Origin of the sequence: Actinoplanes nipponensis (assembly GCF_016862275.1) — a bacterium.
Lineage (GTDB): Bacteria > Actinomycetota > Actinomycetes > Mycobacteriales > Micromonosporaceae > Actinoplanes > Actinoplanes nipponensis.
The window spans coordinates 1-51,576 of the sequence record NZ_BOMQ01000104.1; the positions used below are offsets into that span (position 1 = coordinate 1).

General features: G+C 73.7%; 44 protein-coding genes and 3 pseudogenes. 24 read left to right on the forward strand and 23 right to left on the reverse strand.

Annotated elements, in window-relative coordinates:
* From Ani05nite_RS40190 to Ani05nite_RS40215, 7 genes and pseudogenes are all read left to right on the forward strand, one after another.
* Positions 1 to 303: pseudogene (locus tag Ani05nite_RS40190) on the forward strand (hypothetical protein); the annotation flags it as partial.
* Positions 300 to 1,139 (forward strand): annotated as a pseudogene (locus Ani05nite_RS41710) (SDR family NAD(P)-dependent oxidoreductase); the annotation flags it as partial. The pseudogenes Ani05nite_RS40190 and Ani05nite_RS41710, both read left to right, overlap by 4 nt.
* On the forward strand, positions 1,119 to 1,733 hold the full coding sequence (locus tag Ani05nite_RS41715; RefSeq protein ID WP_239131104.1) for a TIGR03086 family metal-binding protein: 615 nt from the start codon (positions 1,119 to 1,121) through the stop codon (positions 1,731 to 1,733). The pseudogene Ani05nite_RS41710 and the gene Ani05nite_RS41715, both read left to right, overlap by 21 nt.
* On the forward strand, positions 1,730 to 3,070 hold the full coding sequence (locus Ani05nite_RS40200; protein ID WP_203777387.1) for an amino acid adenylation domain-containing protein: 1,341 nt from the start codon (positions 1,730 to 1,732) through the stop codon (positions 3,068 to 3,070). Before Ani05nite_RS41715 ends, Ani05nite_RS40200 begins: the two co-directional genes overlap by 4 nt.
* Positions 3,067 to 3,288, forward strand: coding sequence for an acyl carrier protein (locus Ani05nite_RS40205; RefSeq protein ID WP_203777389.1), 222 nt, complete (start codon positions 3,067 to 3,069; stop codon positions 3,286 to 3,288). The genes Ani05nite_RS40200 and Ani05nite_RS40205 overlap by 4 nt, the downstream gene beginning before the upstream one ends.
* Positions 3,285 to 4,628: a flavin monoamine oxidase family protein gene (locus Ani05nite_RS40210; RefSeq protein ID WP_203777391.1), complete on the forward strand. Its 1,344-nt coding sequence runs from the start codon at positions 3,285 to 3,287 to the stop codon at positions 4,626 to 4,628. The genes Ani05nite_RS40205 and Ani05nite_RS40210 overlap by 4 nt, the downstream gene beginning before the upstream one ends.
* Complete coding sequence (locus tag Ani05nite_RS40215) at positions 4,625 to 6,334, forward strand: class I adenylate-forming enzyme family protein (protein ID WP_203777393.1); 1,710 nt, start codon at positions 4,625 to 4,627, stop codon at positions 6,332 to 6,334. The genes Ani05nite_RS40210 and Ani05nite_RS40215 overlap by 4 nt, the downstream gene beginning before the upstream one ends.
* A 49-nt stretch (positions 6,335 to 6,383) precedes the next feature.
* Here the strand turns inward: Ani05nite_RS40215 and Ani05nite_RS40225 are convergent, their stop codons facing one another.
* A complete protein-coding gene (locus tag Ani05nite_RS40225; RefSeq protein ID WP_239131101.1) occupies positions 6,384 to 7,481 on the reverse strand; it encodes a cellulose binding domain-containing protein in 1,098 nt (365 codons plus the stop codon).
* A gap of 80 nt (positions 7,482 to 7,561) precedes the next feature.
* Here Ani05nite_RS40225 and Ani05nite_RS40230 point away from each other — a divergent pair, with 80 nt between their 5' ends.
* Positions 7,562 to 9,007: a family 43 glycosylhydrolase gene (locus Ani05nite_RS40230; protein WP_203777397.1), complete on the forward strand. Its 1,446-nt coding sequence runs from the start codon at positions 7,562 to 7,564 to the stop codon at positions 9,005 to 9,007.
* Between the two features lie 32 nt (positions 9,008 to 9,039).
* Here Ani05nite_RS40230 and Ani05nite_RS40235 read toward each other — a convergent pair whose 3' ends face one another.
* Complete coding sequence (locus tag Ani05nite_RS40235; RefSeq protein WP_239131102.1) at positions 9,040 to 10,074, reverse strand: LacI family DNA-binding transcriptional regulator; 1,035 nt, start codon at positions 10,072 to 10,074, stop codon at positions 9,040 to 9,042.
* Positions 10,075 to 10,351: 277 nt separating this feature from the next.
* Here Ani05nite_RS40235 and Ani05nite_RS40240 point away from each other — a divergent pair, with 277 nt between their 5' ends.
* From Ani05nite_RS40240 to Ani05nite_RS40265, 6 genes are all read left to right on the forward strand, one after another.
* Complete coding sequence (locus tag Ani05nite_RS40240) at positions 10,352 to 11,650, forward strand: ABC transporter substrate-binding protein (protein WP_203777399.1); 1,299 nt, start codon at positions 10,352 to 10,354, stop codon at positions 11,648 to 11,650.
* Between the two features lie 36 nt (positions 11,651 to 11,686).
* Positions 11,687 to 12,634, forward strand: coding sequence for a carbohydrate ABC transporter permease (locus tag Ani05nite_RS40245; RefSeq protein ID WP_203777401.1), 948 nt, complete (start codon positions 11,687 to 11,689; stop codon positions 12,632 to 12,634).
* A gap of 2 nt (positions 12,635 to 12,636) precedes the next feature.
* Entirely contained in the window at positions 12,637 to 13,455 is an 819-nt protein-coding gene (locus Ani05nite_RS40250) for a carbohydrate ABC transporter permease (protein ID WP_203777403.1), read from the forward strand.
* 7 nt (positions 13,456 to 13,462) lie between these two features.
* On the forward strand, positions 13,463 to 15,436 hold the full coding sequence (locus Ani05nite_RS40255) for a glycoside hydrolase family 127 protein (RefSeq protein ID WP_203777405.1): 1,974 nt from the start codon (positions 13,463 to 13,465) through the stop codon (positions 15,434 to 15,436).
* A 374-nt stretch (positions 15,437 to 15,810) separates the two neighbouring features.
* Positions 15,811 to 17,136, forward strand: coding sequence for a cellulose-binding domain-containing protein (locus tag Ani05nite_RS40260; RefSeq protein WP_203777407.1), 1,326 nt, complete (start codon positions 15,811 to 15,813; stop codon positions 17,134 to 17,136).
* 12 nt (positions 17,137 to 17,148) lie between these two features.
* A complete protein-coding gene (locus Ani05nite_RS40265) occupies positions 17,149 to 20,424 on the forward strand; it encodes an MGH1-like glycoside hydrolase domain-containing protein (protein ID WP_203777409.1) in 3,276 nt (1,091 codons plus the stop codon).
* Between the two features lie 260 nt (positions 20,425 to 20,684).
* On the opposite strand, the gene Ani05nite_RS40270 is transcribed toward Ani05nite_RS40265, so the two are convergent.
* Both Ani05nite_RS40270 and Ani05nite_RS40275 read right to left on the reverse strand, forming a co-directional pair.
* Positions 20,685 to 20,954 carry a metal-sensitive transcriptional regulator gene (locus Ani05nite_RS40270; RefSeq protein WP_203777411.1) on the reverse strand — a complete coding sequence of 90 codons (270 nt, stop codon included), beginning with the start codon at positions 20,952 to 20,954 and terminating at the stop codon, positions 20,685 to 20,687.
* Between the two features lie 82 nt (positions 20,955 to 21,036).
* A complete protein-coding gene (locus tag Ani05nite_RS40275; RefSeq protein ID WP_203777413.1) occupies positions 21,037 to 21,411 on the reverse strand; it encodes a thioredoxin family protein in 375 nt (124 codons plus the stop codon).
* Positions 21,412 to 21,569: 158 nt separating this feature from the next.
* Here Ani05nite_RS40275 and Ani05nite_RS40280 point away from each other — a divergent pair, with 158 nt between their 5' ends.
* The 3 genes from Ani05nite_RS40280 to Ani05nite_RS40290 are packed head-to-tail and all read left to right on the forward strand — an operon-like array spanning position 21,570 to position 24,494.
* The gene (locus tag Ani05nite_RS40280) at positions 21,570 to 22,931 is read left to right on the forward strand and encodes an MBL fold metallo-hydrolase (protein ID WP_203777415.1); all 1,362 of its coding nucleotides are present in this window, start codon (positions 21,570 to 21,572) and stop codon (positions 22,929 to 22,931) included.
* 40 nt (positions 22,932 to 22,971) lie between these two features.
* Positions 22,972 to 23,577 carry a rhodanese-like domain-containing protein gene (locus Ani05nite_RS40285; protein ID WP_203777417.1) on the forward strand — a complete coding sequence of 202 codons (606 nt, stop codon included), beginning with the start codon at positions 22,972 to 22,974 and terminating at the stop codon, positions 23,575 to 23,577.
* On the forward strand, positions 23,574 to 24,494 hold the full coding sequence (locus tag Ani05nite_RS40290) for a sulfite exporter TauE/SafE family protein (RefSeq protein WP_203777419.1): 921 nt from the start codon (positions 23,574 to 23,576) through the stop codon (positions 24,492 to 24,494). Before Ani05nite_RS40285 ends, Ani05nite_RS40290 begins: the two co-directional genes overlap by 4 nt.
* Here Ani05nite_RS40290 and Ani05nite_RS40295 read toward each other — a convergent pair.
* The 3 genes from Ani05nite_RS40295 to sqr are packed head-to-tail and all read right to left on the reverse strand — an operon-like array spanning position 24,487 to position 26,575.
* Positions 24,487 to 24,999, reverse strand: coding sequence for a DsrE/DsrF/DrsH-like family protein (locus Ani05nite_RS40295; protein ID WP_203777421.1), 513 nt, complete (start codon positions 24,997 to 24,999; stop codon positions 24,487 to 24,489). The two genes, Ani05nite_RS40290 and Ani05nite_RS40295, sit on opposite strands and share 8 nt — an antisense overlap.
* Positions 25,000 to 25,013: 14 nt before the next feature.
* Positions 25,014 to 25,328 (reverse strand): TusE/DsrC/DsvC family sulfur relay protein, encoded by a 315-nt coding sequence (locus Ani05nite_RS40300; protein WP_203777423.1) that lies wholly within the window; start codon positions 25,326 to 25,328, stop codon positions 25,014 to 25,016.
* Positions 25,329 to 25,333: 5 nt separating this feature from the next.
* Positions 25,334 to 26,575 carry a type III sulfide quinone reductase, selenoprotein subtype gene (sqr, locus tag Ani05nite_RS40305; RefSeq protein ID WP_203777425.1) on the reverse strand — a complete coding sequence of 414 codons (1,242 nt, stop codon included), beginning with the start codon at positions 26,573 to 26,575 and terminating at the stop codon, positions 25,334 to 25,336.
* Between the two features lie 199 nt (positions 26,576 to 26,774).
* On the opposite strand from sqr, the gene Ani05nite_RS40310 reads away from it, so the two are divergent.
* The 4 genes from Ani05nite_RS40310 to Ani05nite_RS40320 all read left to right on the forward strand — a co-directional run bounded on the left by Ani05nite_RS40310 (position 26,775) and on the right by Ani05nite_RS40320 (position 29,717).
* A complete protein-coding gene (locus Ani05nite_RS40310) occupies positions 26,775 to 27,824 on the forward strand; it encodes a permease (RefSeq protein ID WP_203777427.1) in 1,050 nt (349 codons plus the stop codon).
* A 25-nt stretch (positions 27,825 to 27,849) separates the two neighbouring features.
* Positions 27,850 to 28,092: a thioredoxin family protein gene (locus Ani05nite_RS40315; RefSeq protein WP_203777429.1), complete on the forward strand. Its 243-nt coding sequence runs from the start codon at positions 27,850 to 27,852 to the stop codon at positions 28,090 to 28,092.
* Positions 28,093 to 28,206: 114 nt separating this feature from the next.
* A complete protein-coding gene (locus tag Ani05nite_RS42070) occupies positions 28,207 to 28,335 on the forward strand; it encodes a hypothetical protein (RefSeq protein WP_275410725.1) in 129 nt (42 codons plus the stop codon).
* Positions 28,336 to 28,346: 11 nt separating this feature from the next.
* Positions 28,347 to 29,717 (forward strand): outer membrane protein assembly factor BamB family protein, encoded by a 1,371-nt coding sequence (locus tag Ani05nite_RS40320; protein WP_203777431.1) that lies wholly within the window; start codon positions 28,347 to 28,349, stop codon positions 29,715 to 29,717.
* Between the two features lie 3 nt (positions 29,718 to 29,720).
* Here Ani05nite_RS40320 and Ani05nite_RS41720 read toward each other — a convergent pair whose 3' ends face one another.
* From Ani05nite_RS41720 to Ani05nite_RS40390, 15 genes and pseudogenes are all read right to left on the reverse strand, one after another.
* A complete protein-coding gene (locus tag Ani05nite_RS41720; RefSeq protein WP_239131105.1) occupies positions 29,721 to 29,897 on the reverse strand; it encodes a hypothetical protein in 177 nt (58 codons plus the stop codon).
* Between the two features lie 22 nt (positions 29,898 to 29,919).
* A pseudogene (locus Ani05nite_RS42175) lies at positions 29,920 to 30,429 on the reverse strand (class I SAM-dependent methyltransferase); the annotation flags it as partial.
* Positions 30,430 to 30,462: 33 nt separating this feature from the next.
* Positions 30,463 to 31,581 (reverse strand): hypothetical protein, encoded by a 1,119-nt coding sequence (locus Ani05nite_RS40330; protein WP_203777435.1) that lies wholly within the window; start codon positions 31,579 to 31,581, stop codon positions 30,463 to 30,465.
* Between the two features lie 11 nt (positions 31,582 to 31,592).
* Positions 31,593 to 32,783, reverse strand: coding sequence for a hypothetical protein (locus tag Ani05nite_RS40335; protein ID WP_203777437.1), 1,191 nt, complete (start codon positions 32,781 to 32,783; stop codon positions 31,593 to 31,595).
* Between the two features lie 64 nt (positions 32,784 to 32,847).
* Positions 32,848 to 34,014: a hypothetical protein gene (locus Ani05nite_RS40340; protein ID WP_203777439.1), complete on the reverse strand. Its 1,167-nt coding sequence runs from the start codon at positions 34,012 to 34,014 to the stop codon at positions 32,848 to 32,850.
* Positions 34,015 to 34,034: 20 nt separating this feature from the next.
* Complete coding sequence (locus Ani05nite_RS40345) at positions 34,035 to 37,457, reverse strand: ATP-binding protein (RefSeq protein ID WP_203777441.1); 3,423 nt, start codon at positions 37,455 to 37,457, stop codon at positions 34,035 to 34,037.
* A 129-nt stretch (positions 37,458 to 37,586) separates the two neighbouring features.
* Complete coding sequence (locus Ani05nite_RS40350; protein WP_203777443.1) at positions 37,587 to 39,935, reverse strand: glycoside hydrolase family 65 protein; 2,349 nt, start codon at positions 39,933 to 39,935, stop codon at positions 37,587 to 37,589.
* A gap of 12 nt (positions 39,936 to 39,947) precedes the next feature.
* Positions 39,948 to 40,955 (reverse strand): carbohydrate kinase family protein, encoded by a 1,008-nt coding sequence (locus Ani05nite_RS40355; RefSeq protein WP_203777445.1) that lies wholly within the window; start codon positions 40,953 to 40,955, stop codon positions 39,948 to 39,950.
* Complete coding sequence (locus Ani05nite_RS40360) at positions 40,939 to 41,433, reverse strand: universal stress protein (RefSeq protein WP_203777447.1); 495 nt, start codon at positions 41,431 to 41,433, stop codon at positions 40,939 to 40,941. Before Ani05nite_RS40360 ends, Ani05nite_RS40355 begins: the two co-directional genes overlap by 17 nt.
* A gap of 45 nt (positions 41,434 to 41,478) precedes the next feature.
* Positions 41,479 to 41,865, reverse strand: coding sequence for a hypothetical protein (locus Ani05nite_RS40365; protein ID WP_203777449.1), 387 nt, complete (start codon positions 41,863 to 41,865; stop codon positions 41,479 to 41,481).
* Positions 41,866 to 41,891: 26 nt separating this feature from the next.
* On the reverse strand, positions 41,892 to 43,559 hold the full coding sequence (locus Ani05nite_RS40370) for a sodium:solute symporter family protein (RefSeq protein WP_203777451.1): 1,668 nt from the start codon (positions 43,557 to 43,559) through the stop codon (positions 41,892 to 41,894).
* Positions 43,560 to 43,665: 106 nt separating this feature from the next.
* Entirely contained in the window at positions 43,666 to 45,492 is a 1,827-nt protein-coding gene (locus Ani05nite_RS40375; RefSeq protein WP_275410726.1) for a glycoside hydrolase family 15 protein, read from the reverse strand.
* Positions 45,493 to 45,515: 23 nt separating this feature from the next.
* Complete coding sequence (locus tag Ani05nite_RS40380; protein ID WP_203777455.1) at positions 45,516 to 45,992, reverse strand: hypothetical protein; 477 nt, start codon at positions 45,990 to 45,992, stop codon at positions 45,516 to 45,518.
* Positions 45,992 to 47,098: a transaldolase gene (gene tal / locus Ani05nite_RS40385; protein ID WP_203777457.1), complete on the reverse strand. Its 1,107-nt coding sequence runs from the start codon at positions 47,096 to 47,098 to the stop codon at positions 45,992 to 45,994. The genes Ani05nite_RS40380 and tal overlap by 1 nt, the downstream gene beginning before the upstream one ends.
* Positions 47,095 to 47,532, reverse strand: coding sequence for a hypothetical protein (locus Ani05nite_RS40390; RefSeq protein ID WP_203777459.1), 438 nt, complete (start codon positions 47,530 to 47,532; stop codon positions 47,095 to 47,097). The genes tal and Ani05nite_RS40390 overlap by 4 nt, the downstream gene beginning before the upstream one ends.
* Before the next feature lie 96 nt (positions 47,533 to 47,628).
* Here Ani05nite_RS40390 and Ani05nite_RS40395 point away from each other — a divergent pair, with 96 nt between their 5' ends.
* Positions 47,629 to 48,300 (forward strand): helix-turn-helix transcriptional regulator, encoded by a 672-nt coding sequence (locus Ani05nite_RS40395; RefSeq protein ID WP_203777461.1) that lies wholly within the window; start codon positions 47,629 to 47,631, stop codon positions 48,298 to 48,300.
* On the opposite strand, the gene Ani05nite_RS40400 is transcribed toward Ani05nite_RS40395, so the two are convergent.
* Positions 48,236 to 49,255 carry a PaaX family transcriptional regulator gene (locus Ani05nite_RS40400; protein ID WP_203777463.1) on the reverse strand — a complete coding sequence of 340 codons (1,020 nt, stop codon included), beginning with the start codon at positions 49,253 to 49,255 and terminating at the stop codon, positions 48,236 to 48,238. The two genes, Ani05nite_RS40395 and Ani05nite_RS40400, sit on opposite strands and share 65 nt — an antisense overlap.
* A gap of 278 nt (positions 49,256 to 49,533) precedes the next feature.
* Here Ani05nite_RS40400 and Ani05nite_RS40405 point away from each other — a divergent pair, with 278 nt between their 5' ends.
* Both Ani05nite_RS40405 and Ani05nite_RS40410 read left to right on the forward strand, forming a co-directional pair.
* Positions 49,534 to 50,865 carry an extracellular catalytic domain type 1 short-chain-length polyhydroxyalkanoate depolymerase gene (locus Ani05nite_RS40405; protein WP_203777465.1) on the forward strand — a complete coding sequence of 444 codons (1,332 nt, stop codon included), beginning with the start codon at positions 49,534 to 49,536 and terminating at the stop codon, positions 50,863 to 50,865.
* A gap of 238 nt (positions 50,866 to 51,103) precedes the next feature.
* Positions 51,104 to 51,576 (forward strand): cellulose binding domain-containing protein (locus Ani05nite_RS40410; RefSeq protein ID WP_203777467.1); only part of this gene is annotated, 473 nt, incomplete at its 3' end.

The following is a 51,576-nucleotide window of genomic DNA, read 5'->3' on the forward strand; positions in this document are numbered from 1 at the left end:
TACGGGCTGTTCATGGTCTGGTACAACGTCAGCACCGCGGCGGTCCGCCAGGCCCGGGTCGACCCGGCCGACCAGGCCGTCTCGCACGCCGCCTTCCGCACCGTCACCTGGGGTGTCATCCCGTTCGCGGCGCTGCTCGGCGGCGTGCTGGTCGAGCTGCTCACCCCGCACGTGGGCGTCCTCGACGCGGCCCGGGTCACCATGGTCGGCGGCACCCTGATCGGGGTGCTGTTCGCCTGGATCCCCCTCGCGCCCACCCACTCCCGGCTGGCCCGGGAGCGCGCCGCGGCGGGTGCCGCATGAGCCCGGTCGTGCTGATCACCGGCTGCTCCTCCGGGGTCGGCCTGGCCACCGCGGTACGCGCCGCGCAGGCGGGACACACCACCGTCGCCACGCTGCGCGACGAGGACCGCGCGGGTCCGCTGCGGCAGGCCGCCGCCGCGGCCGGGGTGAAGCTCGAGGTACGACGCCTGGACGTCACCGACGAGGCCTCGATCGACGCCTGCCTGACCGGGGTGCTGGAGGCCCACGGCCGGCTCGACGCGCTGGTCAACAACGCCGGGCAGGCCAACACGTTCGCCTGCGTGGAGACCGCCGGGACGGCCCGCTTCCGCGCCGGCCTGGAGGTGAACCTGTTCGGCGTGGTCGCGGCGACCCGGGCCGCGCTGCCGCACCTGCGCGCCAGCCGCGGCCGGGTGGTCACCGTGGGCAGCACCCGCGGGCTGATCGGCCAGCCGTTCAACGAGGCGTACTCGGCCGCCAAGTTCGCCGTCGAGGGGTTCCTGGAGAGCCTCGCGCCGGTCGCGGCGAGCCAGGGCGTGCGGGTCGTGCTGGTCGAGCCGGGCCCGGTGCTGGGCACCGCGTTCGGCGCGAACTCGGGCGTCACCCGCGAGTCGCTGCTCGCCGAGGCCGGCCCGTACGCCGAGGTGCTCGCCGACTACCTGGACTGGGTGGCGCGCGGCGGGCATCCGGGCGCCCAGTCCGCCGCCGAGGTGGCGGAGGTGCTGCTCCGCGCGCTCACCGACGACGCTCCCCCGTTCCGGATCATGACCAGCGCCTGGGGCGAGCGGTACGCCCGCACCAAGCTGGCCGACCCCGGCGGCGCCGCGGTCACGGCGATGACCCGGTCCTGGCTGGCCCCGCGCACCCTGCTGCTGCACCCGGGCGTGGTGCGGCGCAGCATCGAGCTGGTCACGGCGATTCGCGAGGACCAGTGGGAGCGGCCCACCCCGTGCGCGGAGTGGACGGTGGCCGACCTCGTCACGCACATGATCCGGGAGAACCGGGGCTTCGCCGCGGCGGCCCGGGGCGAGCGGACCGTGCCGGCCGACTGGCACGCCCCGGTCGGCGTGGACCTCCGCGCCGAGTACGCCGCCTCGGCCCGCGCGGTGATCGCCGCGTTCGGGGCGGACGGCGCGCTCAGCCGTACCCTCTGGTTGCCGTTGATCCGGGACGGGATCTGCCTGCCGGCCCGGCAGGCGCTCGGTTTCCACCTGCTCGACTACCTGGTGCACGGCTGGGACGTGGCGGCGGCGACCGGGCAGCCGGCGGCCTACGACGACGACGTGGTGGCAGCGGTCCGGGAGATCGCCGAGCGCGACGTGCCGGACGGGCCCCGCCGGCACCGACCACAAGCGACGTTCGCGCCCGCCCGGCCGCTCCCGGACGGCGCTCCCCCGCTGCATCGCCTGCTCGGGTTCCTGGGCCGCGATCCGGGCTGGGGTCCGCGATGACCGCGCCCGGCGTGCTCGCCGAGTTCCTGGCCGCGGCCCGGGTGCACGCCGACCGTCCCGCGATCCGGGCGGACGGCGTGGAGCTCACCTACGCCGACCTCGCCGCCCGGGTGACCGCGTTCACCGGCCGGACCGGCGTGATCGTCGTCCCGGCCGGCCACGACGCGGACACCGTGACCGCGCTGTTCGGGGCGTGGGCCGCCGGCGGCACCTACTGCCCGGTCGACCCCGGCTTCCCCGCGCAGCGGCGGGCGGCGATGGAGCGGGCCGTCCGGGATCACGCCGACCCGGCGACGGCGTACATCCTGTTCACCTCGGGCTCCACCGGCGAGCCGAAACCGGTGGTGACGCCGCACCGGGCGATCGCCACGACCGTGCGGGCCCTGCGCGAGCTGTTCGCCATCACCCCGGACGACCGGGTCCTGCAGTTCGCGTCGCTCAACTGGGACACCTGTTTCGAGGAGATCCTGCCGGCGCTGACCGGCGGGGCGTGCCTGGTGTTCCACCCGGACGCGCACCGCGGGTCGTTCCCCCGGTTCCTGCGGATGGTCGCCCGCGAAAGGATCACCGTGCTGGACCTGCCGACCGCGTTCTGGCACGAGCTGGTGGGGCACCTGCACGACTCCGGCGAGGCGCTGCCGGCGTGCGTGCGGCTCGTGGTGATCGGCGGGGAGGCCGCCGCGCCGGGCAAGGTCGCGCAGTGGTCGGCCCGGCCGACCGGGCACGCGCGGCTGCTCAACACGTACGGGTGCACGGAGACGACCCTGATCACGCACGCCGTGGAGCTGCGCGCAGCGCTGGACCCGGCGGCGCCGGTGCCGATCGGCCGGGCCCTGCCGCACGTGGTCGAGCGCCTGGGCGACGGCGGCGAACTGCTGATCGGCGGGCCGGCGCTGGCCGACGGCTATCTCGGCCGGCCGGCGGCGACCGCGGAACGGTTCGTCACGGTCGCCGGGCAACGCTTCTTCCGCACCGGCGACCGGGTGTCGCGCGACAGCGACGGCGTGCTCACCCACCGCGGCCGGGTCGACCACGAGGTGAAGATCCGCGGCGTCCGGGTCGACCCGGCCGAGGTGGAGGCCCACCTCACCGGCCATCCCGGGGTGCGCGCGGCCCTGGTCACCGGGGTCACGGTGGCCGGGCGCACGGCGCTCGCGGCCTACGTCGTGCCCCGGGCCGGCACGTCCGGCACCGGGCTGCCGGACCGGATCGCCGCGCACCTGCGCGGGCGGGTCCCGGCCCATCTGGTTCCCAGTCACATCCACGTCGTGGCCGCGCTCGCCTACACGGCGAGCGGCAAGGTCGATCGGCGCGCAAGCAAGGAGATGCTGCCATGAACGTCTACCAGGCGACCGTGCTGTTCCGGCGGGTGCTGGAGAACCCGCAGGTCACCGCCGAGTCCGACTTCTTCCACGCGGGCGGCGACTCGCTGCTGGCGACCCGCGTGCTCAGCGCCGTGGCCCGCGAGTACGGCGTCGAGCTGACCTTCGAGGACTTCCTGCTCGCGCCCACCCCGGCCGCGCTGGCCAGCACGGTCACGGGCGGCCCCCGGTGAGCGTGGTGGTGGTCGGCGCGGGGCTGGCCGGCCTGACCGCCGCGGCCGACCTGGCCGCCGCGGGCGTGGAGATCACCGTGCTGGAGGCGCGGGACCGCGTCGGCGGGCGCACCCACGGCATCGAGGTGGCGCCCGGGGCGTGGGCCGACGGCGGGGCGGCCTACCTCGGCGACCGGCACACCGAGCTGCACAAGCTGATGGCCGGCCTCGGGCTCGCGGCGACGCCCACCGCGATGGACGGGGGCAGCCGCTTCGCGCTCGGCGGCGGCGAGAAGACCCGGGCCGGCCGGTTCCCGCCGCTCAACGCCGTCGCCCTCGGCGAGCTGTTCGACCTGCTCTACGACCTGACCGCCCGGGTCCGGCCGGACGCGCCGTGGCTGACCCCGGGCGCCGCCGGCCTGGACGCCGTCACGGCCGCCGAGTGGGCCGCCGGCGCCCTGCGCCATCCGGACGCGCGGCTGTTCTTCCCCCTGTTCCTGGGCGAGATGATGGCCGCCGACCCGGCCTCGGTGTCGGTCCTGCACATGGCGCTGTACCTGCGCTCCGGCGGCGGGATCCGCTACCTCAACGCGTTCTCCGGCGGCGCGCAGCAGGACCGGGTGCTCGGCGGCGCCCACCAGATCGCCGAGCGGCTCGCCGCGCAGCTGGGCGCCCGGGTCCGGCTGAACCGGCCGGTGCGGGCGATCCGGCAGGACGGCGGCGGGGTGAGCGTGCACACCGGCGACGGCGAGGAGCACCGCGCCGACGCGGTGGTGGTCGCCGTGCCGCCGCTGCTGGCCCAGTCGATCGACTACCGGCCGGGGCTGCCGGCGCCCCGGGCCACCACGGCAACCGGTCGGGGCTGCGCGGTGAAGGTGCAGCTGGTCTACCGGGAGCCGTACTGGCACGCGCACGGGCTGTCGGGCTGGTCGGTGAGCGCCACCGGGCCGCTGCTGTCCACGGTGGACGACTCGCCGCCCGACGCCGGCGCCGGCGTGCTCACCGGCTTCGTGACCGGCGCGGAGGCGTACCGGTTCGCGGCCCTGGACCCGGCGGCCCGCGAGGCCGAGACGCTGCGCCAGGTCGGCGAGCTGTTCCCCGGGCTGCCGCCGCCGGACGCCGTGCACGTCAGCGACTGGGTGAACGAGCCGTACAGCCGGGGCTGCTACGCGGCCGTGTTCGGCCCCGGCGACTGGCTGCGGCTCGGCCCGGGGCTGCGCACCCCGCACGGGCGCGTGCACTGGGCCGGCACGGAGACGAGCACCGAGTTCTTCGGGCTCATGGAGGGCGCCATCCGCTCCGGACACCGGGTGGCCGCAGAGGTCCTGTCCAGCCACGCGACCTTATGGAGAGAGCCATGACCGACAGCCCGATCGCCCCGCTGAGCGTCCGTGAGCGGTTCATGACCGAGCCCGGCCTGGGCGCCGGCAACTTCCTGGACCACGCCGTGCGGGACAACCCGAACCGGGCGGCGCCGCTGATCTACACCCACGGCGTCGACCACCACGGCCAGGTGACGCTGCGCGGGCACAGCCTGCTCGACCTGGCCGCCCTGCGCGACCGGTACGCCCGGTGGTACCGGGCCAACGGGGTCCGCGCCGGCGACCCGGTGGGCATCGTGGTCGCCGAGGGGCTGGAGCCGCTGCTGCACTACCTGGCCCTGACCGCGCTGGGCGCCGTCCCCGCGATGATCAACGACGCGATGCGGCTCGACGTGATGCTGCGCTACCTGGAGCACGTCGGCGTCGTGGGCGTGGTCGCCGACGACACCACGCGGCTCGCGTCGGCGTACCGGGCGGACCCGGCCGGGCGGCCCCGGTTCCTGGCGCTGGCCGCCGAGGTGCAGGCGTTCGACGACGCGGGGGCGGCACTGCCGGAGCAGTACCCGTACCGGCACGGTCCCGACGACGTGTGCGCGCTGATCCACTCGTCGGGCACGACCGGCAGCCCGAAGGCCACCATCCTCGGGCACCGCAGCTTCTGGGACGGCAAGCAGCCGCGGATGACCCGGTTCCCGGCCGAGCCGTACGACCGGCTGATGTCGCTGATGCCGCACACGCACGCCGGCGGGCTGAGCTACTTCCTCACCGCGATCCTGCTCGGCCTGCCCACGGTGGTGATGGGCGACTGGCGCCGCGCGGTGGTGGAGCCGGTCATGGAGGCGTTCCAGCCGACCATGCTGGCCTCGTTCCCGCGGACCTTCGTGGAGCTGGCCACCGGTGAGCTGCCGGTGCGCGGCGCGGCCCGGGTGCACTCGTGGTTCAACACCGGCGACTCCGCGCACTACGGCCACATCCGGCGGCTGGTCGGGCTGGGCGAGCGGCCGGCCGGGCTGGTGGCGGCCTGGCTGCTGCCGAAGGGGCACGCGGCGGGCACGGCGCTGCCGGGCTCGCAGTTCGTCGACGGCCTCGGCTCCTCCGAGATGGGCATGGCCCTGTTCGGCGGGCTCACCACCCCGGAGACGCCCCGCAACGACCGGTGCGTCGGCCGGCCGCAGGAGGCGGTGATCAGGGCGGCGGTGCTCGACGAGGACGGCGCCGAGCTGCCGGACGGCACGGTCGGTCTGCTCGGGGTCATCACGCCCTCACGCACCCCGGGATACTGGAAGAACCCGCGGCTCACCGCGAGCTTCGAGCTCAACGGCTTCTGGCTGACCGGCGACGTGGCCCGCCGGGACGGCGAGGGCAACTACTACCACCTGGACCGTACGGTCGACGTGATCGACACCCTGGCCGGGCCGGTCTACAGCCTGCCCATCGAGGAGGTGCTGATCGCCGACTGCGCCGACCTGGTCCAGGACTGCTCGGTGGTCGGCGTCCCGGCGCCGGACGGCCACGGCCAGCTCCCCATCGCCGTGGTCCGGTTGTCGGCCGGCGCGACCGCCGCCACCGCGGAGCTGGTGCTGGAGAAGGCGAACAAGGAGCTGGCCGCGGCCGGGCTGGCCGCGCTCGCCGCGGTGGTGATCGCCCGGACCGCCGCGGACTTCCCGCTCGGGCCGACCGGGAAGGTGCTCAAGCGGGAGCTGCGCACCCGGCACGCGGGCATGTTCCACGACGACGACCGGTGACCGCCCGGGCCGTCGCGGCGCCCCTCGCGGGCGCCGCGGCGGCGCCCGGTCAGGACAGGAAGCCGCCGTACCGGCCGGCCAGGATGGCGTTCTTCTGGGCCTGGCTGAAGTGGGTGTCTGGGTAGTTGTAGAAGGAGGCGGACATGGGCGTGCCGTCCGTGGAGGTGGAGTCGGGCAGGCCGAACGCGTGGCCGAGCTCGTGCACCATGCCGCCGTACCAGCGGTTCATCGGCCCGTTGACGCCGGCCGCGCCGTCCGCGTCGTGGCCGCTGAGGAGCACCCAGCCGGTGCTGGCGCCGCCGCCGGACTGCCCGGGGTCCTCGGCGCTGATCTCGCCGACGCACAGCCACCGGCTGTCCGGGTTGGCGATGCCGAACCGGCGCATCAGCTCCTGCTGCATGTTGGCGACCACGCACCAGTAGCGGTCGCCGCCGGGCTCGCAGTTGGTGGAGATGTACCACTGCCGGTCGTGTTCGCCGTTGACCACCTCGACGACGGTGTTGTTGAGCGCGAAGGTCCGGCCGAGCTCCTGCTTGTAGTAGCGCTGGGCCTCGCGCACGACGGCGGCGATGCCGTCCGGGTAGCGCTGGTCGTAGGTGACGTCGGTGGGCTTGAGCCAGAACACCCGGACGGTCCTGACGGCGGCCGGCCCGGTGGGCGTCGGCGTCGGGCTGGTCGGCGGGGTCGTCACCGTGGGGGTGGGCGTCGGGGTGGCCGGGGTGCTCGGGGTCGTCGAGCCGGTGCAGGCCACCCCGTTGAGGGTGAACGCGGTCGGCACCGGGTTGGCGCCGGTCCACGAGCCGTTGAAACCGAACGAGGCGCTGCCGCCGGTGGCGAGCGCGGCGTTGTACGAGGCGTTGACGGCACTCACCGCGGCGCCGCTCTGCGTCACCGTGGCGTTCCACGCCTGGGTGACCGTCTGCCCGGCGCCGAACGACCAGCGCAGCGTCCAGCCGGTGAGCGGGTCGCCGAGGTTGGTGACGGCCACGGTGGCGCCGAAGCCGCCCTGCCACTGCGAGCTGACCGTGTACGACACCCGGCAGCCGGCCGCGGCGGCGCCGGCCGCCGTGGCCGTGACGGCCGCCGTGGCGCCCAGCGCGGCCGCCAGGGCGACCGCCGTCAGGCTGCGGGATCTTCGAAGAGACATGGCTTCCTCCCGTGACATCACATCGATCTGTGTCTATCATCATGCCCACCGAAAACGTTTTCGCAAGGGGGAGGACGGACATGGTTGCGCCGCATTCGCGCCGGCCCGGCCGGCTGGCCGTCCTGGCCGGCCTCGCCGCCGCGCTGACCGCCGCCGGCGGGCTCACCACCGGGCCGGCCCGGGCCACGGGCGCCGGATGCCGGGTGGACTACACGGTCTCGGCGCAGTGGCCGGGCGGCTTCGGCGCCGGCGTGGCGGTCACCAACCTCGGCGACCCGGTGACCGGCTGGACGCTCACCTGGAGCTTCACCGCCGGGCAGGCCGTCACCCAGGCGTGGAACGCCACGGTCACCCAGAACGGCGGTCAGGTCCGCGCGGTCAACGCGGCGCACAACGCCACCCTGGCCACCGGCGGCAGCGCCTCGTTCGGGTTCAACGGCTCGTGGACCGGCGCCAACCCGGCGCCGGCCGGCTTCGCCCTCAACGGGGTGGCCTGCACCGGCTCGACGACCCCGACCACCCCGCCGACCCCGACCACGCCGCCGACCACCCCGCCGACGAGCCCGCCGCCGGCGCCGCACACCTTCACCAACCCGCTCAAGGCCCAGGGCCCGGACCCGTGGCTGCGCTACCACGACGGCTTCTACTACCTGGCCACGACGACCTGGAACAACAAGATCACGATGCGCCGCTCGGCCACGCTCGGCGGGCTGGCCTCGGCGGCCGACCAGGTCCTGTTCACCCTCACCCGGCCGAACGGCGCGGGCACCATGTGGGCGCCGGAGTTCCATCTGCTCGACGGGCCGAACGGCCGGCGCTGGTACTTCTACTACACGGCCGGGCAGGAGCCGTACGACCTGGGCACCCAGCGCATCCACGTGCTGGAGTCGGCCGGCGCCGACCCGATGGGCCCGTACACGTTCAAGGCCGACCTGCTCGATCCCACCCAGAACAACACCTGGGAGCTGGACCCGAGCATCCTGCAGCTGAACGGCCGGCTGTACCTGCTGGGCACCTTCTTCAACGGCTCGCAGCCGACCTTCATCCGCGAGCTGGCCAACCCGTGGACCGCGGCCGGCACCCGGCACGTCCTGTCCACTCCCACCTACAGCTGGGAGACCGTCGGCGGCGCGGTCAACGAGGGCGCCGAGGTGTTGCAGCGCAACGGCCGGACCTTCATCGTCTTCTCCGCCTCGCACTGCTCCACGGCCGAGTACAAGATGGGCCTGCTGACCTACGCCGGCGGCGACCCGCTGAGCTCCTCGTCGTGGGTCAAGTCACCGAACCCGGTCTTCCAGCGCAACAACGCCGCCGGCGTGTACGGCCCGGGCCACGGCGGGTTCTTCACGTCGCCGGACGGCACCGAGGACTGGATGGTGTACCACGCCACCACCAACCCCGGCGGCAACTGCGACCTGAACCGGTCCACCCGGGCCCAGCGGTTCACCTGGAAGGCCGACGGCACCCCCGACTTCGGCACCCCCGTCGGGCTCGGCGTCACCCTCGCCGCGCCGTCCGGGGAATGACCCGGAGCGGCGCCCCGGGGCGCGCACCACGGTCAGCCCACCGGGGCCGTGGAGTCCCGGGTCACCAGCCGGCAGGCGATGGACTCCACACCGGAGCCCAGCGTCCCGTCGATGGCGGCGAAGAGCCGCTGGGCCGCCAGCCGGCCCAGCAGCTCGAGGTTCATGTCGATGGTGGTCAGCGGCGGCCGCGCGTTGGCCGCGAGGATCGCCCAGTTGTCGAAGCCCATGACGGCGACCTGGGACGGCACGTCGATGCCCTCCTGGTGCAGGACGTCGAGCACGCCCCGGGCGATCTCGTCGGAACCGGCGAAGATGGCGTCGACGTCCGGGCTCCGGCGCAGCAGCATGCGGGTCGCGCCGCGGCCCCAGGCCTCGGACCACATGCCGAACCAGACCTGGCCGCCCGCCAGCTCCAGGCCCTCCTCGGCGAGGCGGTCGAGGGTGCCCTTGGCCCGGTCCTGAGCCGCCCCGTAGGCCGGATCGCCGGTGATGTGGGCGATCCGGCGGCGCCCGCAGTCGAGGAGGTGGCCGGTGGCCATCCGCCCGGCCCCGACGTTGTCCGTGACCAGGGAGAGGTCGGCGGGGTCGTCGGAGGGCGCGTAGGCGTACACGACGGGGACCGGCAGGTCGCGGCCCAGGGACGGCCGGGTGTCGGGCCGGGCGCCGACCACGATGAGGCCGTCCACCCGCCGCGACAGCAGGGCGCGCAGGTGGTGGCGTTCCCTGATGGCGTCGCCGCGGGCGTCGCAGAGGAAGACCGAGGTCTGGCCGGAGCCGAACGCGTCCTCGGCCCCCATGAGGATCGGGATCGAGAACCGGCCCTCCAGGTCGGAGGTGAGCAGGCCGACCGTGCCGGTGCGCTGCCCGATCAGGCCCTGGGCCAGCGCGTTCGGGAAGAACGACAGCTGCTCGGCCGCCGCCAGCACCCGCGTGCGGGTCTCGGCGCGGACCTGCGGCTGGCCGTTCAGCGCCTTGGACGCGGTCGCGACCGAGACACCGGCCAGCTTGGCCACGTCGCGCAACGTGACGATGCGGCCGGCGTTCCCCGCGCTCCCGGATGCCTTCACCGTGCTTCCTCCACTGTGGTTCTTCCGTTCCGCGAGTGAGTGCCGCCTGACCCTTGACACTACCCACGCCGCCGACTTACGGTCCTGAAAACGTTTTCGGTCTCGGGACGGTCATCGCCCGCGCGCTGCCCGAACCTCGACACACGCCATTGAGCTGCCCAAACTTCGGCGCATGACGTCAGCGAGCCTAGCGCATGCGTCGCTCAAACCAAGACCACCGAAACGTCACAGCGGACACTCGGGGCGGTGGCCGGGGAGGATCACGTTGAGGAAGAGCATGCGAAGCCTCCGCCGGGCGGTCACCGCGGCGGCGGCCGCCGGGCTTCTGGTCGCGGCGCTGACGGCCTGCGGGTCCGACGACGGCGGGACGCCGGCCGGCCTGCCGGCGGACGCGGCGGGCGGCGTGGACGACGGCGCGGCGCTGACCCTGTGGACCCGGGCGCCGCTCGAGCTGCAGGCCAAGGCCCTGGTCACCGCGTACAACGCGAGTCACCGGAACCAGGTCAAGCTGACGATCGTGCCCAACGACGACTACGTCGCCAAGGTGGGCGCCGCCGCGGGCAGCGGCAACCTTCCCGACCTGTTCGCCGCCGACATCGTCTACGTGCCGAACTGGACCAAGGCCGGCCTGTTCGCCGACCTCTCCGCCAACATCGCCGCGCTGCCGCATTCCGACAAGATCAATGCGGGTCACCTCGCGGCCGGCACGTATCAGGGCAGGAAGTTCGTCCTGCCGTTCGTCCTCGATCTCTCGGTGATGTTCTACAACAAGACCCTCTACCGCGAGGCCGGCCTCGACCCGGAGCGCGGGCCCACGACGCTGCGGGAATTCGAGCAGCAGGCCCTGGCCGTCCAGAAGCTCGGCAAGCCCGGCGTCTACGGCACCTACTTCGGCGGCAACTGCGGCGGCTGCAACGTCTTCACCTGGTTCCCGATGATCTGGGCCAGCGGCGCGGACGTGCTCGCCGACGAGGGCCGCAAGTCCCTGCTCGACGGCCCCGCCGCCCAGCAGGTGTACGCCACGTGGCGCAACCTGCAGAAGGCCGGTGCGATCGCGCCCGGCGCGAAGGACGAGACCGGCGCCACCTGGGTCGCCGCGTTCCAGCAGGGCAAGATCGGCGTGATGCCGTACCCGGCCACGTTGCTGCCCACCGCGGCCAGGACCGTCGACGTCGGTGTGACGCCCATCCCGGGGGTGGACGGCGGGATGTCGACCTTCGTCGGGGGCGACGGCATCGGCATCTCCAAGGACTCCACCAAGGCGCGGCAGGCGTGGCACTTCCTGTCCTGGCTGATGTCGGAGCAGGCCCAGGTCGATGTGCTGGCGGCCAACAACAGCACGGTGGCGCGCAGCGACCTCGCCGACAACCGCTACGCCGCCAAGGACCCCCGGGTGGCGACCATCAACAAGGTCACCGGGGCGGCGCAGAGCCGGACGCCCGTGGCGGTCAACTTCCAGCAGGCGTTCAACGCCCCGGGCAGCCCGTGGGTGACGCTGCTGCGCAACCAGGTCTACGGCGACCCCGCCAAGCTGGCGAGCGACAACGAGGCCGTCACGCGCACGCTCGGCCAGTAGCGGACCCGCCTCGACCAGCCGTGGAGGAATGCCACCGTGGTATCCACACCCGCGCTCACCGAGCCGCCCGCGCGGACCGCCGATGCGGCGCCCCCGCCCGGGCGGTCCCGGCGGCACTCGCCCGCGCTCGCCGGCTGGGCCTACGCCGCGCCGACGGCCCTGTTCGTCGCGCTCTTCTTCGTGCTGCCCATCCTGCTCGTGGCCCGGATGTCCGCCTCCGACTGGGGACTGTTCGCCGGTGACCGGGGCTGGAACGCCCCGGACAACTTCACCCGGGCGGTCGACGACCGGCTGTTCTGGCCCGCGGTGTGGTTCACCCTGCGATACACCGCCGTCACGACCGTCCTCCTGCTCGCCCTGGGGCTCGGCCTCGCCCTGCTCGTGCAGGAGTCGAGCCGGTGGACGGGCTTGCTGCGCACGTCCTTCCTGGTGCCCTCGGCGCTCGGGCTGGCCTCCGCCTCGCTGCTGTTCTACGCCCTCTACTCCCCGCAGAGCAGTCCCCTCAACGCCCCGCTGCGCGCGGCCGGGGTGACCGACACCGCGGTGTCCTTCCTCGGCACGCCGGGCTCCGCGCTGTGGTCCACCGTCGCGCTGATCGTCTGGCGCTTCGCCGGCTTCTACATGTTGCTGCTGCTGGTCGGGCTGCAGGGCATCTCCGGCGACGTGTACGAGGCGGCGCGGCTGGACGGCGCCGGCCGGCTGCAGACGTTCCGCCACATCACGCTGCCGCTGCTGCGGTCCTCGCTCGCCCTGTGCACGATCCTGTGCGTCACCGGGTCCCTGCTGGCCTTCGACCAGTTCTACATCTTGACCAAGGGCGGCCCCGACAACAGCACGGTGACCATCGTCCAGCTCGTCTACACCATGGCCTTCCAGGGTCAGAACGATCTCGGCCGGGCCGCCGCCCTGTCGATCCTCGTGCTGGCGGCGCTGCTGGTCATCAACGCGTTGCAGTTCCGCGGGCTCCGCGGCAAGGAGGACTGACCGTGTCCAGGCTTGCGCTGCGCACCCCGCAGCACGTCCTCGCCGGCGGGCTCGCCGTCATCTTCCTGCTGCCGCTCGTCTGGGCCGCGTTCGCCTCGGTCAGCCCGCAGGCCGGCACCGCCCAGACGTCCGGCTGGGGCCTGGGCAACTACGAGACGCTGGCGCGGTACCAGGCCGGGGTGGGGCGGTACCTGCTCAACTCCGTCGCCGTGTCCGGCATGACGGTGGTGTTCACCCTCACCGTCGCGCTGCTCGGCGGGTACGCCTTCGCGATGTTCGCCTTCCCCGGCCGCAACGCCCTCTTCCTGCTGACCCTGGCCATCCTGATGGTCCCCTACGCGACGCTGCTCATCCCGCTCTACGTCCTGCTCAACGACCTGGGCCTGCAGAACTCGCTGGTCGGGCTGGCGCTCGTGCTGACCATGTTCCAGCTGCCGTTCGCGGTCTTCATGATGCGGATCTCCTTCGAGGCGGTGCCCCGCGAGCTGCGGGAGTCCGCGCTGGTCGACGGCTGCGGGAACTTCCGGGCCCTGCGGCACGTCCTGCTGCCGGCGGTCCGGCCCGGGCTGGTCACCGTGGGGCTGTTCGCCTTCCTCGCCGCCTGGAACGACTTCATCACGCCGCTGGTGCTGATCAGCGACTCCGACCGGTTCCCCCTGCCGCTGGCCGTGGCCAACATGCGCCAGCAGGTCATGGGCATCGTCGACTACGGCGCCACCGAGGCCGGCGTGGTCGTGCTGGCGCTGCCCTGCATCGTGCTCTTCCTCGTTCTGCAGCGGCACTACGTCCGCGGCTTCATGTCCGGCGCACTCAAAGGCTGATCCTCACGTGACCCTTCACGAAGCAGTCCCCGGCACCCTCGACGAGGCCGCCCCGAGCGGCGACTGGACCTCGCGCGGCGGCACTCCCGCCGCGCCCGGCAGCGGCCGGCTGCGCCCCCTCGGCCTGCGCGAGGTCACCCTGCGCGCCGGCTTCTGGGGACGCCGTCAGGAGATCAACCGCTCGGCGTCGCTGGCCCACATCGAGCACTGGCTCGAACGCGAGGGCTGGCTCGGCAACTTCGACGCCGCGGTGGCGGGCCGCCTGCCCGGCGCCCGGCGGGGCCGGGAGTTCGCCGACACCGAGGTCTACAAGCTCCTCGAGGCCATGGCCTGGGAGCACGGCCGCACCGGCGACGCCGGTCTCGACGCCCGCTTCCGCGCCATCGTCGCCCGCGTGGCCGCCGCGCAGGAACCCGACGGCTACCTGAACACCAACTTCGGCCGGCCCGGGCAGGCCGCCCGCTACAGCGATCTCGAGTGGGGCCACGAGCTCTACTCCTTCGGCCACCTGATCCAGGCCGGGGTGGCCCGGGCGCGCGCCTTCGGCCCCGACCCGCTGGTCGAGGTGGCGGTCCGCGCGGCCGACCACGTCTGCGAGGTGTTCGGCCCCGGCGGCCTCGCCGCGGTGTGCGGGCATCCCGAGATCGAGCCCGCCCTGGTCGAGCTGTACCGGGTCACCGGTGAACCCCGCTACCTGCGGCAGGCGCAGTTGTTCGTCGAGCGGCGGGGCCACGGCGTGCTGGCCGACATCGAGTTCGGGCGCTCGTACTTCCAGGACGACATCCCGGTCCGCGACGCCGACGTCCTCCGGGGGCACGCGGTGCGGGCCACGTACCTGGCCGCCGGCGCGGTGGACGTGGCGGTCGAGACCGGGGACGCCGAGCTGCTCGCCGCGGTGTCCCGGCAGTGGCAGGCCACGGTGGCGCGGCGTACCTACCTGACCGGCGGGATGGGCGCGCGGCACCAGGACGAGGCCTTCGGCGAGGACTTCGCCCTGCCGCCCGACCGGGCGTACTCCGAGACCTGCGCCGCGGTCGGATCGATCATGCTGAGCTGGCGGCTGCTGCTCGCGCACGGCGACGCCCGCTACGCCGACCTGATCGAGCGCACCCTGTTCAACGTGATCGCCACCGCGCCGTCCCGCGACGGCACCCGGTTCTTCTACACCAACACCCTCCACCAGCGGGAGCTCGGCGCCGAGCCGCCGGAGGACGCGGCCGTCCCGCGCGCCGCGTCCACCCTGCGGGCGCCCTGGTTCAAGGTGTCCTGCTGCCCCACCAACCTGGCCCGGACCTTCGCCAGCCTCGCCGCCTACCTGGCCACCGCCGACGACGGCGGCATCCAGCTCCACCAGTACGCGGCGGCCACGCTGAACGTGAGCCTGCCGGGTGACCGGCCCGTGGAGCTGGAGGTCGACACCGACTATCCGGCGACCGGCCGGGTCACCGTCCGGGTGCTGCGCAGTCCCGACGATCCGTGGACGCTCACCCTGCGCGTGCCGCCGTGGGCCGCCGGCGCGACCGTGACGGCCGGCGGGCACCGGCGCGCCGCCGCACCGGGTTGGGTCCGGGTGGAGCGCCGTTTCCGGGCGGGCGAGACCGTCGTCCTGGATTTGCCGGTCGGCCCGCGGCTGACCGAACCCGATCCCCGGATCGACGCCGTCCGCGGCTGCGTCGCCGTCGAGCGGGGGCCTGTCGTGCTCTGCGCCGAATCGGTGGACCTGCCGCCCGGCGCCCGGCTCGACGCCCTGCGACTGGAGCGGGACGGCGGGCTGGTGGCCGGGCTGGTGGACGACGCCGGGCAGGTCGTCGTCACCTGCCGGGTCGGCGGCGAGCCGGAGGACGGCTGGCCGTACCGGACCGTGGCCCCCGGCGGGGCCGCGGAGGCGCTCGCGCCCACGGTCGACGTGCCGCTGCGGCCGTACCACGACTGGGCCGCCCGCGGCCCCTCCACCATGCGGATCTGGCTGCCGACCGCCTGAGCCGGCCGCCCGGGCCGCTCCTTTCATTGACAAACGTGGATGCGGTGATAGATTACCGAAAAGGTTTTCGTTAGTTTCCGCCGCAACTCCATCCCCCGCGCGTCACCCCGATCGCGCCGGTGCCCGCCGACGGCCCCACCACCGTCCCCGCGCACCCGCCGGGTGTCTCCAGACGGCCGGCACAGGCCGTTCGCGGACGGGCCGCAACGGCCGGCGAAGCCACCGCCACCCGGCCGCGGCCGCCCCGGGTCGTGCCCGATCGGCGACGACCCGGGCCGGCCCGGCCACGGCGGCCGGCCGGCCCCGCCCCCTCAGCCGGCCGGCCGCCGCCCGGCGTGCCCGGGTGACGGCCGCGTGGCCCGAAAGGACAGCCCATGAGCTCGGACCAGCTCCATCCGCACGATCCCCCACCCGGCGGGCCCTCGGCCCGGACCGCCCCCCAGCGCGGCGGAACGCAGCGCCGCAGACTGCTCCGGCCCGCCGCCGCGGCCGCCGCACTGCTGCTCGGGGCCGGCTTCCTCGTCGCCTCCGCGGGCGCCGCGGACGCGGCCGCCGGCTGCCGCGTCAGCTACACGGTGAACGAATGGAGCGGCGGATTCACCGGCGCCGTTTCCGTGACCAACCTGGGCGCGGCCGTCGACACGTGGGCGGTGGACTGGGACTACGCCGGCAACCAACAGCTCAGCCAGAGCTGGAACAGCACGTACACGCAGTCCGGCCGGCACGTCACGCTGCGCAACGCGAGCTGGAACGGCGCGCTGGCCACCAACGCCGGCGTCACCGCCGGCTTCAACGCCACCTACTCCGGCAGCAACCCCACGCCCACCGCGTTCAGCCTCAACGGCGTGGCCTGCACCGGCGCCACCGTGCCGAGCACGCCCCCGGCGACCACCCCGACCGCCACACCACCCCCGACGACGCCGGCGCCCACCCCCACCACCGGGGACCCGTGGAACCCGCCGGCCCGGTACGTCGGCCCGCTGGCGGCGAACTGGAAGCACCAGGAGGACACCTACAGCGACCTGTACGGCTTCCGCAACTACCTCTTCGACCAGGTGATGGCGGCCCGGGGCAGCATCAACTACTGCGTCCGGTGGGAGTCGACCGCCACCGTCTCCACCACCCTGCGCGACCAGATCCAGGCCACGCTGCAGCGTCAGTTCCAGAAATGGGTGGACCAGCTCAACGAGGGCGGCCAGGGCTGGAACGGGTGGCCCTACCGCACCGTTCCGGTCAAGGTCGTCGGCTGGGCCGTACGGGACCGCAACCAGCTGCAGTGGTCCGACAACGCGGTGGACGTCTACGTCAACGACATCCGCGAGGGCGCGCCCCAGTGCGGCGAGCCGTGCGGCCGGTTCTTCCACCAGGACGGCAACTACTCCGGCTGCCCGGGCGGCGCCGCGCACCACTACGACCTGTCCCTCTGGCTCACCCAGGGCATGGGCATGGGCGGCGCGGGCGGCGACTGGGGTCAGCGCATCGACAAGGACTACTACGTCAACGCACTGGCCCAGGAGGACATCCACATCCTGCTGCACGAGATGGGGCACAGCTGGGGGCTGAACGACTTCTACGACTACGACCCGCTGCCGGGCGAGGGCTTCGTGATGAAGGCCGGCTCCGCGACCCGGATCACCGAGTTCGACAAGTGGATGCTGCGGGACTTCTGGCGGCACCTCAAGAACCGCTACGGCCGGTAGGAGGGCAGCCAGATGAGCAACTGGAATCGTCCGGGCGCGACGTGGCGGAAAGCGGTGAGCGCGCTGTCGGTCACGGTGGTGACCGGCGCGCTCGCGGTGGCCGCCGCCGGTCCCGCGCTGGCCGCGCAGACCATCGGGTACCCCACGTTCACCGGCCCGGCCGTGCCGGCGCCGCCGGTGGGCTACACCCCCGCCGGCATGATGCAGGCGATCTACGACGCCGAGAAGTCCGGCACCGACTTCTGGGTCGACCGGCTCCTGACCCGCTCCGGCGGCAGCGACCCCTCTGACGCCGACGGCGGGATCCTGATGACCCGCGGCCGGGCGCTGTTCATGAAGCAGCACAACCCGGCGGTCATCGGCTTCGGCGGCCGGGTGGCCTACTGGGAGAGCATCAGCGACGCCAATGCCTACGCGATCGCGCTGAGCCCGGGCACCTTCACCGAGCAGGCCGGCCAGCGGCGGCAGGCGCCGAGCTACTGGAGGAGCGTCTACACCAGCGGTTCCGTGCAGGCCACGGTGACCAAGTTCATCACCGACAACAACGTGGCGGTCACCAACCTCGCGCTCACGAACAACGGCTCCGGCCCGGCCACGCTCACGCTGCGCGCCACCTCGCCGTACGCGACCGGCGGCAGCGGCGCCGAGCTGACCGGCACGACCGGCGTGAAGAACGGCCTCACCACGCTCACCACCCGGCTGGCCGGCGACGGGTTCACCGCCTCCGGCGGCGCCCTGACCCGATCGGTCACCCTCGGCGCCGGACAGAGCGTGCAGACCAAGGTGGTCATGGGCTTCCTGGCCGACGAGATCCCGGCCTCCGCCACCGACTACACCGCCTACCGCGACGCCACACCCGACGCCGCGTTCGCGACGCACGTGCGCGCCTACAACAAGTGGTGGGCCGACAACGTGCCCTACATCGACGTGCCGGAGCCGGCGATCAAGAAGCAGATCTTCTACCGCTGGTGGCTGATGCGCTTCAACAGCCTGGACGCTAACATCCCCGGCCAGACCTTCCAGTTCCCGACCTCCGTCGAGGGCGCCCTGGGCTACAACAACGCGATCGCGCTGACCCAGCCCATGCACATCGACGACCTGAAGTACCTGCGCGATCCGATGTACTCCTACGGCGACTGGCTGTCGGTGGGCCAGGTGTCGCGGGGCGGCCGCTTCGTCGACAACCCCGGCGACCCGGAGAACTGGTCGAACAGCTACACCCAGTACATCGCCGAGGCGGCCTGGCGCAGCTACCAGCTGCACGGCGGCCAGCCCGGCATCGCCGGCACCCTCGCCCACTACGCCGAGGGCGACGCCAAGGGCCAGCTCGCCACCTACGACCACGACGGCAACGGCATCATCGAGTACGACTGGGGCGCGCTGACCGGCAACGACGCGGACGCGGTGTCCTTCGACTGGCGCAGCGGCAACCTGGACCGGGCCGAGGGCGCGTACCAGTACAGCGGGGCGATGGCCGCGGCGCAGGCGTACGACGCGGCGGGCAACCCCGCCAAGGCGGCCGAGATGCGGGCCCTCGCCGACCGGATCAGGAACGCGATCGTCAGCGTGCTCTGGAGCCCCGGCGACAGTCTGCTGAAGCACCGGCACGTGGCGACCAACGCGCTCGACCCGTGGAAGGAGATCAACAACTACTACCCGTACGCGGTCGGCCTGATGCCCGCCACCGACCAGTACAAGCAGGCCCTGCGGCTGTTCGCCGACCCGGCGGAATACCCGGTCTTCCCGTTCTACACGGCCAACCAGAAGGACAAGGCGGCCGCCGCAGCCGCCGGCCACCCGGGCAGCAACAACTTCTCCACCATCAACTCCACCGTGCAGTTCCGGCTGTTCTCCTCGGTGCTGCGCAACTACCCCAACCAGTGGATCGGCGCCGAGGACTACAAGAAGCTGCTGTACTGGAACGCCTGGGCCCAGTACGTCGACGGCAACACCGCCTGGCCGGACGCCAACGAGTTCTGGGCCAACTGGAACCCGGCCACCAAGCACATCGACTACCGGTCCTGGATCCACCACAACATCCTGGGCAGCAGCAACTGGACCGTCATCGAGGACGTCGCCGGGCTGCGGCCGCGCAACGACGCCAAGGTGGAGTTGTCGCCGATCGGCATCGGCTGGCCCAACTTCACGGTGAACAACGTCCGGTACCGCAACAGCGACCTCACGATCGTCTGGGACGACCCGAGCGACGGCGTCGTGAAGTACCCCGGCGTGCCCGAGGGGTACTCGATCTACGTCAACGGCAGCCGGGCGGTCACCGTCGACAAGCTCGTCCCGCTGGTCTACGACCCGGCCAGCGGCGCCGTCACCTTCACCGGGGCCACCGCGACGGTCGGCTTCCACGTGGCCGTGCCGGGGATGCAGGCGCCGTCCCAGGTGGCCCACGGCGACGCCGGCACGGTGGACCTGCTGGCCAAGGCGGGCGTCGACCTGACCCCGGGCTCCGTCAACCTGGCGCGGGGCGCGACCGGGTCCGCCTCGTTCACCGCGAGCGGCACGAGCACGGCCGCGGCCGTCGACGGGTACCCGACCAACGAGCCGTTCTGGGGCGCCGCGGGCTCGCCGAACAGCCAGGACTGGTACGAGCTCAACCTCGGCGCGGCGAGGACCGTCGACGAGGTGCGGCTGTACTTCAAGGACAGCAGGCCGGCCAGCGGCACCTACCGGGCCCCGTCCTCGTACCAGATCCAGTACTACACCGGCAGCGCCTGGGCCAACGTGGCCGGCCAGGTCGCCACGCCCGCCACCCCGCGGGGCAACTACAACCGGGCGCGGTTCACGGCGGTGAGCACGCAGCGGCTCCGGGTGCTGATGACCCATGCGAGCGGGGCGAAGACCGGCCTGACCGAGGTGCAGGCGTACGGCCGCGGCGGCACCCCGCCACCGGCCGGCGTCACGGTGGAGGCCGAGGCGAGCGGCAACACCCTGGCCGGGCAGGCCGCCGTCCGCTCGTCGGCGGCCGCCTCCGGGGGCGCCGTGGTCGGCTACGTCGGCAACGGCGCCGGCAATTACCTGCAGCTCAACAACGTCTCGGTGGCCACGGCCGGCGACCACCGGATCACTCTGTACTACGCCTCGGGCGACGCCCGCTCGGTCCAGGTCGGCGTCAACGGCGCGGCCCCGGTCACGGCGGCCACCCCGGGCACCGGCGGCTTCGACACGATCGGCTCGGTGACCCTCACGGCCGCGCTGGCCGCCGGCGCCAACACCATCCGCCTCGGCAACACCACCGGCTGGGCCCCGGACCTGGACCGGATAGTGGTGGACTGAGCGCGGGGAGCGGATCCGCCGGGGCTGCCGTCAGCCCCGGCGGCCCGCTCACGGCGGATGCCCGCGCCCCGCACTGCGTCAGCCGGCGACCGTGACGGTGATCTCCGGCTGCTGCGCCAGCGTGTTGTGCACGGTGCAGTGGCCGGCGACGGCGGTGAGCGCGGCCATCCGCTCCGCGGGTCCATGTCAGCGGCGAGCAGATCCGCGCAGCGGCGGTGATCGCCGCCCGATACCCCCTACCGTATGCCGGGGGATGCCGGTCAGGCCAGCGAGAGGAAGAGCTTCTCCAGCCGCGCCACGTCGAGGGTCGGCTCCTCGCCGTTCTCCTCGGCGGTCAGGCACTGCCGCAGCCCGCTGGCAATGATCTTGAAGCCGGCCCGGTCCAGCGCGCGGGACACGGCGGCGAGCTGGGTCACCACGTCCGCGCAGTCGCGGCCGTCCTCCAGCATCGCGATGACCCCGCGGATCTGGCCCTCCGCGCGCCGCAGCCGCTTGACGACGTCACCGAGGGCGTCCTGGTCGATCTGCATGCCGTGCCTCCTCCACCCGTTACCTGACGGCGCAACAATACCCCACCGGGTACCCCTGGCCGGCCGCGACTTTCCCCTGGTCTCAGCGCGCCGCGGCGGTGCCCCGGGAGGCGAGCTCGGCCCGGACCGCGTCCATGTCGAGCGCGCGCACCCCGGCGATGACCTCCTCGAGCGCCGCCGGCGGTAGCGCCCCGGCCTGGGCGAACACCAGCACGCCGTCGCGGAAGGCCGCCAGGGTGGGGATCGACGAGATGCCGAGGGCGCCGGCGAGCCGCTGTTCGGCCTCGGTGTCCACCTTCGCGAAGACGATGTCGGGGTGGTGCTCGCCGGCCCGCTCGTAGACGGGGGCGAAGCGCCGGCAGGGCCCGCACCAGGCGGCCCAGAAGTCGATCAGCACGATGCCGGGCCCGCTCACCGATGCGGTGAAGGCCCCTTCGGTCAATGCCACGGTGGCCATGTCTCGTCTCCCTCCATCCGTGCCGCAGTCCTGTCGGCACTGGTCCCAACATACCCCTGGGGGTATATATTCCGGGTTGACAGGACCACCGATCCGGGGGCTATCGTCGATGACAAATACCCCCGGGGGTATAACCCAACCCGTCAAGGAGTCCCGGCATGCCGTCCATCCTGCCCATCGACACGCCCTCGCTCGGCGACCGCAGCTACCTCGTCCACGACGGCCGGGTCGCGTTCGTCGTCGACCCGCAGCGCGACATCGACCGCGTCCTCGGCCTGGCCGCCGCCCACGACGTACGGATCACCCACGTCTTCGAGACCCACCTCCACAACGACTACGTCACCGGCGGGTACGCCCTGGCCCGGCGCACCGGCGCCGCGTACCACGTCAACGCGGCCGATCCCGTCGCCTTCGACCGCGTCCCGGTGTCCGACGGCGACGTCATCGCCGTCGGCGACACCATGACCGTGCGGGTCATCGCCACCCCCGGCCACACGCACACCCACCTGTCGTACGCCCTGGCCGACACCGGCGAGCCGGTCGCGGTCTTCTCCGGTGGGTCGCTGCTCTACGGCTCCGTGGGCCGACCCGACCTGCTCGGCCCGGCGCACACCCACGACCTCGTGCACCACCAGTACGCCTCCGCGCACAAGCTGGCCGCCACGCTGCCCGGCGAGGCCGGCGTCTACCCCACGCACGGCTTCGGCAGCTTCTGCTCCGCCACTCAGAGCGAGGCCCGGGCGTCGACGATCGCCCGGGAGAAGCTGGTCAACCCCGCGCTGACCCGCGACGAGCGGACGTTCGTCGACGAGCTGCTGGCCGGCCTCGACGCCTGGCCGGCCTACTACGCGCACATGGCGCCCGCGAACGCCGCGGGCCCCGGCGAACCGGACCTCTCCACGCCGGAACACGCCGACGCCGAGCAGATCCGCAAGCGGCTGGCCGACGGCGAGTGGGTCGTCGACCTGCGCCACCGGGTCGCCTTCGCGGCCGGACACGTCGCCGGCACCCTCAACTTCGGCCTGGACGGCAGCTTCGCCACCTACGTCGGCTGGCTCATCCCGTGGGGCACCCCGCTCACCCTGCTCGCCGACAGCCCCGACGAGCTCGCCCTGGCCCAGCGCGAACTCGTCCGGATCGGCATCGACCGGCCCGCCGCGCAGGCCACCGGCACGCCGGCCGACTGGGCGGGCGGCCACGGGCTCGAGTCCTACCCCCGGGCCACGTTCGCCGACCTCGCCCAGGTCCGCCACCACCGCAGCGTCGTCGTGCTCGACACCCGCCGCGCCCTCGAGGCCGCCGCGGCACGCATCCAGGACGCGACGCACATCCCGCTGCACGACCTGGCGCGCCGGCTGGACGAGGTGCCCGACGGCGAGGTCTGGGTGCACTGCGCCGCCGGCTACCGCGCCTCGATCGCCGCCTCCCTGCTCGCCCGGGCCGGACGTCACGTCGTCGCCGTCGACGACGACTTCGACCACGCCCGCGACGCCGGACTGCCCGTCGTCACCGGCCGCTGAGCCACCCCGCTCGCGGCGCCCACCCATCCGAAGAGGAGACATGACCGCTGACCTTCCCGGCGGACCCGCCACGATCGACATCGCGGAGCTGCGTGAGCAGCTCACCGCGGGCTCGGGTCCCCGCATCATCGACGTCCGCACCCCGGCCGAATTCGAGACCGCCCACATCCCCGGCGCCTACAACGTCCCGCTCGACCTGCTCCGGGAACACCGCGCCGAGCTGCGCCGGCACCTTGACGAGCAGGTCGTGCTGGTCTGCCGCTCCGGCGCCCGCGCCACCCGGGCCGGGCAGACCCTCGCCGACGCCGGCCTGCCCCACGTCAGGGTCCTCACCGGCGGCATCCTCGCCTGGCAGGCCGCCGCCGAGCCGGTCAATTCCGGCCGCCCGCGCTGGGACCTCGAACGCCAGGTCCGCCTGGTGGCCGGCACGATCGTGCTGGCCAGCATCCTGGCGTCGATCGCCGTGCCCGCGCTCAAGTGGGTCGCGGCCCTGCTCGGGGCCGGGCTGGCGGTCGCCGCGCTCACCGACACCTGCGCGATGGGCATGCTGCTCGGCAAGCTTCCGTACAACCGCGGCAGCCGCTGCGACCTGGACACCATCGTCGGGCAGCTGCGCGACGCCGAGTCGACCCGGCACCGGCCATGATCATGCTGGCGCTCACCGTCGTCCTGGCGGCGGTCATCGGCCTGAGTCTCGGTCTGCTGGGCGGCGGCGGCTCGATCCTCGCCGTACCCCTGCTCGTCTACGTGGCCGGGCTGCCCGCCAAGGAGGCCATCGCCACCTCGCTGCTCGTCGTCGGCGTCACCAGCGCCGTCGCCGTCGTCCCGCACGCCCGGTCGCACCGGGTGCGCTGGCGTACCGGCCTGATCTTCGGCGCCGCGGGCATGACGGGCGCCTACGCCGGCGGACGGGTCGCCACGTACATCCCGGCGGTGGTCCTGCTGACCGCCTTCGCGGTCATGATGGTCGCCACCGCCACCGCGATGATCCGCGGCCGTCGCCCCCGCCCCGACCGGGTCGTGCCGCACGAGCTGCCGGTCGGGACGGTCATCGCCGAGGGTGTCGCCGTCGGGCTGTTCACCGGCCTCGTCGGCGCCGGCGGCGGGTTCCTGGTCGTGCCCGCGCTGGCCCTGCTGGGCGGCCTGTCGATGCCGATCGCGGTCGGCACCTCCCTGGTCGTCATCGCCATGAAGTCCTTCGCCGGATTCGCCGGTTACCTGTCGAGCGTGCCGATCAACTGGGCGCTCGCCGCGGCCGTCACCACGGCCGCCGTCCTCGGCAGCCTCGCCGGCAGCAGGCTGGCCGGGCGCATCCGGGCGGACCTGCTCCGCCGGGCCTTCGGCTGGTTCGTGCTGGCCATGGGCGTGTTCGTGCTGGCCCAGCAACTCCCCCAGCCGGTCCGCACGAGTCCCTGGCTCTGGAGCGCCCTCGCCGTGCTCGCGGCCGGGACCGCGACGACAGCAGTCCTGTGGCGGCGGCATCGGGCTCCCCACGGCGAGGCGCCCCTTCCCGCGCCGGCCCAGCACCACGGTGTGCTCCCGCCGGCCGGATCGATCAGATGAACAGCAGCTGGGCGCCGTCGGTCTTCTCGATGAAGTCAGCGGCGTTGATGATGTCCTCGACGCCGTCGTACAGGTCGTCCTTGGTCACGTGCATCATGTCCGCGGACATCCGGCACGCCCACAGGTGACCGCCGGAGGCGACGATCTGCTCCAGGAATTCCGGCACCTCGGGCACCCCGACGTCGGCGATCTGCTTCCTCATCTGGTGGGTGGCCAGCGCGGTCATCCCGGGCAGGCCGCCGACGCCCTGCGGCAGGTGGGTGGCGGTGTTGCCCAGCGGGGTGAACTTGAGGTTCGCCATCCGCGACTTCGTGATCATGTCGAAGCCCCAGAAGGTGAAGAACAGGTGGGTCTCGACGCCCTCGCCGAGGGCCGCGTTGGCCAGCACGAGACCGGGGTAGGCCATGTCGAGGGTGCCCTTGGAGCAGATGATGGCGAGCTTGCGGCCGGTGGTCTCGTCGTCGCCGAAGTTCGGGACGATCGCCGGTGCGGCTTGGGTGGTCATGGCAGTGCTCCCGTTCAGACGCAGCCGTGGGGCTTGGGCAGGCCGGCGATGTAGGCCATCTTCTTGGCCGGCTTCTTGGGGAAGAGGGTGAACAGCTCCTTGGTGCCGACACCGCTGAGGGTGGAGACCCGGCGCAGCGTGGCCGTCTCGCCCTGGGTGGCGTAGTCGTCGCGCAGGAAGGCGACCACCTTGCGGTGCGCGTCGGTGAGGTCGATGCCGATCTGCGCGGCGAGCTGCTCGGCCAGCTCGGGGGTCCATTCGTCGTAGCTGGTCAGGAAGCCCTCGGCGTCGACGTGGATGTCGCGGCCGGCGATGCTGGTGACGGGCATGGTGTTCACTCCTCGGCGTGCGGTAGGTGCTTGCCGGCCATCGACATGTGCGCCGGCAACGGGATCGGCCGCCCGGGCAGCAGGACGTTCCAGTACATCCACCGGAACGCGAGCTTGCCCCAGTGGTTGACGGCCGCCTCGTCGAGCAGCCGGAACGGGCCCAGGGCCGGCACCGGGTAGCGGCCGGGCAGCGGCTCGGTGTCGTAGTTGAAGTCGATCAGCAGGGCCCTGCCGCCCCCGGACTCGACGAAGCAGTTGGCGTGCCCGTCGAACCGCCCGGTCATCGGCCGCCCGGCCGCGTACGCGACGAAGTTGTCGGTGAACACCTCGACCGCGAAGTGCGCCACCGATCCGGCCTTGGAGGTCGGGATGTCGTTGGCGTCGCCGAGGGCGAAGATGTTGTCGTACGCCCGGGACAGCAGGGTGCTCCGGTCGACGGGCACCAGGTTCAGCTCGTCGCCCAGCCCGGAGCGGGCCACGTAGTCGGCCCCCATGTTCAGCGGCACGGTGACCAGCAGGTCGAACGGGATCTCCCGCTCGTCGTACGACACCAGCGTGGTGCCGTCGACGCGTTCGACCAGGAAGTCCGGCTCGACGGTGATCTTGCGCTCGTCCAGCATCGAGCCGAGCCGGGCGGCGGCGACCGGCTTGGTGAACGCGCCCGGCAGCGGGGTGGCGTACACCAGCTCGACCCGGTCCCGCATGCCGCGCCGGCGGAAGTGGGCGTCGGCCAGGAAGGCGAACTCCAGCGGCGCGACGGGACACTTGATCGGCATGTCGGTGATGTGCACGACCAGCCGGCCACCGTCGAACGCGTCGAGCGCCCGGGCCAGGGCCAGCGCGCCGTCGTAGGTGTAGAAGTCGAAGATGCTCCGGCGCCACTGCCCGCCGTCGAGCATGCCCGGGGTCTGGTCCGGCCGCGGGGTCACGCCCGTGGCGATCACCAGGTAGTCGTACGGCAGGGACCGGCCGTCGGCCAGCAGCACCCGGTTCTCGGCCGCGGCCACCCGGTCGACCTCGCCCCGCACCAGGTCCACGCCGTCGGCGACCAGCGGCCGGAGCGGCCTGACGACCTGATCCGGGCTGTACGTGCCGAACGGCAGGAACAGGTAGCCCGGCTGGTAGTAGTGCGTGTCGCCGGGCTCCACCACGGTGATCTGCCAGTCGGCGCGGGCCAGGCGGTGGCGCAGCTTGTTGACCACCATCGTGCCCGCCGTACCGGCGCCCAGGACGAGTAGCCGTCGCATCGCGCCCACCTCCCGTTCCTTGATACCCCCCACGGTATTCAGAAGGCCGGTGGCGGCGTAGGGGCCGAGGTCCCGTCCGGGACGGGACCGTCGGACCGCAGCCCCGTCCCGCCGCGTCGGGACGTCCGCCTCTGGATGCCGGCCACCGGCGGCGCCACGATCGAGACGTGAACAGCTGCTGCGCTGAGCGGACGCGGCCATGACCGTCGCCCATCGCCTGCCGCCCTCCGTGGGGGGCCGGTGGCTCGCCCTGTCCGCGGTCACGGCGGCGTGGGCCGCCGCGTACTGGGTGAACGGGTGGCTGTGGGATCTCCTGCTCTACGACGCGCTCGGCCTGGCCCGGACGGCCCGATCGACCGAGACGATCCACTTCTTCCTGTACGACAGCATCAAGATCGTGCTGATGCTGGTGGGGATCATCTTCGTGGTCACCGTCCTGCGCTCGTACCTGAGCATCGAGCGGACCCGGGCGATGCTCGGCGGCCGGCGCGAGGGCGCGGGCAACGTCCTGGCCGCCGGTCTCGGCGTGGTCACGCCCTTCTGTTCCTGCAGCGCGGTCCCCGCGTTCATCGGCTTCGTCGCGGCCGGGGTCCCGATCGGGGTGACCCTCAGCTTCCTGATCGCGAGCCCGCTGGTCAACGAGCTCGCCGTCGGCATGCTCTTCGCCCTGTTCGGCTGGCGGATCGCGGCGGTCTACGTGCTCGCCGGCCTCGCCGTGGCGATCGCCGGCGGCTGGATCCTGGGCCGCCTCGGCGCGCAGCGGTGGGTCGAGCCGTTCGTGTTCGAGACCAGGCTCGGCGGGCAGGTCGTGGACTCCGCCGAGGGGCTCGGCTTCGACGAGCGCGTCCAGATGGGTGTCGAGGAGGTCGGATCGATCCTGCGGAAGATCTGGCCCTACCTGCTGGCCGGCATCGGCGTCGGCGCGGCCATTCACGGATGGGCGCCCGAGTCCTTCTTCGCCGACCACGCCGGCAGGGGCAACGCGTTCGGCGTGCTCGTCGCGGTCGTCGTCGGCATCCCGCTGTACTCCAACGCCGCGGGCGTCATGCCCCTGGTGCTGGCCCTGCACGACAAGGGCCTGCCGATGGGCACCCTGCTCGCCTTCATGATGAGCGTCGTCGCGCTGAGCCTGCCCGAGCTGATCCTGCTGCGCCGCGTGCTCCGACCGCAGCTGCTCGCGGCGTTCGTCGGCGTCGTCGGCGCCGGCATCGTCGCGGTCGGCTACCTGTTCAACGCCGTCCTCGGCTGACCACGTCGACCCGGAAGGACAACCGATGATCATCAAGGTGCTCGGCCCCGGCTGCGCCAACTGCCTCACCCTCGAACGCCGGGCCCGCGAGGCGGTCGACGCGCTCGGGCTCGACGCCACCATCGAGAAGGTCGAGGACTTTCCCACCATCGTCGGCTACGGGGTGCTGGCGACACCCGCGCTCGTGGTCGACGAGAAGGTCGTCGTGTCCGGGCGGGTGCCGACCACGGCCGGGCTCCGCGACCTGCTCAGCGGCCGCGCCGCCTGACCCGTCCGGCTCGTTTCAGCGCCACCTCAGCTCCGTTCCCGTCCCGCCTGCCATCGTCCGGCGACGGACGGCGGCCGCATCGGCGCGGCCGCCCCGCTACGGAGGAGGAGCGACATGGTACGCATTCTGGGGCCGGCGCCGGTGGCGCCGGCCGGGCCCGCCGCGATCACCGTCACCGTGATCACCGTCAGCAGTGATCCGATCGGCACGTCGGCCACCTTCGGGCTGACCGTCACCGGCTGAGGGGAGGACCGATGCGCATCCGACTCATACCGGCCGCCGTCGCCGCCCTTCTCCTGGCGGCGGTCGTCGCGCCCGCTCCGGCCGTGGGGGCCACGGCGGCGAGCTGGCCGCAGTTCGGGCACGACGCCCGGCTCAGCGGGGCCAACCCGGACGAGAGGATCATCACCCGGGACACGGTCGGCGGGCTCACCCTGGACTACGTCGCGGCCGGGCCGGCGAACCCGGTGTTCGGCGGCATCTCCGGGTCCTCGCCGGCCGTCGCCGGCGGGGTCGCGTACGTCGGCACCGACCAGGGCCTGCTGATCGCCTGGCCGGCCACCGGCTGCGGCGCCGACCAGTGCGACCCGCTGTGGACCGCCCCGCTCAGCAACGGCGCGTTCACCACCCCGGCGGTGGCCGGCGGGCTGGTCTTCGTCTCGTCGGCGGGCAACGCCGAGAACGGGCTCGGCACGCTCGCCGCGTTCCCGGCCGCCGGCTGCGGCCGACCGTCCTGCCGGCCGGTCTGGACGGCGGCGGTGCCCAACACCGACTCGTCGCCGACGGTCGCCGGCGGCGTGCTCTACATCGTCGCCAACGACGGCCGGCTGCTGGCCTTCACCGCGTCCGGTTGCGGCCGGCCCACCTGCGCGCCGCTGTGGACCGGCAACCTGAAGACTTCCGGCCAGGGTGCGCCCGCGGTGGCCAACGGCCTGGTGTACGCGACCTCGGCGGAGCGGCTGGTGGCGTTCGCGGCCGGCGGCTGCGGCCGGCGCACGTGTCCCCCGGTCTGGGCCAGCCGGCCGGTCGACGGGGCGGACACCGGCTCCGGACTGATCCAGGACGTGGGACCGACGGTGAACGGCGACACGGTGTACTTCGCCAGCGTCGACTTCCAGAGCGCGCGGACCAGCACGATCTACGCCATGTCGTCCTCGGGCTGCGCGGCCGGACAGAGCCTCGACTGCGCGCCGCTCTGGGTCACCCACCCGGCCGACTTCGACGCGATCCAGGCGAACCTCACCGTCGCCGACGGCTTCCTGTACGGCAGCACGGCAGGACTGCTGTACGCGTTCGACGCGGGCGGCTGCGGCCGGGCGGTCTGCGGGTTCCGCTGGCTGGGCAACCTCGGCACGAGCACCGGCACCGGGGCGTCCCCGTCGGTCGCCGGCGGCGTCACGTACTACACGCAGAACGACGGCCGGATCGGCGGCTTCGACGCGCGGGGCTGCGGCGACCTCGTCTGTGGACCCGTCTTCTCGACGGTCACCCAGCCGTTCGAGGCGTTCATGACCACGCCGGCGATCGTCAACGGCCGGCTGTACGTGGCCGGGCCGGCGGTCGGCGGCCGGCCCACCATGTGGGTCTACCACCTGCCGGCCGGGGGCACGCACCCGCGCCGGTGAGGGTCACCCGCGGCGGGCGGTGACGCGACAGCGGCCGGCGCCGGCGCCGTCCACCCGCGCCACCGCGATGTCCAGGAAATGCGGATCGTCCCAGCCGTCGGCGAGCGTCCACGCGTGGATCACCAACGAGCGCTCGCCGGGCCCGGCCGCGCGCAGCCGTTCCCAGTTGCGCGAGGTCACCACGAGCACCCCCGCCCTCGCGCAGGACGCCGGCCATCGCCCGCAACGCGGCGCGCCGGGCCGCCTTCCCGGCGGCATGCGGGAGGGAGTTGCCGACGCAGAAGACCGCGTCGAACGACTCCGGCCAGCCCCGGGCGGGGAGATCCGCCCACTCGCACGCCACCGCGGCCAGCTCGGCGTGGTGCCGCCCGGCCAGGGACCGGGTGCGCTCCACCATGGCCACGCTGGCGTCGGCGGCGACCACCTCGAAGCCGCGGCGCGCCAGGCCCACCGCGAGCAGGCCGGTGCCCGCCGCGCAGTCCAGGACCCGGGCGCCGCCGCCGAGCGCGTCCACGACGTCGGCGAACGCCGCCACCGACCCCTCCGGCGTCAGCAGCTGGTCGGGGACGAGCCAGTCGTGGACGTCGGCCAGCGCGTCGTACGAACCCGCCACGACAGCACCACCTTCACCGGAGGGCCGGCCGGGCACATCGGCAGTGTCCCCGGCAATTGGGACGCAGGCGTACGACGGCGACCCGGGCCGGTCCGCCACGACCGGCCCGGGCCCGTACAGCGCCCCGGGGGGTTATCCGTCGACGCGGAAGGCGATTCCCGACGACTGCCCGGTCGTGCCGTCGGACTGGGCGCCGACCACCCACTCCGTGTCGGCGTCTGCGGCCGTCACCGCGGTGAGCAGGGGCGTGCCCACACCGCCGGTGACCGGCAGCGGCGTCACCGACCAGGTCGTCCCGTTCCAGTGGGCCACGGCGGGCAGGCTCGCGGCGTCGAAGCCGGCGACCCACACGTCGGTGGCCGACCGGGCGGTCACGCCGCGCAGCCCCGCCAGCGGCGGCCCGGCGACCGGGTTCCAGGCCGTGCCGTTCCAGCGGATCACGAACGCGCCGCCGGCGCTCGACCCGACGGCCCACGCGTCCGACGCGGAGACGGCCGCGACGTCGTAGAGGAACGTGCTGCCGTTGCTGGGACTGGCCACCTGGGTCCAGTCGGCGCCGTCCCAGTGCAGGACCGTCGACTGCCGGACCCGGTTGCCGTACGGCAGATTCAGCGAGTACCCGACGGCCCAGACGTTCCCGCTCGCCACGCCGTCCACCGCGGTCAGGAAGTTCGTCCTGGTGCCCGGGCTGGGCGCCGGCGCCGGGCTCCAGGCCGTGCCGTTGTAATGCATAGTCAGCGTCTTGCGGAAGGTGGAGTTGGTCGAGGCGCTCTGCCCCACCGCCCACGCGTCGCTCGCCGAGAACGCCTTCACCGCGGCGAACTCGGTGTCCGTGCCGGCCGCACCGGGCACGGACTGCCGGCTCCACGCCGACCCGTTCCAGCGCAGCGCGACGGCGGCCTTCGCGCCGCCACTCGCGGCGGTCGAGTTGCCCACCGCGAACGCGTTGCCCGGCGACGTCGCGTCGACCCCGGTCAGGTCGGCCCAGCCGTTCGCGCCGCCGGCCAGCAGGTCCGGGCTCGGGACCAGGCTCCACCGCGTACCGTTGAACCGCTGGACCACCCCGTTGCCGTTGCCGCCGACCGCCCAGCCGTCGGCCGACGACACCGCGTCCACGCTGAACAGGCCACCGAAGAAGCCGGTCGACTGCACCGGCACCTGGGTCGCCGTCGCCGCCAAGGCGGGACCGGCGGCGGCCAGCACCAGGCCGGTGACGACCGCCGAGGCGGCGACACTACGCACTGCTCCCATGTTCCGTCCTTTCAGTTCCCGCTGCCCCGGACGGACAGCGTGTGGTCGGTGAAGGCGCCGGCGTCGCTCGAGAAGTCGCTGCGCGTCCCGGCGGCGAACACCGTGGGGCCGGCGGTCGCCGCGACGCCGGCGAGCATGCCGCCGATCGGCTGCGGCGGTACGTTCTCGGCGGTGAACGTGGTCCCGTTCCAGCGCAGCGCGAGCGGTTGCGGCCCGCCGCCGGAGCTGGTGTAGCCCACCGCCCACACCTGGTTCGCGGCGGTGCCGGCGACGCCGTACAGCACGTTGTTGCCGGTCCCGGTGGCCACGGAGATCGGCACCTCGCTCCAGGCCGCGCCGTCGAAGTGGTACGCCGCCGGCTCGTGGTAGCCGTTGCGGGAACCGACGGCCCAGACGTCGTCAGGGCTCAGGGCGGTCACCGAGTGCAGGAAAGTGCCGCTGCCCGACTGCGGCGGCAGCTCGGCCCGGGTCCACCGGGCGCCGTCGTAGTGCAGCGCCAGCGGATGCCCGAGGACGCCGCTGTCGCCGCTGTCGGTGTACGAGCCGACCGCCCACACGTCGTCAGGAGCCGCACCGGCGACGGCCTCAAGGCTGTTGCCGGACGTGCCGGGGTCGGGCGCGGTCACCTGGGTCCAGGCGGTGCCGTTCCAGTGCAGGAGCAGCGCCTCGCCGTGGAACGACGCGTCGTGATACCAGCCGACCGACCAGGCGTCGGACGGGCCGAACGCCTTCACGCCGTACAGCTGGCGGAGGTTCGTACCGGGTTGCGGTGTCGGGACGACGGACCACCGGCTGCCGTTCCACCGCATCGCCAGGGTGTTGCGCGGCTGGCCGTTGACGCCGGGGGCGCCGTTGGCGTAGCCGACCGCCCAGGCGTTCGTGGCCGAGGTGGCGTCGATGTCGCGCAGTTCGTTGTAGTAGGGCGTGGCGTTCGGGCTGGTCACGGTCGACCAGGAGATGCCGTTCCAGCGCTCGATCAGCGTGCGGGGGGCGGCCAGGTTCGGGTCGTACCAGCTGCCGGCCGCCCAGGCGGAGGTGGCCGACAGCGCGGCGCTGCCGTACAGCTCGTTGGCGATGACGCCGCGGTTCGGGGTGCTCAGGACGGCCCAGGAGGTGGCCGCCGCGGCCGGGGTGGCGGCGGCCGCCGCGAGCGCGACTCCCGCGCCCACGGCGACGCCGGCCCGGCATCTTCTTCGGTCCATGGCCGCACCGTCGCACCGTCGGCGGAAACCGCCCTGACGCGGTACGGAAAGGCCGGCCCGGCGGTCAGCCCCGGTGGATCACGCGCGGGGTGACCGCCGGCGGATCCGACCAGCCGGCCGCCCACAGCTCGCCGGTCGCCGGGTCGCCGGCGGCGGCGAAGATCGGCGTGGCCGAGCCGAGTTCGCCCTGGTTCCCGGCCGCCGACGGGAGCTGCGGCAGGCCGGTGTCCTCCGCGGTGAGCTGCTTGCCGTCCCAGTGCTCGACGTGGTCGCTCTTCGTGTTGTTCGGCAGCGCCTGGTAGCCCAGCGTCCAGACGTGGTCCGGCGCGAACGCCACCAGGGCGGTCACCCCGGTGCCGCCGGCCGCCGGCACCCGCTGCCAGCCGGACGGGGCGAGCCGCCACACCGCCGCCGCGCAGGCCGGGCCGCAGGTCCGGCCGGCCGCCCAGACGTCGCCGGGCCCGGCCACGGCCACCGCGTCCAAGCTGGTGCCGGCCGGGGTGGACAGCGCGACGCGGGACCAGGCGACGCCGTCGAAATGCAGGATCAGCCCGTGGCGGGCGAGTCCGGCGTCGGTCTCGGTGCCGACGGCCCAGACGTCGTCGGGGGCGGCCGCCGCGACCGCGACCAGCCCGCCGGTGCTCGACGCCGGCTTCGGGACGGGTGAGCCGGTCCACTTGCCGTCCCGCCAGCGCAGGATCAGCGGCTGGGTCAGCGTGCCGGTCGAGGTCTCGCCCACCGCCCAGCCGTCGCCGGCGGTCCGCATGGCGACGGCCTCGAGGTCGTTGGCCGACCCCGCGGGCAGCGCCGGGCCCGGCACCGTCCGCCAGGCGGACCCGTCGTAGTGCAGCAGGCTGGGCGTCGCCGGCGTGGTCGGCCCGGCACTGGTCAGGGTGCTGCCGACGGCCCAGACGTCGCCGGCGTCGACGGCATCCAGCCCGCTCAGGTACGTGTCCGGGGGCAGCGCCGGCAGAGCGGCGGCCTTCCACCCGGCGCCGTCCCAGTGCACGGCCAGCGGATGCACCCCGCTGCGGTCCCACCAGGCGCCGGCCGTCCACACGTCACGCGCGGAGACGGCGGTGATGGTGTGCAGCTGGCTGTTGGCGGCGACGGCAGGCAGCGGCACCGCGGGGAGCAGCGTCCACTTGGGCGCCGCCGCCCCCGTCGCGGCGACGAGGGTGAGGGCGGCGACGGCGGGCGCCGCCCGGCGCCCGAGATTGCTGATCGGCATGATTCGGCCTCCATCCGGATTCAGGCGGGACGGGAATGCCCCGTGGCCGGGGCGAACCCGTTCAGGTAGGAGCCGGCGGCGCGCTGCCAGGCCGGCGGATCACCCCAGCGGCCGGCCGCGGCCTCCGGCGCGACGAGCCGCAGCCCGAGGTGGCGGGCGAGCGGGTACGGCCGGGAGAGGTCGAGGAATCGGGCCGTCGCCGCGTCCGCGTCCGCGCGCCGGCCCTCCCGCCCGGCGAGCAACGCCTCGGCGAGCGGCACGAACTGGCGGTTCCACCGCGCCTGGGCCTGCGCCGAGGAGGCGACCCGCGCGCACTCCGCGGCGCCGGCCCGGCCGGCGAGCACGGAGAGGAACAGGCGCGGCCCGTGCAGATAGGAGACGTACGCGGCCGGCCGGCGCCCCTCCTGCTCGGCGGCGAGGTCGGCCTCGGCCAGGGCCCGGTCGAGGTCGCCGTGCCGCAGGTGGCAGAAGACCACGCCGAAGCCGTGCACCGCGCTGGCCAGGTCGTCCTGCTCGCCGCCCCGGGCCCGGAACGCCTCGAGCAGCTCCGCCACCGCCGGCCGCTCCCCCCGGTGCGCCGCCGCCATGATCCGTACGCCGAGGGCTTCCAGCCGGATGTGGTCCAGCCGCAGCCGGGCCGCGTCCCGCTCACAGCGGGCGGCGCTGTCCGCGGCGGCCGCGGTCTCGCCCCGGCACAGCCGCACGACGGACAGCTCCAGCTCGATGTCGAGAGCCGTGACCACCGTCCCGGCCCGCCGGGCCACCGACAGGGCCTCCACCAGCCGGCGCGGGTCGCCGTCGCGGATGCCCTCGTCCGTGCCGAGCTGGTAGAGGAAGTTGATCCGCCAGCCGATCAGGTGGTGCGCCGTCGCGATGGTCAGCCCGCGCTCGTAGAGGACGTCCGCCTCGGCGAGGTCGTGCAGGCGGGCGCAGCGGCCCAGGGTGTCCAGCGCGCTGCACGACGTCTCGGGCCGGCCGGTCGCGACGGCGGCCCGCAGCGCCCGGCCGGCCAGCTCGCGGGCCCGGCTCAGCCGGTCCGGCGTGGCCGCGTCGCCCAGCGCCACCTGCGCCTCGATCGCGTCCAGCCGGGCCGCCACGGCCGGCTCCGGCTCGGGGCCGGCGTGCAACCGGGCCTCCCCGAGCTCGTAGCGGGCCTCGGTCCAGTCGCCGGCCGCGGTCGCGACGTCGGCCAGGCGCAGGTGCAGCGACGCCCGCCGGTCCGGCAGGACGCCGCCGGCCAGGCGGGCGCCCAGGGCGTAGGCGTCCTTGACCCGCCCGGCCGCGGCGTAGGCGCCGACCAGCGCCTCGCCGAGATCGGACGCCAGTTCGCCACCGAGATCGCGGTCGACCATCGACAGGGCGCGTTCCAGCAGCACGATCGCGGTCGCGACGGCGCCCTGACCGGAGGCCTCGCGGCCGGCCGCGGCCAGGCGGGTGGCGGCCCGTGCCGGCTCGCTGGCGGTGCTCCACAGCTCGGCCAGGAGCTGGTCGCTGCCGTGGAACCGGCCGACGGGGGCCGCGGCGAGGAACTGCGCCGCCCGCCGGGCCAGGTCGGCGCGGTCGGCGGGCAGCATGGCCGCGCGCAGCGCCTCGGCGGTCATGGCGTGCCGGAACGCGTACCACTGGGGGTCGTCCTGGGCGGACACGAGCTGATGGGCGACCGCTTCGTTCAGGCCCTCGTGCAGCACCGCGCCGGAGACGCCGGCCGCCGCGCCGGCCGCCGCGCCCGGGAACTGCCGGCCGAAGAGGGCGCCGGCGCGCAACACGGCCCGGGCGTCCGGGCCGAGCCGGTCGACCCGGGCGGCCAGGGTCTCGCCCAGGCTGGGCGGCACCGCCCGGTCCACCGGCCCGGTGAGCTCCCAGCGGCCGGCGGCCCAGCGCAGCGTCCCGTCGTCGGCGCATCCGGCGAGCAGCTCCTCGACGTGCAGCGGGAGGCCGTCGGCGCTGCTCAGCAGCCGATCGGCGACCGGACCGGGCACCCGGGCGGCGGCCACGCCGAGGCAGCCGGCGGCCAGCTCGCGCACCTCCCGGCCGGACAGGCGCGACAGGGCGATCAGCCGGCCGGCCCGCCGTTGCTGCGCCGCCCGGGCGACGGCGAGGGCCGCCCCCGGGTAGCGGCGGCACGTGCCCACCAGCAGCAGGCGCTCCGCGGGCGCGTTGTCCGCCAGATAGTCCACGACGGCGAGGGTGTCGGCGTCGGCGTCGTGCAGGTCCTCCAGCACCAGCACCCCGCCGTCGCCGCCGCTCAGCGCCGTGACCAGGCGCAGCACCGCCTCGGCGAGGACCACCGGCGACTCGTCCGGCACGGCCGGGCCGGGCTCGCGCAGCTGCGGCACCAGCCGGGCCAGGGCATGCCGGTACGGCAGCAGCCCGTCGTCGGTGGGCATTCCGAAGTGCCGCAGCGCCGACTGCAGCGCCTCGGTGAGCGGACGGAACTGCACCTGGGGCAGCGCCGCCCGGCCCCGGAACACGCGCATGCCCCGCTGCTCGGCGTGGCGGGCCAGCTCCGCGGTCAGCCGGGTCTTGCCGATGCCCGGCTCGCCGACGATGAACGCGGCGCCGCCCGCCCCGCCCGCGGCGGCGTCCACCAGCGACCGCAGCGCCGCCAGCTCGCGCTCGCGGCCCACCAGCGGCGAGCCGCCCAGCCGGGGCAGCCGTGCGGCCTGTGGCGGCCGCGGCCGCTCGGGGACCGCCAGACCGGGGTCGTGGCGCAGCATCGCCAGCTCGAGGTCGCGCAGCTCCGGCCCGACGTCGATGCCGAGCTCGTCGCCGAGCGTGCGGCGGAGCCGGCCGTACGCCTCCAGCGCGTCCGCCTGCCGCCCGGACCGGTACAACGCCAGGATCAGCTGCCCGTGCACGTGCTCGTCCAGCGGGTGGTCCCGGACCAGCTGCTCCAGCTCCGGCAGCAGGTCGGCGTGCTGCCCCAGCGCCAGCCGGCCGTCCACCGTGGCCCGGACGGCCTGCGCCCGCAGCTCGTCGAGGCGCCGGGCCTCCTCGCGCAGCCAGGGCAGGTCGTTCACCTCGATCAGCGGCGCGCCCCGGAACAGCCGCGACGCCTCCCGCATCCAGTGCAGCCGGCCGGCCGGGTCGGGCGACTGCTGCGCCCGCCGCATCAGGGCCTCCGCGCGTTCCGTGTCCACCGATCCGGGCGGCAGGTCCATCAGGTATCCCGGCGGCCGCGACACGATGACCTCGCGGCTGTCCATCATCTGCCGCAGGTAGGAGACGTGGCGTTGCAGGGTGTTCCCCCGGCCGGGCGGGGCCGCGTCACCCCAGACGGTGTCGATCAACCGGCCGGCGCTGACGATCCGGCCCCGCTCCAGCGCGAGCGCGGCCAGCAGCGCCTTGCGCCGCAGTCCGGGCACGGGCCGGGCCTCGCCGCCGACCACGAGGTCGATCGAGCCGAGCAACCGCACCTGCACACCCTCGCGTTCGCCGGGCATCGGGCGAGGTTAGCCGTGCCGGGGCGGTTCGCGTCCGACAGAGTCGGGCATGCGACGAGGTTCGTCGAGTGGGACGGCCCGGCGGGCTGGACCGCACCGTCAGGGCGGCCCCGGGGCGACCCCGCCCGGTCAGGGGCGCGGCGCCAGGTCGACCACCACCTCCGCGTTGGCCGGCAGGGTCACCTCGCGGCCGTCGACCAGGATCGTCTCCCGCAGGCCCTCGGGCCCGGACAGCACGAACGTCGCCGCGGTAGGGCTCGTCGACACCGACACGGTGTGGCCGTGCCACCGGAGCCGGAAGGCGAGGGCGTCCCAGCCGGGCGGCAGCCACGGCTTGAAGGTCATCCGGCCGTTGCGCACCCGGAAGCCGCCGAAGCCGTTGACCACCATCTGCCAGGTTCCCCCGGCGGAGGCGATGTGGATGCCCTCCTCGGTGTTGCCCTGGTTGTCCACCAGGTCGACCGTGGCCGACCGGCGGAAGTACTGGACGGCCCGGCCCGGGTCGCCGACCTCGATGCTCATGATGGAGTAGGTCGCCGGGCTCAGCGACGACTTGTGCAGGGTCAGCGGCTCGTAGTACTCGTAGTTGGCCCGCTTGGCCGCGTCGGAGAACTCGTCGGGCAGCAGGTAGGTCAGCATCACCACGTCCGCCTGCTTGATCAGTTTGGTGCCGCCCAGGTTGTAGTGGTGATGGCCGGGCGGGTACCGCGGCATGTCGTTGTCGTCGTGCTCCACCGGCAGGGTGTCCAGGCCGAAGTACCCGTCGAACTGCTCGATCACCCCGTCGGCGGTCACGCCGGGCAGGTGGATCCGTTCGGCCCTGGTGAGCCAGTCGTCCACCTCCGCGCGGGTCAGCCCGATGCGCTCCGCGAGGGACGCCAGCTCGCCGGGATGGCTGATCGCCAGTTCCGCGTACGCCTGGGCGGCCCGGCGCAGGTGCCAGCGCACCAGGTGGTTGGTGTACGCGCTGTTGTCGACGTGCTCGTGGAACTCGTCCGGGCCGACCACCCGGCTCAGCACGTAGCGGCCCTCCGGGGTCGCCTCCAGCCGGTCGGCCCAGAAGCGGCTGGTCTCGAAGAGGATCTCCGCGCCGTAGTCGGTCATCAGGGCGTGGTCGCCGGTGGCGGCCAGGTAGGCGATCAGGCCGTAGGCGACGGCCGAGGTGATGTGGATCTCCTCCTCGCCCATCCAGATCCGGTGCGCGCCGTCCACCGTCCACTGCGGGGTGGTCTCGACGCCGGTGTCCGCCGACTCCCAGGCGTACCGGGCGCCGCGGAAGCCGGTGGCCCGGGCGTTGCGCCGCGCGCCGTCGAGGGTGTGGAACCGGTACAGCAGCAGCGCCCGGGCCGTCTCCGGCCGGGTGTAGATGTAGAACGGCAGCATGAACACCTCGGTGTCCCAGAACGCGTGTCCCCGGTAGCGTTCGCCGGTGAGGGCGTTGGCCCCGATGTTGACCCGCGGGTCCGACTCGTTCGCCGCGATCAGCAGCTCGTAGGTGTTGAACCGGACGGCCCGGCTCGCCTCGGCGTCCCCGTCGATCGTGATGTCGCAGTCCGCCCAGCGGGCCGCCCACGCCGCCCGGTTGCGGTCGCGGCAGGCCGCGAAGCCGGCGGCGAGGTGGCCCCGGAGCTCGTCCTGACAGCGTCGGCGCACGTCCGCCGCCGGGACGTCGCGCGAGGTGTAGATGGTGGCGAGCTTCTCCACGGTGAGCGTCTCGCCGGCGGCGACCCGGACCCGCGACACCTGCTCGACGGCCCGATGCCGCTGCGCGACCGTCGTCTCCGCCGGTGGGGAGACCGTCGTGGCGGTGGCGTAGCCGATGGTGATCAGGGTGTCGATGGTCCGCGTCTCCAGGTAGACGCCGCCCGGTAGCTCCGCCCGGGCCACCTCGTCGAGGTGCTTGGACTTGGCCCACTTGTGCCACTTCATCTGCGGATCGGCCGGCGGCGGCTCGGCGTAGAACGGCCGCCGGTCCAGGTTGTGGTGGGTGCCGTCGATGCCACTGTGGACGGTGATCCAGGCGGAGTGGTTCTCGGGCGTGATGCGGGCCCGCAGGCAGCACAGGTGCTGATCGGCGCCGCTGGCGAAGCGGATCGTCTCGACCCGGGTCCGCCGGCCCGCGGCGTCCGCGAAGACCGTCTCCCGGGCCAGGACGCCCGCGCGCAGGTCCAGGACCCGGCGGTGGCGGACGACCGACGCGGACGTGACGTCGAGCCGGACGCCGTCGACCACCACGACCAGGGCGGTCCAGTCCGGGGCCTTCACCAGGTCGATGACCGCGGAGTCGTGGTGGTCGAAGACGCCCCGCAGGAAGGTCCCGGGCAGCGCGCCCTCGTGGCCCTCCTCCAGGGCGCCCCGGGTGCCGAGATAGCCGTTGCCGACGGTGAAGATCGTCTCGTACGTGTTCGCCCGCGCCGGGTCGAAGCCGTCCTCGACGACCTGCCACCGGGGGTCCGCACCGTCGCCGTCGACATCCATGGCCGGCACCTCCTACGGCCGGGGACCGTACGCCGCGAGGATCTGCCGGTGCGTCTCCTCGCGGGACAGGTACACGTCGAGCTGCGCGCCGGTGCAGCGTTGCGCACCCATCGCGTTGCCGTACTGGCAGGCCACCACGTAGTCGTGGAACTCGAGGTAGCCGAAGCCCAGCCCGGCGGCGAACGAGTCGCCGGCGCCCGTCGCGTCGACGACGTGGCCGACCTCGATGCGGTCGACGACCTCCGAGGCGATCCCCCCGCCGTCGTCGGCGAAGAAGACCACGCAGCCGCGCTCGTCCAGGGTCACGCAGACGGCGCCGACGCCCCGGTCGAGGCAGTGCCGGGCCAGGTCCCGCAGCTCGTCCTGCTCGAGCCGGGGCGGGTCGGCGGTCATCTCGGCCGACTCGCCCAGCCACGTGGAGCTGGCCTCCTCCAGGTTCATCTTGAGGATGTCGATGTACGGCAGCCACACGTCGCGGTCGGCCCACACCCTCGGGTGGCGTTCGCCGCTGCGGGTCAGCGTGCTGGTCGGGCCGTGCGCGTCCAGGACGACGACGGCGTCGCTGTGCTCCTTGATGTGGCGCAGCGTGGGCTGGCCCACCTCGTAGTCGGTGATCGGGACACAGACGAACGCGTCGGCGTCGAGGACCGGCTCGACGTCGCCCGGCAGGATCGGGTTCATGAAGCTGGTCTGCCGCTCGACGCGGATGTTCTGCTCGATGTAGCGCAGCTCGACGACGTCGCCCTGGTCGTGCGCGGAGGTGATCCCGGACGGGTCGATGTTCCGGTAGGCGCCGAGGATCTCCTTGATCGGGCCCTCGTCGCGGCGCCGGACATGGGACACGGGCACGATCGTGTCGCCGGGACCGAGCAGCGCCGAGAGCGCCACCGCCGTGTACAGCGCGCACCCGTACTTCTCGAACCGCTCGCCGGCGTGCGTGACGATCTGGTCGCGCGGTATCGGTCCCAGCACGGCGACCTTGCGCCCCCCGCCGGCACGCCCCTCAGGCGCCCGGGTCATCGTTGCCCCCCGCGTCCCCGGTGCCGCCCTCCACGGTGTGCACGACGAGCACGTCGCACGGCGCCCGCTGGGTCACGTCCGACGGCACCGAGCCGAGCAGCCGGCCGGACAGAGTGTTGATGCCGCGGTTGCCCACGACGATGAGGTCGGCCGACTCCTGCCGGGCCACCGTCAGCAGGGCCTGGCCGGGGTCGCCCTTGACCATCGTCGCCACCACGTCGGCGGCGCCGGCGGCGGCCGCCCGTTCCCGGGCCGAGGCGAGCGCCTCCTTGGCCGCGTCGGTGCCGGCCACCTGGTACATGCTGATCGGGCCGACCACCGCGGCGAGGTAGCTCTGCTCCTTCGCCGTCAACGGGTGGTAGGCGCACACCACGACGAGCCGCACCGACAGCGCCGCGGCGATCTCGGCGGCCTGATCGACCGCGGTGAGCGCGGACTCCGAACCGTCGGTTCCGACGATGATCGTGCGGTACCTCATGTCCCCTCCAACCAACGACCGTGCGAGGTCCGGCGCGTCGCGACGTCAGTGTCCGGTCGGGCGGCGCCGGGGTGGCGGGGGCGGCTCGGGGCCGGGCTCGCCGGGGTGTTCGGGTATGGCCTCGAGGCCCTGGTGACGGAGCTGCTCGGGCAGGTCCTCCTCGGTCACCTCGTGGCCGTGCAGCAGCTCCGGCGGCCGGAGCAGCAGCCAGACGATGAACAAGGCGCCGAGGGCGAGCATGATCGGCCCGATGATCAGCGCGAGGTTCAGCCCGGCGGACTTGCGGATGTCGGCGTCGCCGGCGGTCAGGCCGACGATCGTGACGATCACCCCGAAGATCAGGAAGAGCGCGCCGGTGAAGGACCGGATGTCGAACAGCTTGGCCAGCAAGTCGGTGCCCTGCTCGCCGGGCCTCTCCTCCGGTGACGTCATGGCGGAACCTCCTCTGCTCCGGCGGGTCAGAACGCGTAGACGGCGACGTACAGCCCGGCGTTGAGGACGAGGACGCCCAGGCCGAGCACCACGGGAGACCGGTACCACGGACGGACCGCGACGTCCGAGGCGTCGCGGATCTCCATCCCGTACACCAGGCCGTGCAGCTCGGCGTCGGTCTTGCGCGGCTCCCGCAAAGAGGCCAGCACCATCGCGAGGGCCCCGGCGGCGAACGCCGCGATCGAGCCCCACATCGTCTCCTGCAGGTCGCTGCGGAACGCCAGCACGTCGAACTTGTAGAGCGCGTAGACGGTGATCGCCGTGACCGTGCCGACCAGGATGCCCCAGAAGCCGGCGCTCCGGGTCGCCCGCCGCCAGAACATGCCGATGATGAACGCGCAGAACAGCGGGACGTTGAAGAAGGAGAACAGCGTCTGCAGGTAATTGGAGATGTTGCTGAAGCCGGAGGCGATGAGCGCGGTCGCGACGGCGACGGCCACCCCGCCGACGGTCGCCCAGCGGCCCACCCTCAGGTAGTACTGATCGCTGCGGCCGGGCCGGATGTAGTCCTGCCACAGGTCGTAGGTGAACACCGCGTTGAAACTCGACACGTTCGCGGCCATGCCGGCCATGAACGCGGCCAGCAGGCCGGTCACGGCGACGCCGAGCACACCCGGCGGCAGATACTTGTCCATCAGCGCCGGAATCGCGTCGTTGTATTCGAGGCCGCTGCCCGCGGTGCCGATGCCGGGCAGCAGCACCAGGGCCGCCATCCCCGGCAGAATGGTGATCAGCGGCACGAACGCCTTGGGATAGGCCCCGATGATCGGCGTCAGCCGGGCGGAATTGCCGTCCTTGGCGGCCATCGCGCGCTGCACCTCGGCGAAGTTGGTCGTCCAGTAGCCGAAGGACAGGCAGAAGGCCAGCCCGAGGATGATCCCGATCCAGTCACCGACCGGATTGGACCCCCCGATGCCGGTGCCGGTCCAGGGCTCCACGAAGGAGGCGCCGCGGTCGGCGCTGAGCCGGTCGAAGAGCTGACCCAGGCCGCCGGTCTCCTTGATCGCGATGATGGTCAGCGGCACCATGCCGATCAGCACGACGAAGAACTGCATCACCTCGTTGTAGATGGCGCTGGTCAGCCCGCCGAGCAGGATGTAGGACAGCACGAAGACGGCGGCCAGGACGATGGCCAGGATGAGCGGGATGCCGAGCAGCGCCTCCAGGACGATGGACAGCGCGTAGAGGTTCACCCCGGCGATGAGCATGCTGCCGACGACGAAGGTGATCGCGTTGATCAGGTGGGCCTTCGGGTCGAACCGCAGCCGCAGGTACTCCGGGACGCTGCGGACCTTGGAGCCGTAGTAGAAAGGCATCATGACGATGCCCAGGAAGACCATGGCCGGGATCGCGCCGATCCAGAAGTAGTGCACCATCGCCGCGCCGTACTGGGCGCCGCTGGCCGACTGGCCGAGCAGCTCCACCGCGCCGATGTTGGCCGAGATGAATCCGATTCCGGTGACCCAGGCGGGCAATGACCGGCCGGACAGGAAGAAGTCCAGCGACGACTTGACCGCACGCTTGAGGGCGAAGCCGATGCCCAGCACGAACGAGAAGTAGATAATCATCAGCACCAGGTCGACCGGGCTGAGATCCAGACTCAGGGCACTGCCGCTTTCCGCCGCGAGAAACATGCTTGGCCCCTTTCCCAGCAAATGTGGGAGAGAATGTCCATGCCGGTCGACTCATCAAGGCGCTTCGATTGTTACGGCCCAGTGAACAACGGGCCGGCCGAGGCCGTCAAGAGCCGGTCCGGGGCGCCGCGACGAGATCGCCCGGGGGGAAATCACGAATGGCGAGCGCGGCCTGGACGAGCGTCGCGTGCGTCAGGGTCTGCGGGTAGTTGCCGAGGTGGGCGCCCGTCGCGGGGTCCATCTCCTCGGCGTACAGGCCGGGCGGGCCGGCCCGCCCGAGCAGGTCGCGGAAGAGCGCCACCGCCTCCGGTCGCCGGCCGGTGCGGGCCAGGGCCTGGACGAGCCAGAACGAGCAGGGCAGGAACGCTCCCTCGGTGCCGGGCAGGCCGTCCTGCCCCGGCGGGTAGCGGTACAGCAGCGGGCCGCCCGCCGACAGCTCGGTGCGGATCGCGTCGACGGTGCCGCGTACCCGGGGCGACCGGTCGTCGTCGATGCCCAGCAGCGGCAGCACCAGCAGCGCGGCGTCCAGGTCGGCGGAGCCGTAGCTGCGCACATAGGTCGACCGCGGGGCGTCGAAGCCCCGCGTCCGGACCTCGGCGGCGAGGGCGTCGCGGGCGTGTTCCCACCGCCGGCGCCGGCGCGCCGAGAGCGGGTGGGCTTCGGCGATGCGCAGCGCGCGGTCCAGGGTGAGCCAGCCCATGAGCTTGGAGTGGACATGGTGGCGGGGGTCGCCGCGGATCTCCCAGATGCCGGCGTCCGGTTCGGGCCAGCGGCGGGCGACCAGGTCGGCGAAGCCGCGCACCGCCCGCCACGTCTCCGAGTAGAGGCGCTGACCGGCCCGCTCGAGCAGCCAGGCGGCGTCGACCACCCAGCCGTAGCCGTCGAGCTGGTGCTGATCGGCCGCGCCGTTGCCGACCCGCACCGGCACGCTGCCGGCGTAGCCGGGCCACCCGGGCAGACGCCGTTCGCGGGGCGCGGGGCGCCCGTACAGGGTGAGCAGGACCGGCAGGCGCGGGCGCTGCAGCCGGCTGGCGTGCAGCAGCCAGGCGAGAAACCCGCGGGCCTCGTCGAGCCGGCCGACCCCGAGGAACGCGCCGACGCCGATGCTGGCGTCGCGGGGCCAGACGTAGCGGTAGTCCCAGTTCCGCACGCCGCCGGGATCCTCGGGCAAGGACGTGGTGGGCGCGGCGACCGGGGCCCGCGTCGGCGAGTGGGTCAGCAGCCGCAGGGTCAGCAGGCTCCGGACGACCGCCTCGCGGAACGGCAGCGACGGGTCGATGCCGGCGCACCAGACGCGCCAGCGGCTCTCGTCCGCGACGAGGAGATCCCAGGCCGCCGCCGGGTCGACCCGGACGAGCGGCTCGCGGTGGGCCACGGCCAGCACCAGGGTCAGCGGCCGGCCCGGCGCGACGGTGACCCGGGCCGGGCGGCCGGGACGCAGGGCGAGCGCCGGGTCGCCGGCCAGGGACACCGCGAGCGACCCCCACTCGCACACCACGCCCGCGCCGTCCTGGCGGACCCGCGGACGGCGGTGCCCGGCCCCGAGGCGCGGGTCGAACTCGACGACGGCCTGGGCCGGTCCCGCCTCGGCCGACAGGCGGCGCACCAGCACGGTCGCCGGCAGCAGGCGCCCGCCGAGCTCGGCCACCATCCCCTCGGTGAGGGTGAGCCGCCCGGCCCCGGTCGCCCAGGTCGTCTCCAGCGTGGCGGTGTGCCGGCGGTAGCGTCGCGCGACCAGCGTGGCCGGTCCGGCGGGGCCGGCGCGGAAGGTACCGGCCGCCGGGCCGCCGATCAGCCGGCCGAACAGGGGCTCGCCGTCGAAGCCGGGCACGCAGCACCAGTCGATCGCGCCGCCGGCGTCGACGAGGGCCGCGGTCCGGGTGTCGCCGAGCAGCCCGTACTCCTCGATCGGCGCAGCCGCCATCGGTTCCACCCTTCGTTTCCGCGGGGCCCGGGTCAGCGGGCCTGCAGGAGCAGCCCGAGGACCGTTCCGTAGACCAGGTGGGCGGCGATCGCGACCGCCGGGGTCCGCCCGCCGTAGTTGAGGGCGAACAGCCCGGGCGGCTCCAGCACCGCGGCGCCGGCCGGCCCGGCCCGGTGGGAGGCCATCCGCGGGTGCACTCCCGGCAGCAGGGGCAGGATCACCGTGAGCGCCACCGCGGCGTGCAGCGCGCCGAGCAGCGTCCCCAGCCACCAGGTGGCCCGGTGCAGCAGCGCGAACGTCGCCGCGTACCCCAGCGCGAAACCCTGACCGACGACCAGGTGGATGAGGAAGCCGGCCACCCGGGCGCGGTCCGGGTCGGGGGTGAGCAGCGTGCCCAGGACCAGGGGCAGGTCCAGGCGGGTGAGCCCGGCCAGCTGGGCGGCGATCAGCACCGCGGTGAGGGCGGCGGAGGCGATCAGCCCGAACACGGTCCATCCGGCCCAGTCCATCAGCGCGGGCTGAGCCGGCCGGCCCGGGCGGCCAGCACGCCGCGCACCTCCTGGTACGACGCGAGGAAGCCCGCGACGCCCCGGTCCTCGAGCGTGCGGCCCACGTCGTCCAGGTCGACGCCGGCCGCGGCCAGCCGGCGCATCACCTCGGCCGCCCGGTCGACCCCGGTGTCCACGGTGCGGGCCGGCCGGCCGTGGTCGGTGAACGCGGCCAGGGTGGCCTCCGGCAGGGTGGTGACCGTGTCCGGGCCGATGAGCTCCTCGACGTACCTGGTGTCGCGGTACGCCGGGTTCTTCATCGACGTGGAGGCCCACAGCGGCCGCTGAGCCCGCGCCCCGAGATCGGCCAGCCGCTGCCACCGCCGCCCGGAGAACCGTTCCCGGAAGAGCCGGTACGCCAGCTTGGCCTGGGCGATCGCCGCCTGCCCCCGCAGCGCGAGCGCGTCGTCGGTGCCGGCCGCGGTCAGCCGCCGGTCGACCTCGGTGTCGACCCGGCTGACGAAGAAGGAGGCGACACTGTGCACCGTTGACGGGTCACCGCCGCGGCCGGCGAAGTCCTCCAACCCGGACAGGTACGCCTCGATGATCTGCTCGTAGCGGGCGAGCGAGAAGATCAGGGTGACGTTGATGCCGCGGCCCTCGGCGATCATCGCCCGCACGGCCGGTACGCCCGCCGCGGTCGCCGGGATCTTCACGAGGAGATGGGGCTCGGCGATCCGTTCGTGCAGCGCGCGGGCCGCCGCCACCGTCGCCCAGGTGTCGTGCGCCAGCTCGGGCGCCACCTCCACGGAGACGAAGCCGTCGGTGCCGCCGCTCTCGTCGAAGACCGGGCGCAGCACCGCCGACGCGGAGCTGATGTCGTCGGTCACCAGCGTCCAGTACGCGTCGTCGAGCGGGCACCCGGCCGCGGTCAGCGCGGCGAACTGATCGTCGTAGTCGGCGGAACCGACGATGGCCCGGGTGAAGATGGTCGGGTTGGCCGTCACGCCACGGATCCCGTCGGCGACCAGGGCCGCCAGGGCGCCGCCGGTCAGGGCGCCGCGGGTGAGGTTGTCCAGCCAGGGACTCTGGCCGTACTCGGCGTACAGGTGCCGCAGGGGGGTCATCGGTCCGCTCCGGACGGCCGGGCCGGGGAAGCCAGCCGCCACAACGCGAGCGCGCCGATCAGCAGCCCGAAGTCGCGCACCGCCACGTCGTAGTAGTCGCCCAGGACCAGCAGGTTCACGATGATGCCGGCCAGCCACGCGGCCACCACCGGGGCGCCGTACCGCGGCCGGATGGCCACCAGGAGCCCGGCCACCACCTCGATCACGCCCACGGCGTACATCGCCTGCTGCGCCGTGCCGGGCAGGAGCCGGTCGGCGAACGGGGCGAGGTAGCCGGGCCAGTCGGTCAGCAGGTTGAGGAACTTGTCCAGCCCGAAGACGATCGGGGCCACCGTGAAGCCGGTGCGCAGCAGCAGGAACGCCTGGTGAGCGGGGTCGACGGCCGGGCCGGCCGTTCGGGCGGCCGTCGCGGAGCTGGGCGTCGGAGCAGTCATGGCGGAACCTCTCTTCTAAAAGCGTTGTGCACGTTATTTAGAAGCTAGACGCGTCGCTTTTCTAAAGTCAAGACACGCGTGTCTTACAATGGCGGCATGGCTCCCCGCCCCCTGCCCGACCGCATCGCCGCCCTGGCCGCCCTCGACGACCCGATCCGCCGGGCCGTGTACGGCCTCGTCGCGCACAGCGAGACGGCGGTCAGCCGGGACGCGGCGGCGGAGGCGCTGGGCACCACCCGACGGGTGGCCGCCTTCCACCTCGACCGGCTGGCCGACCAGGGCCTGCTCGCCGCCGAGTACCGCCGGCCGCCCGGGCGTACCGGCCCGGGGGCCGGCCGCCCGGCCAAGCTGTACCGGCCGGTCGCCGACGAGCTGTCGGTGTCGGTGCCGCCGCGGCACTACGACCTCGTGGGCGAGGTGCTCGCCGCGGCCGTGGCGGACTCGCTCGACTCCGGCGCCCCGGTCCAGGAGGCGCTCGACCGCACGGCCTACGAGACCGGCCGGACCGCCGGCGCGGCCGCCGGCACGGTCCTCGGCGCCCTGGAGGACGCCGGCTACGAACCGCGCGGCGACGACGAGGACGGCGGGCTGATCCTGCGCAACTGCCCGTTCCACCGGCTCGCCCGGCAGTTCACCGCCCTGGTCTGCGGGGTGAACCTGCAGTTGCTGCGCGGCGTCACCGACGGAGCCGGCGACCCGGGCGTCACCGCGGTGCTCGACCCGGGCCCGGGCCGCTGCTGCGTCCGGCTCCGGCCGGCGGCGCGCTGACCTCGCCCGCGGCGGCCGGGGCGGGCAGGCCGGCGGCCAGCTCCGCGACGGTGTGGGCCCCGATGCCGGGCACCGGGTCGTCGCTGTGGGCGGCGGCGACGGCGCGGACGTGCTCCTCGGCACGCGCGGCGAGCCCGTCGTAGATCTCGGCGAACAGAGCACGGGCGGGTTCCCGTAGCCATCCGGGGGGCAGCAGCCGGCTGGGCAGCCCGGGGTCGAGGACGGGCAGGCGCCGGTAGGTGTCCATCACCTCGGTACGGGCCCGGACCGCCTCGGGGCCGGCGATCTGTCCGGCGTGGACCCGGGGCAGCACCGGGCGCCAGTTCGCGATGAAGGATTCGTAGCGGCGGGCGAGGGCCGCGGTGTCCCAGGCGTCGAGCGGTGAGCGGCCGGGCTCGGGACCGGCGTACCGGCCGCGGAAGACGGTGATCGCGGGGCCGAAGGGGGCGAGCCGGTCCACGGCCCGGCCGGCGAGGGCGCGCGGAGAGACCCAGAGGCCGTCGTAGAGCGGGGCGAAGCCCATCCAGCGCAGCTGCGCGCGCAGCCCGCGCCGCCGGGCCGCCTGCCCGCGCGGCAGCGAGAAGGCGAGCACCGTCCAGCGCCCGTCCCACGGCTCGGCCGGCGCGACGATCGCGCTGCCGCCGACGGCGAGGAAGCCGGCGGCGGCCGGGGTGAGCCGGTACGAGCTCCGCCGCCCCTGCCGATGCCCCTCCAGCACGCCGCGACGGGCCAGCCGGCTGATGGCGGTCCGGGCGCCCGCCTGGGACACCCCGGCCTCGGTGAGCAGGGCCACGATGGCCGCCGAGGGGAGCCGGGCCCGGTCGCGCAGGGTGTAGTCGGCCAGCAACGTCACCGTCAGCCCCTGCGGCGAGCTCCCGGCCTGCCGCCGGGGCAGCCGCACCGGCTCCGCGGCGTCATCCGGGAAGATCTCCTCGATGTCGTACGGACTCGTCACGCGATGCTCCAGCGGTTCGGGGTGCGGTCAGGCTGACTGTAACGAGGGCGGCGGCGCCGCTGTCGATCGAGGCATGTCGATTGACAGTCAACGGCTCCGGGTGCACGCTAACTGTCAATCGACTCCGGTGGCGCCGGGCCGCGCTCCCCCCGGCGTCAGGTGCGTGATCCCGAGGGCAGGTCACGCGGACGTCTCCCCAGCTGTTCCCCCGTGGGCGGCGCACGCACGCTCGTGGCGATGCCGTGTGCGCCGGCCCGCCTTCCCCAGGAGTGCCGATCATGACAATCAGACGTTCCCTGCTGCTGGCCGTGGCCACCGCGCTGGCCCTGGTGGGTCTCGCCGTCCCGGCGTCCCGGCCCGCGTTCGCGGCCTCGCTGACCGAGGTGACCAGCTTCGGCAGCAACCCGGGCGGGATGCGCATGCACATCTACGTCCCGGACTCCCGCCCGGCCGCCCCGGCGATCGTGGTGGCCATGCACGGCTGCGGCGGCTCCGGCCCCGGCTTCTACTCCGGCAGCGAGTTCGCCTCGCTGGCCGACCGGTACGGCTTCCTGGTGATCTATCCGTCCGCGATGCAGGAGGCCGGCTTCGGCAAGTGCTTCGACACGTGGTCGGCCGCGGCCAAGCGGCGCGACGGCGGCAGCGACCCGGTCTCGATCGCCTCCATGGTGGCCTACGCCGGGCGCCAGTACGGCGGCGACCTGAACCGGGTGTACGCCACCGGCAGCTCGTCGGGCGGCATGATGACCCAGCACATGCTGGCCCTGTACCCCGACCTGTTCAAGGCCGGCGCCGCCTTCATGGGCGTGCCCTTCACGTGCTTCGCCGACGCGGCCGACTACCCGCCCGGCGGCCGGTGCACCGGCGGCAGCATGGACCGCACACCGCAGCAGTGGGGTGACGCCGTCCGGCAGGCGTTCCCCGGCTACACCGGCGCCCGCCCCCGGGTGCAGCTGTGGCACGGCACCAACGACACGCTGGTGCCGTACTCGCTGTTGCAGGAGTCCATCGAGCAGTGGACCGACGTGTTCGGGCTGAGCCAGACCCCGACCTCCAGCGACACCCCGCAGCCCACCTGGAACCGCCGCCGCTACGCCGACCGCGCGGGCGTCGTCCAGGTGGAGGCGTACAGCATCCAGGGCGCCGGGCACAGCCTGCCCGGCAGCGGGATGGCGGCCGCGGCGATCGCCTTCTTCGGCCTCACCACGTCACCGTCGACGCCGCCGTCCACACCGCCGTCGACCCCGCCCACCAGCCCGCCGTCGACCCCGCCGTCGACCCCGCCGGCCGCCGGGGCGTGCCGGGTGACCGACACGGTCAGCGCCTGGAACACCGGGCTGACCTCGGCCATCACCATCACGAACACCGGCTCCACGGCCGTCAGCGGCTGGTCCCTGACCTTCACGCTGCCGGCTGGCCAGAGCATCACCTCCGGCTGGAACGCCACCTACTCCCCGGCCTCGGGTGCGGTGACGGCCCGCAACGTCGGCTACAACGCCGCCATCGCGCCCAACGGCTCGGTCAGCATCGGGTTCCAGGCCACGCACACCGGCGACACCGGCCGCCCGGCCGCGTTCAGCCTCAACGGCGCGGCCTGCGCCGTCGCCTGAGCCGGCCCTTTTCGCCCCCTGGGCAAGAAACTCCGGCCGAAAAAGCGTTACGACCGGGGCCCGGGGCGGCGAACTGCGGTTCCGATCGCCGGAACGATTGAGGAGCGCCTATGTCTATCGGACGTGTATTGAGGCCGTGGGAGCGCTCCCGTAGCATCCCCGCAGCGGCTGTTAACGCTAACGAAACAATGGCTCCGCCCATTTTCCGGGCCGCCACCCCCGTGAGGAGTTCCCCTTCATGACCAGATCCGGAGCGATCAGGACCGGCCTGCTGGCGGCCGGCGCCGCGGCGCTGGCGGCGGCGACGGCTGTCGTGGCGGCGCCGGCCGGCGCCGCCGCCGCCGGCTGTGCCGTGAACTACGCCGTGTCGTCGCAGTGGCAGGGCGGATTCGGCGCCAACGTGACGATCACGAATCTCGGCGACCCGCTCACCGGCTGGACGCTGACGTGGTCGTTCGGCGCCGGGCAGACGGTGACCCAGGCGTGGAACACCACGTTGACCCAGAGCGGTTCGGCGGTGACCGCGCAGAACGCCAGCTACAACGGCTCGGTCGCCACCAACGGCACGGTGTCGTTCGGCTTCAACGGGTCGTCGGGGGCCACCAACCCGGCGCCGACCGGCTTCGCCCTCAACGGCGTCACCTGCACCGGCAGCACCGGGCCGACGACCGGCCCGACCACCGGCCCGACGACGCCGCCCACCACCCCGCC

Excerpts from the sequence above, each read along its gene's own strand:
- Ani05nite_RS41715 (WP_239131104.1), top strand. The coding sequence starts at position 1,119 with ATGACCCGGTCCTGGCTGGCCCCGCGCACCCTGCTGCTGCACCCGGGC.
- Ani05nite_RS40200 (WP_203777387.1), top strand. The coding sequence starts at position 1,730 with ATGACCGCGCCCGGCGTGCTCGCCGAGTTCCTGGCCGCGGCCCGGGTG.
- Ani05nite_RS40205 (WP_203777389.1), top strand. The coding sequence starts at position 3,067 with ATGAACGTCTACCAGGCGACCGTGCTGTTCCGGCGGGTGCTGGAGAAC.
- Ani05nite_RS40215 (WP_203777393.1), top strand. The coding sequence starts at position 4,625 with ATGACCGACAGCCCGATCGCCCCGCTGAGCGTCCGTGAGCGGTTCATG.
- Ani05nite_RS40225 (WP_239131101.1), bottom strand. The coding sequence starts at position 7,481 with ATGTCTCTTCGAAGATCCCGCAGCCTGACGGCGGTCGCCCTGGCGGCC.
- Ani05nite_RS40230 (WP_203777397.1), top strand. The coding sequence starts at position 7,562 with ATGGTTGCGCCGCATTCGCGCCGGCCCGGCCGGCTGGCCGTCCTGGCC.
- Ani05nite_RS40240 (WP_203777399.1), top strand. The coding sequence starts at position 10,352 with ATGCGAAGCCTCCGCCGGGCGGTCACCGCGGCGGCGGCCGCCGGGCTT.
- Ani05nite_RS40260 (WP_203777407.1), top strand. The coding sequence starts at position 15,811 with ATGAGCTCGGACCAGCTCCATCCGCACGATCCCCCACCCGGCGGGCCC.
- Ani05nite_RS40265 (WP_203777409.1), top strand. The coding sequence starts at position 17,149 with ATGAGCAACTGGAATCGTCCGGGCGCGACGTGGCGGAAAGCGGTGAGC.
- Ani05nite_RS40270 (WP_203777411.1), bottom strand. The coding sequence starts at position 20,954 with ATGCAGATCGACCAGGACGCCCTCGGTGACGTCGTCAAGCGGCTGCGG.
- Ani05nite_RS40275 (WP_203777413.1), bottom strand. The coding sequence starts at position 21,411 with ATGGCCACCGTGGCATTGACCGAAGGGGCCTTCACCGCATCGGTGAGC.
- Ani05nite_RS40280 (WP_203777415.1), top strand. The coding sequence starts at position 21,570 with ATGCCGTCCATCCTGCCCATCGACACGCCCTCGCTCGGCGACCGCAGC.
- Ani05nite_RS40285 (WP_203777417.1), top strand. The coding sequence starts at position 22,972 with ATGACCGCTGACCTTCCCGGCGGACCCGCCACGATCGACATCGCGGAG.
- Ani05nite_RS40290 (WP_203777419.1), top strand. The coding sequence starts at position 23,574 with ATGATCATGCTGGCGCTCACCGTCGTCCTGGCGGCGGTCATCGGCCTG.
- Ani05nite_RS40295 (WP_203777421.1), bottom strand. The coding sequence starts at position 24,999 with ATGACCACCCAAGCCGCACCGGCGATCGTCCCGAACTTCGGCGACGAC.
- Ani05nite_RS40300 (WP_203777423.1), bottom strand. The coding sequence starts at position 25,328 with ATGCCCGTCACCAGCATCGCCGGCCGCGACATCCACGTCGACGCCGAG.
- sqr (WP_203777425.1), bottom strand. The coding sequence starts at position 26,575 with ATGCGACGGCTACTCGTCCTGGGCGCCGGTACGGCGGGCACGATGGTG.
- Ani05nite_RS40310 (WP_203777427.1), top strand. The coding sequence starts at position 26,775 with ATGACCGTCGCCCATCGCCTGCCGCCCTCCGTGGGGGGCCGGTGGCTC.
- Ani05nite_RS40315 (WP_203777429.1), top strand. The coding sequence starts at position 27,850 with ATGATCATCAAGGTGCTCGGCCCCGGCTGCGCCAACTGCCTCACCCTC.
- Ani05nite_RS42070 (WP_275410725.1), top strand. The coding sequence starts at position 28,207 with ATGGTACGCATTCTGGGGCCGGCGCCGGTGGCGCCGGCCGGGCCCGCC.
- Ani05nite_RS40320 (WP_203777431.1), top strand. The coding sequence starts at position 28,347 with ATGCGCATCCGACTCATACCGGCCGCCGTCGCCGCCCTTCTCCTGGCG.
- Ani05nite_RS40330 (WP_203777435.1), bottom strand. The coding sequence starts at position 31,581 with ATGGGAGCAGTGCGTAGTGTCGCCGCCTCGGCGGTCGTCACCGGCCTG.
- Ani05nite_RS40335 (WP_203777437.1), bottom strand. The coding sequence starts at position 32,783 with ATGGACCGAAGAAGATGCCGGGCCGGCGTCGCCGTGGGCGCGGGAGTC.
- Ani05nite_RS40340 (WP_203777439.1), bottom strand. The coding sequence starts at position 34,014 with ATGCCGATCAGCAATCTCGGGCGCCGGGCGGCGCCCGCCGTCGCCGCC.
- Ani05nite_RS40345 (WP_203777441.1), bottom strand. The coding sequence starts at position 37,457 with ATGCCCGGCGAACGCGAGGGTGTGCAGGTGCGGTTGCTCGGCTCGATC.
- Ani05nite_RS40350 (WP_203777443.1), bottom strand. The coding sequence starts at position 39,935 with ATGGATGTCGACGGCGACGGTGCGGACCCCCGGTGGCAGGTCGTCGAG.
- Ani05nite_RS40355 (WP_203777445.1), bottom strand. The coding sequence starts at position 40,955 with ATGACCCGGGCGCCTGAGGGGCGTGCCGGCGGGGGGCGCAAGGTCGCC.
- Ani05nite_RS40360 (WP_203777447.1), bottom strand. The coding sequence starts at position 41,433 with ATGAGGTACCGCACGATCATCGTCGGAACCGACGGTTCGGAGTCCGCG.
- Ani05nite_RS40365 (WP_203777449.1), bottom strand. The coding sequence starts at position 41,865 with ATGACGTCACCGGAGGAGAGGCCCGGCGAGCAGGGCACCGACTTGCTG.
- Ani05nite_RS40370 (WP_203777451.1), bottom strand. The coding sequence starts at position 43,559 with ATGTTTCTCGCGGCGGAAAGCGGCAGTGCCCTGAGTCTGGATCTCAGC.
- Ani05nite_RS40380 (WP_203777455.1), bottom strand. The coding sequence starts at position 45,992 with ATGGACTGGGCCGGATGGACCGTGTTCGGGCTGATCGCCTCCGCCGCC.
- tal (WP_203777457.1), bottom strand. The coding sequence starts at position 47,098 with ATGACCCCCCTGCGGCACCTGTACGCCGAGTACGGCCAGAGTCCCTGG.
- Ani05nite_RS40390 (WP_203777459.1), bottom strand. The coding sequence starts at position 47,532 with ATGACTGCTCCGACGCCCAGCTCCGCGACGGCCGCCCGAACGGCCGGC.
- Ani05nite_RS40395 (WP_203777461.1), top strand. The coding sequence starts at position 47,629 with ATGGCTCCCCGCCCCCTGCCCGACCGCATCGCCGCCCTGGCCGCCCTC.
- Ani05nite_RS40405 (WP_203777465.1), top strand. The coding sequence starts at position 49,534 with ATGACAATCAGACGTTCCCTGCTGCTGGCCGTGGCCACCGCGCTGGCC.